Genomic DNA, 44,009 nt, shown 5'->3' with positions numbered 1-44,009 from the left:
GCGCGAGCGCGTCGGCCACGCGTTCCCGGATCTCGTTCTTCGGCGTGCCTTCCTGCTTCAGGCCGAACGCGACGTTCGATTCGACCGTCATGTGCGGGAACAGCGCGTACGACTGGAACATCATGTTGACCGGGCGGCGATACGGCGGCAGCGACGCGAGATCCTCGCCGTCGACGAAGATCTTGCCGGAGGTGGCCGTCTCGAGCCCGGCGAGCATGCGCAGCAACGTCGACTTGCCGCAGCCCGAGCTGCCGAGCAGTGCGAACAGTTCGTTCTTCGCGATCGTCAGGTTCACGTTGTCGACGGCCGTGCTGTCGCCGAATTTCTTCACGACGTTTTCGATGCGGACGAAGGCGTCGTTTTGGGTACGGGCCGCGGGGGCCGGTTGGGTCTGTCGTGCAGCAGCGGAAGAGGGTATCGATTGCATGGGATTCACCATTCGTTCTTCACGGATTGCAGGCGTGAGCGTCCCCGCGCGAGGCGCGTCATGCGACTCGCGGGCAACGGCTCGTGCCGGATGGAACAGTGCGCGCGGCGCGCGCGGGCGGATGGAGTCCGCGGATCTCAGGCGGGCAGGCGTGAAGCGATACCTGCGCCGCCGGAATGCTTCGCGATCAGTGGCCCGTCTTCAGCTGGGCCCACAGACGGTTCTCGAGGCGCAGGATGTCAGCCGGCATCGGCTTCATCAGCACCATCTTCTTCAGCACGTCTTCGGGCGGGTAGACGGTCGGGTCCTGCGCGACGGCCGGCGTGACGAACTGGTGCGCGGCCTTGTTCGCGGTCGGGTAGAACACCGTGTTGGTGATCGCCGCGTTGACCTTCGGATCGGACACGTAGTTGATCCACTTCAGGGCGGCCTCGGGGTGCGGTGCATCCTTCGGGATCACCATCACGTCGAACCACAGCAGGCCGCCTTCCTTCGGATTCGAGAACTTGATGTCGTACGAGCGCTTCGCTTCGGCCGAGCGGCGATGCGCGATGCCGACGTCGCCCGACCAGCCGAGCACGACGCACACGTCGTTGTTCGCGAGGTCGTTGATGTAGCCGGACGAGTTGAACTGGGTGATGTACGGGCGGACTTTCTTCAGGACTTCGAATGCAGCCTGGTAGTCGCCGGGGTTCTTGCTGTTCGGATCCTTGCCCATGTATTGCAGCGTCGCGGCGAACACGTCGACGGCCTGGTCGAGGAACGACACGCCGCAGCTCTTCAGCTTTTCCATGTTGGCCGGATCGAACACCAGCGCCCAGCTGTCGACCGGCGCCTTGTCGCCGAGTGCCTTCTTCACCGCCTGCGCGTTGTAGCCGATGCCGTCGGTGCCGTAGGCCCAGGGCACGCCGTACTGGTTACCCGGATCGGCATCCGAGATCATCTTCATCAGCAGCGGGTCGAGGTTCGCAAGGTTCGGCAGCTTCGACTTGTCGAGTTTCTGGTACACGCCGGCCTGGATCTGCTTGGCCATGTAGTTCGACGTCGGCACGACGATGTCGTAGCCCGAACTGCCGGCAAGCAGCTTCGCCTGAAGCGTGTCGTCGCTGTCGTAGTTGTCGTACTTGACGTGGATCCCGGTCTGCTTCTGGAAGTTCGGGATCGTGTCCGGTGCGATGTAGTCGGACCAGTTGTAGACGTTCAGATCCTCGGCATGCGCCGACGGGCTGGCGACCGACGTGAACGCGGCCGCGGCGGCAAGGGCGGCAACGGAACAGGCTTGGCGAAGAAAGCAGGCACGCATGGTGGAATTCCCCTGGTTATGGCGGCGTGCGGCGCCCGCCGCACGCCTGTAGGCAAAACCGTTACGAAATACCCAGTTGCTGGGCGGTTGCATCGACTGCTTTTTTCGCCTTCGATACGAGTTCATCGATTTCCTGACGCGAGATCACGAGCGGCGGCGACAGCAGCATCCGGTCGCCGGTCGCACGCATGATCAGGTTGCCGTTGAAGCAGAAGTCGCGGCAGATCGTGCCGACGTCGCCGCCGTTCGCGAAGCGACGGCGTTCGGCCGGCGCCTCGGCGAGCTGAAGGCTCGCCACGAGGCCGTGGCCGTGCACTTCGCCGACGATCGGGTGACGCGCGAAGGTCTCGCGCATCAGCGCCTGGAAGTACGGGCCCGTGTCGTTCTTCACGCGCTCGACGATCCCTTCGTCGCGCAGCAGCTTCAGGTTCGCGACCGCGACGGCTGCCGCGACCGGGTGGCCCGAGTACGTGAGGCCGTGATTGAATTCGCCGTTGTCGATGATCGGCTGTGCCACGCGCTCGTGAATGCCGACGGCCCCCATCGGCACGTAGCCCGACGTGAGGCCCTTGGCCATCGTGATCAGGTCCGGCTCGAAGCCGAAGTGCTGGTGCGCGAACCATTCGCCGGTACGGCCGAAGCCGCCGATCACTTCGTCGGCCACCAGCAGGATGTCGTACTTGCGGCAGATCCGCTGGATTTCCGGCCAGTACGTCGACGGCGGGAAGATCACGCCGCCCGCGCCCTGGAACGGCTCGCCGATGAACGCCGCGACGTTTTCCGCGCCGAGTTCGAGGATCTTCGCCTCGAGCTGCTGCGCGCGGGCCAGGCCGAACGCTTCCGGCGTTTCGCCGGCCGCCGCCTCGCCGAAGAAATACGGCTGGTCGATGTGCACGATGTTCTCGACCTTCGACGGCATCTGCTCGTGCATGTAGCCCATCCCGCCGAGCGTGCCGCCCGCGATCGTCGAGCCGTGGTAACCGTTCTTGCGCGAGATCACGAACTTCTTCTGCGGCTGGCCCTGCACGCGCCAGTACTGGTGCACGAGGCGCAGCACAGTGTCGTTGCCTTCCGAGCCGCTGTTGCAATAGAAGAAGTGGTTGAAACCCTTCGGCGTGACTTCCGCGAGCATCGCGGAGAGTTCGATCACCGGCGGGTGCGTGGTCTTGAAGAAGGTGTTGTAGAACGGCAGTTCCTGGATCTGGCGATACGCGGCGTCGGCGAGTTCCTTGCGGCCGTAGCCGACGTTCACGCACCAGAGGCCGGCCATCCCGTCGATGACCTTGTTGCCGTCCGAGTCCCACAGGTAGACGCCGTCGGCCTTCACGATCACGCGGCTGCCCGCGCGGTTCAGTGCACCCATGTCCGAGAACGGGTGGATGTGGTGCGCGGCGTCGAGCGCGCGGTATTCGGCGGTCGAGCGCGCCTGCGTCGTGCGCGGTGCGGCGGCCGGCGCGGCGGGCTGGATCCAGGCAGATTCGTTGCGGTACGTCATGTTTCCTCCGTGTTTCCGTATTCGGTTGTGTGCACGCTCAGACGTGCAGCAGCAGATGGCGGCGTTCCCACGAGCTGATCACGCGGAAGAACGCTTCGTATTCGGTTTCCTTCAGCGCGAAATACGCCTTCAGGAACTTGTGGCCGAGGATCTCGCCGAGCGGCTCGCACGCGGCCATCAGCGTCAGCCCTTCCTCGAGGTTGCGCGGCAGCTGGTACGGCAGTTCGTAGCCGTCGCTGACGAGCGGCTCGGTCGGTTCCAGGCGCTGCGTCATGCCGAGATAGCCGGCCGCGAGCGTCGCGGCGAGCGCGAGGTACGGGTTGCAGTCGACGCCCGGAATCCGGTTCTCGATGCGGCGCGCCGACGGGCCCGAGTGCGGGATGCGGAAGCCGACCGTGCGGTTGTCGTAGCCCCACTGCACGTTGATCGGCGCGGCCATGAAGCGCGACAGGCGGCGATACGAGTTGATGTACGGCGCGAAGATCGGCATCAGCGCGGGCGTGTACTTCTGCAGCCCCGCGAGATAGTTGTAGAACATCGACGTCGCGCCGCCGGTTTCGGGCGACGTGAACAGGTTCTGGCCCGTTTCCTCGTCGACGATGCTCTGGTGCACGTGCATCGCCGAACCCGGTTCGTCTTCCATCGGCTTGGCCATGAACGTCGCGTACATGTTGTGACGCAGCGCGGCCTCGCGCACCGTGCGCTTGAACAGGAACACCTGGTCGGCCAGCGACAGCGCGTCGCCGTGCATGAAGTTGATCTCCATCTGCGCGGCGCCGACTTCGTGGATCAGCGTGTCGATGTCGAGGTTCTGCGATTCGCAGTACTCGTAGATGTCCTCGAACAGCGGGTCGAACTCGTTGACGGCCTCGATCGAATACGACTGGCGGCCCGTTTCCGGGCGGCCCGTGCGGCCGACCGGCGGACGCAGCGGCAGGTCGGGGTCCTTGTTCATGTCGACCAGGTAGAACTCGAGCTCGGGCGCGACGACGGGCTTCCAGCCCTTCGCCTTGTACAGGTCGAGCACGCGGCGCAGCACGTAGCGCGGCGAGATCTCGACCGGCGAGCCGTCGAAGTGCACGCAGTCGTGGATCACCTGCGCGGTCGGGTCGACGGCCCACGGGATCAGGCGGATCGTCGACGTGTCGGGCACGCACACCATGTCGGGGTCGGTCACGCCGGTCAGCGAACCGTCTTCCGGATATTCGCCGGTAACGGTCTGCACCATCACGGCTTGCGGCAGGCGCATCGATTCGCCGGACGTGAACTTGTTGCGGGGCGTGATCTTGCCGCGCGCGATGCCGGCCATGTCGGGAATGATCGCTTCGATCTCGGTGATCCGGTGCTGCTTCAGGAAATCTTCGATGTCTTGCATGTCTGTTCTCGTTGGTTGGGTCGGCGCGCTCAGGCGAGCGCGGCGGCGGCCGTGGCGCGCGTGCGGGCGGCACGGCGCGCGCGGCAGGCATCGCCGAAGGCGCGGAAGATCGCGCTCGACAGCGGGTCCTGCGCATGCCGCCATTCCGGGTGCCACTGCACGGCGAGGGCGAAAGCCGGTGCATCGACGACGCTCACGGCTTCGATCAAGCCGTCCGGCGCGACGGCTTCGACGGCGAGGCCGGAGCCGAGCTGCGCGATGCCCTGCTTGTGCAGCGAGTTCACGTGCACTTCGTCGCGGCCGCCGGCGAGCGCGTGCAGCTTGCCGCCGGGCGTCAGTCGCACGACGTGCGCGGGGCCGTATTGCGTGTCCATCGGCGCGTCGTCGTCCTCGCGGTGATCGGCGAAGCCCGGCACTTCATGCACGCGCTGGTGCAGCGTGCCGCCGCAGACGACGTTCAGCTCCTGGAAGCCGCGGCAGACTGCGAGCACCGGCACGCCCGCGGCGATCGCCGCGCGCAGCAGCGGCAGCGTCGTCGCGTCGCGGGCCGGGTCGTGCTTCGTGCCGGGTGCGCTCGGCTCGCCGCCGTACAGGTGCGGCTCGACGTTCGAGTAGCTGCCGGTAAACAGCAGGCCGTCGACCGTGTCGAGGATGTCGTCGGTCGACTGGCGCTCGCCGAGCGCGGGCAGCACCATCGCGAGCGCCTGCGCGCCGTCGACGATCGCGGCGACGTATTTGTCGCCGACCGTATGCGACGCGTGTGCGCCGATCTGCGTGTGGTCGGCGGTGATGCCGACGAGTGGTTTCCTTCTTTCCATGACGTCAATCAGTTATCCGGAGGTTTGTTGCGTACGTCTTGCCGGATGTGGCGAAACGCCGGCGTGCAACAGCCCCGCAGCCTGGCGCAAAGCGCAAGGCCGCTGGTGAATGGGCGCAACGGGATGGCGTGGCGATCCGCGCTGCGCGCGACGATCAGGCCGTCGTTCGTTTCATTGCGATACGCGACGCGGCAACGAATGCGCGAACGCGTTCCGTCACCGCATGGACCACGCGGTTGGCGAATCAGCAGACGAAACGAACGACGTAAAGAAAGGAGAGGCGCTACGGCAGCAGCGACGCCACTTCGTCGGTATCGACGGCGACGAATGCGCGTGCGGAAACGGCGTTGTGGCGCCGAACGGAACGACGGGACAGGATGGTGTAGATCGACAGATGCTGCAGGCGAGGACTATGCCAGCCGCAACTGCCATCGGAAGGGGATGCCGCGCTGCGCGAACTTCGCGCCACGCTTCGATCCCACCTCACCAGAGGGCCACGGACTCTCACGATTACACTCGACTGGGTTGTTGAAAGTATTGAACACCCGACCGTTTCTACGCACTGGGCGTTTAAAATAATCAAGGCGCCGGTTACGCGTCATTTACATCGAAGGGCATCAATTTTTGCGTTGCAATAACGCTTTTTGCTGCCGATGAACGCTTGATGACGCGAACCTGAGAGCCAGCATATACGAGCCAAAAACGGCGTCAAATGTTTTTTAACGGTGTTGCATCAGGGCTTTCCCGAGCAGTGCAAACAAAAGATTCGCAAATGGAATAATCGACGGGGTGTTCATTATTTCGAACGCCTTTCAGGGTTTTCCCCGCTGATGTGCGGCATAAAGTGATTAGAATATTCAACGGCTGTCCACTGCGTCGTTTCACTTTGTCACCGCACCTATCGTGTCCGAAACCGAATCGATGTCCACCGAAGTCGCCGAGCGCCTGCGTTTCGTGCGCAACAAGCATGGCCTGTCGCAGCGCGAACTCGCGAAGCGGGCCGGCGTGACCAACGGCACGATCTCGCTGATCGAACAGGGCCGCGTGAGCCCGTCTGTCGGCTCGCTGAAGAAGTTGCTGGAATGCATCCCGATGAGTCTCGCGGAGTTCTTCACGTTCGAACTCGTCGAATCGCGTTCGGTCGTGTCGCGCCGCGACGAGATGCCGAACCTCGGCAACGACACGCTCGCGTTTCATCTGGTCGGCGCGAGCGTGAAGGACCGCAACATGTGCATCCTGCGCGAGATCTACCAGCCGCACGCCGATACGGGGCCCGAGATGCTCGTGCACGCGGGGCACGAGGGCGGTGTCGTCGTGTCGGGCCGGCTCGAGCTGACCGTCGACGGCGCGACGTGGCTGCTCGACCCCGGAGACGGCTATTACTTCGAAAGCCGTTTGCCGCACCGTTTTCGCAATCCCAGCGCGGACCTGATCTGCGAGGTCGTCTCGGCCAATTCGCCGGCGACCTTCTGACCTCCCGACCGCGCATCACCGCATTCGCTGCCGGCCGGCTGCGCGTCACGCGCAGCGGCGCGTCGCATCGCGAATGCCAAAAAACTGAGGCATCCTGATGAACAAGTTGACTTTGGCTGACTGGCAGGACAAGGCGGCGTCGCTCGCGATCGAAGGGCGCGCATTCATCGACGGCGCGTCGCGCGACGCGCACGGCGGCAAGACGTTCGACTGCGTGAGCCCGATCGACGGCCGCGTGCTCGCGAAGGTCGCCGATTGCGGCGAAGCCGACGTGAACGCGGCTGTCGCGGCGGCGCGTCGCGCGTTCGACGCGGGCGTGTGGGCCGGGCTGAACCCGCGTGCGCGCAAGGCCGTGCTGCTGCGCTGGGCCGCGCTGATGCGCGAGCACCTCGACGAGCTGTCGCTGCTCGAGACGCTCGACGCGGGCAAGCCGATCGGCGACACGACGACGGTCGACGTGCCGGGCGCCGCGTATTGCGTCGAATGGTTCGCGGAAGCGATCGACAAGGTGGGCGGCGAGGTCGCGCCGGCCGATCATCATCTCGTCGGCCTCGTCACGCGCGAGCCGGTCGGCGTGGTGGCCGCCGTCGTGCCGTGGAACTTCCCGATCCTGATGGCCGCATGGAAATTCGGCCCCGCGCTCGCGGCCGGCAACAGCGTCGTGCTGAAGCCGTCGGAGAAATCGCCGCTGACCGCGATCCGCGTCGCACAGCTCGCATACGAGGCCGGCATTCCGGCGGGCGTGTTCAACGTCGTACCGGGGGCCGGCGAGCCCGGCAAGCTGCTCGCGCTGCATCGCGACGTCGACTGCATCGCATTCACCGGCTCGACGGCGGTGGGCAAGCTGATCATGCAGTACGCCGCGCAGTCGAACCTGAAGCGCGCGTGGCTCGAACTCGGCGGCAAGTCGCCGAACATCGTGCTGCCCGATTGTCCCGATCTCGACCGCGCGGCGCAGGCGGCCGCCGGCGCGATCTTCTACAACATGGGCGAGATGTGCACGGCCGGCTCGCGGCTGCTCGTGCATCGCGACATCAAGGATGCGTTCATCGAGAAGCTCGTCGCGGCCGCGCGTGCGTACGTGCCCGGCAATCCGCTCGATCCGTCGGTGTCGATGGGCGCGATCGTCGACGGCATCCAGCTCGAACGTGTGCTCGGCTATATCGAGGCCGGGCGCAGCGAGGGCCGGCTCGTCACCGGCGGTGCGCGCGTGAAGGCGGAAACGGGCGGTTTCTACGTGGAGCCGACGGTATTCGAGGTGAAGCCGGATGCGAGGATCGCACGCGAGGAGATCTTCGGGCCCGTGCTGTCGGTGATCGTGTTCGACGACGTCGACGAGGCCGTGCGGATCGCGAACGATACCGAGTACGGGCTGGCCGCGGCCGTGTGGACGTCGAACCTGACGACCGCGCACGACGTGTCGCGCCGGCTGCGTGCGGGCACCGTCTGGGTGAACTGCTATGACGAAGGCGGCGACATGAACTTCCCGTTCGGCGGCTACAAGCAGTCGGGCAACGGCCGCGACAAGTCGCTGCACGCGCTCGAGAAGTACACCGAACTGAAGTCGACGCTGATCCGGCTGCGCTGATGCACTGCGGGGCGCGGGCGCAGCGCCGCATGGCGGTGTGCCCGCGCCCGTGTGCGTTGCGCCCGTGTTGCGCTAAGCGTGGCGTCAAGCGGTGCGCAGCGCGGGGTGGAAGCCGGCGGCTTCGATGATCGACTGCACGCGCTCGGCGCCTTGCGCCGACTCGACCTTGACGATCTTTGCCGCGACGTCGATGTCGAGCTTCGCGGCGGGATCGGCGGCCGTCACCGCGCGCGTGATTGCATTGGCGCAGCCGCCGCAGGTCATGTCCTGGACTTCGAATTCCATCGTGTTCTCCTGAGTTGACGATTGACAAGCATCGACAGCATGAAGCTTGCCACGGTGGGAAGGTCAAGCGTACGCGTGTCGACGAAGATCCGTGTCGCGGCTCCGGTGCGACGACAGTAGTGCGGCGACAGCCTGTTGTAAAGGTGATGTCTGATGAATCGCTTGCGGGCTTTTGCCGTCATTCGGCACTTGTCCCGATTGACGGCGAAGCGTTCCGGGCGAAGCGGGGTGTATGCCTTGCCGGGCAAGGCGTAGCGGCACTCGATGAAGCACGATCACCATGTCGCCAGTAAGGGTACGCGAGTTGGAAATGCGAATCGATCTTAGTATCAGCTCCCTTCGATATTTCAATTCGTTACCCCCATGAACCGTTTTGCTTTCGGCTTTTCGCTGGCGCTGCTGGGCGCATCGGCCACGTCCGCATTCGCGGCCGACGATGTCGTCAACCTGACCCTGAAGGATCACAAGTTTTCGCCGGACGGCGTGACGATCCCGGCCGGCAAGAAGGTGAAGTTCGTCGTGAAGAACCTCGACGCGACGCCCGCCGAATTCGAGAGCGACGATTTCAAGGCGGAGAAGGTCGTGCCTGCCGGCAAGTCGGTGGAGATCCTGGTCGGGCCGCTGAAGGCCGGGACCTACGAGTTCCACGACGAGTATCACGAAGCGCAGTCGAAGACGCACCTGACCGTCAAGTAAGCGGATACGGACATGCTGTCGACTGCCCTGATCGTCTTTCGTGAAGTGCTCGAGGCCGCGCTGGTGGTGTCGATCGTGATGGCCGCGACAAAAGGCGTGCCGCGGCGCGGCTGGTGGGTCGGCGGCGGCCTGGCGGGCGGCGTGATCGGCGCCGGCCTGATCGCGGCGTTCGCCGACGTGATCTCGCAATGGGCATCCGGCATGGGGCAGGAGGTCTTCAACGCGGGCGTGATGTTCGTCGCGACGTTGATGCTCGCATGGCACAGCATCTGGATGAGCCGGCACGGTCGCGAGATGGCGATGCAGATGACAGCGGTCGGGCGTGCCGTCGCGGCCGGCAGCAAGCCGCTGACGGGGCTCGCGATCGTGGTCGGCGTCGCGGTGCTGCGCGAAGGCTCCGAGGCCGTGCTGTTCCTGTACGGCATCGCGGCGGGCGATCCGGGACAGACGCCGCAGATGATCGTCGGCGGGCTGCTCGGCGTGCTCGGCGGCGCCGGGCTCGGCTACGGGATGTATGCGGGCCTGCTGCAGATTCCGCTGAAGCGCCTGTTCTCCGTCACCAACTGGCTGATCGTGCTGCTCGCGGCGGGGATGGCCAGCCAGTGCGTCGGCTTCCTGCTCGCGGCAGGCCTCGTGCCGTCGTGGGGCGATGCGGTCTGGGATACGTCGTGGCTGCTCAAGGAATCGAGCATCGTCGGCAAGGCGCTGCATACGCTGATCGGCTATACCGCGCGCCCGGCGGGCATCCAGATCGTCGCGTACCTCGCGACGCTGGCCGCGATTGTCGGGCTGGCACGGTTCGTCGGCCGGCCGCAGGCGGCGGTGCGACCGCCACGGGCCGCGGCTTGAGTTGCCCTGGTTCGAATGACAAAGGGGCGTCCATGACGCCCCTTTTTTCATTGTCGGCTCGCGGCCGACTCGTGCCCGGCGTCGACCACGGCGCGCAGGTTGCGCGCGCTCAGCGGTGGCTGTCGATCCAGGCGCGGGCCCATTCGAGCCCCGCTTCGCGCGCGTCGTCCTCGGTGTCGAACACGCCGAGCACGCCCGACGCCTCCACCAGCTTGTTGTTCTGCGTGATCGTGCCGCTCGCCGCGAAGCGCTCGGGCTGCAGGATCTCGTCCTGCTGCAGGATCGCGTGGCCCCAGATCTGGTAGCCGTGGTAGGTTTGCGCTTCCATTATCGAGTCACCTCCGCGGAGCGGTTGTGCGTGCCGACGCGCAGCACGTTGCCGTCCGGTGTGTATTGCCGCGGGATGTCGGAGTAATTCAGCGCGTGCTGCGCATCGGGCGCAGCCGGCTGCATGACCGTCAGGCGTCCCGGTGCGGGCTGCGCGACGGGGCGCGGTGCGGCCGGCGTCTCGGCCGCGGTGGCGGGCGGACGATGCGAGCCGGCTTTCACCGCCTGCGCGACACGGCGCTTGTGCGGTTTCACCGCGGCTTTCGGTGTGGCATTCGCGTGCTTCTCCACGCTCTTGCCGACGCGTGCATCGGCGCCGGTGTGCGCGGCCGGCGTGCGGGCGGCCGGCTGCCGCGCCTCGGGCGGGTTCCAGACTTCGACGTAGTGCTCGGCGGCCCAGCCCGTCGACGCGAACGTCAGCGCGAGCAATCCGCATCCAAAGAGTCTTACTGCCATTGTGTCTCCGTCATATTCGTTGCGGGGCGCGTCGCGGTATCCGGTGCGGGGGCGGCCGTGCAGGGGGATTCGGGGGGCCGGTTCAGGAGAACACCTCGAGCCCGTGTTTCTCGACGATCTGGAGCATCCGTGCGGCGATGCCGCCCGGCCGCTTGTCGCCCTGTTCCCATTGGCGGATCGTCGACGCCGTCGTGTTCAGGTAGAGCGCGAACACGCTCTGGCTGACATTGACGGATTTGCGGATGCGGGCGATGGCTTCCGGATCGAACCGCGGGGCGGCTTCGATGCGGAGATCGTCGTATTCGCGCATCGTCTTCTTGTCGATCAACGCGGCACGACAGAGGCCCGATGCGGCGCCGTGGATCGCCTCCGTTGCGTCGCTCTTGAATCGACTCCTGGCCATTGCAAATCTCCACCCGCTCTTTCAGTGTGACCAGCGTCGCGATATCGGCGCCGGTGCGGCGCCCGACATCCGCGGCGAGCTTGCTGACGGCACGCCGTTCGCGTGCGTCGATGTCGTCCCGGTCGGGTTGGGCGAACAGGAATACGCAAACCCGCACCTGCCCGACCTTGCCCGGCACGATCCCGCGCCGCCGATTACCGGCATGTCGGGCCGATCAGGTCAGCACAGGATTATATGCCACTACGTGGTACATATTTCGACCTGGCCGAATGGCATGCCCGAATGGCCGGCTTCGAGCCGATACAGGGTCGGGACGGCTTCGCGGGGCCGTCCCGGTCGTCCCGCCTTACTCCACCGTCACCGATTTCGCGAGGTTCCGCGGCTTGTCGACGTCGGTGCCGCGCGCGCACGCGGTGTGATACGCGAGCAGCTGCAACGGCACGACGTGCAGGATCGGCGACAGTTGCCCGTAATGCTCCGGCATCCGGATCACGTGCAGGCCGTCGTCGTTGACGATCTGCGTGTCGGCATCGGCGAACACATACAGCTCGCCGCCGCGCGCGCGCACTTCCTGCATGTTCGACTTCAGCTTCTCGAGCAGCGTGTCGTTCGGCGCGACCGTGACGACCGGCATCGCTTCCGTGACGAGCGCGAGCGGCCCGTGCTTCAGTTCGCCGGCCGGATAGGCCTCGGCGTGGATGTACGAGATTTCCTTCAGCTTCAGCGCACCTTCGAGCGCGATCGGGTAGTGCAGCCCGCGGCCGAGGAACAGCGCGTTTTCCTTGCGCGCGAATTCCTCCGACCACGCGATGATCTGCGGCTCCAGTGCCAGCACGCTGTTCAGCGCGGCCGGCAGGTGGCGCAACTGCTTGAGGAACTCGGCTTCCTGCGCGGCATCGACGTGACCGCGCAGCTTGCCGAGCGTCGCCGCGAGCACGAACAGCGCGACGAGCTGCGTCGTGAACGCCTTCGTCGACGCAACACCGATCTCGGTGCCCGCGTGCGTCAGGAACTGCATCTCGGTGAGGCGCACCATCGCGCTCGTCGCGACGTTGCACACGGCGAGCGTGTGCGTGTGGCCGAGCGACTGCGCGTGCTTGAGCGCCGCGAGCGTGTCGGCCGTCTCGCCCGACTGCGAGATCACGAGCACGAGCTGGCGCGGGTTCGGCACCGATTCGCGGTAGCGGTATTCGCTCGCGATCTCGACCTGGGTCGGGATCTTCGCGATCGATTCGAGCCAGTACTTGGCGGTGAGCCCCGAGTAGTAGCTCGTGCCGCATGCGAGGATCAGCAGGCTGTCGATCTCCGCGAACGCGGCGGGCGCGGCGTCGCCGAACAGCGTCGCGTCGAAGGCTTCGGTTTGCGGCACGGTATCGCTGATCGCGCGCGGCTGCTCGAAGATTTCCTTCTGCATGAAGTGGCGATACGGACCCAGCTCGACCGCGCCGCCGTATGCGCTGACCACGCGGATCTCGCGCTGCGCGAGCGCGCCGTCCCGGTCGACGATCTTCACGCCGTCGAGCGACAGCTCGCACACGTCGCCTTCCTCGAGGAACGTGAAGTGGTCGGTGCTGCCCGCGAGCGCGAGCGCGTCGGACGCGAGGAAGTTCTCGCCGTCGCCGTGGCCGACCACGAGCGGCGAACCCTGGCGCGCGCCGACGACGGTGTGCGGCTGGTCCTTGTGGATCACGGCGATCGCGTACGCGCCGTGCAGCTGCTGCACGGCTTCGCGCACCGCGTCGAACAGGTTGCCGCGATACAGGCTGTGCACGAGGTGGGCGATCACTTCGGTGTCGGTTTGCGACACGAATTCGTAGCCCTTCGCGCGCAGCGCTTCGCGCAGCGGCTCGAAGTTCTCGATGATGCCGTTGTGGACGAGCGCGAGCGCGTCCGACGAGAAGATCGGGTGCGCGTTGTGCGTGACGGGCGCGCCGTGCGTGGCCCAGCGCGTGTGCGCGACGCCCGTCGTGCCTTCGAGGTGCGATTCGCGCACCTGCGCGTCGAGATCGGCGACGCGTTCGACGCTGCGCGCGCGCTTCGGCGCATCCGGCTCGAGCACGGCGACGCCGCACGAGTCGTAGCCACGGTATTCGAGGCGCCGCAGACCTTCGATCAGCACCGGAACGATATTACGTTGCGCAACTGCGCCGACAATGCCACACATGAGGATCAGTCCTGTAAGTCGACGCGGGCGCCGCCGGGGCGCCCGCAAAAGGTTCAGCTTTTCTTCTTGACCGGGCGGACGTAGCCGCTCTTCGCGGTCTGGGTCTTCTCGTTCAGCGCGAGCAGGCCGTCGGCCACGTCCTTCCAGATCGTCGTGCCGGCGGCGATCGTCACGCCGCGGCCGACGCGCACGGGCGCGACCAGCTGCGTGTCGGAGCCGACGAACACGTCGTCCTCGATCACGGTGCGGAACTTGTTCGCGCCGTCGTAGTTGCAGGTGATCGTGCCCGCGCCGATGTTCACGCGCGCGCCGATGTCGGCGTCGCCGATGTACGTGAGGTGGTTCGCCTTCGAGCCGTGGCCGATCACCGCGTTCTTCACCTCGACGAAGTTGCCGACGTGCGCTTCGTCCGCGAGCTGCGCGCCGGGGCGCAGCCGCGCGTACGGGCCGATCACGGTGTGCGCGCCGAGCTCGGCGCCGTCGATGTGCGTGAACGCGTCGATGCGCGTGCCCGCGCCGACCGACGCATTGCGGATCACGCAGTTCGCGCCGATCGTCACGTTGTCCGCGAGCGTCACGTTGCCCTCGAACACGCAGTTTACGTCGATCGACACGTCGCGGCCGCAGCGCAGCGTGCCGCGCACGTCGACGCGTGCCGGATCGGCGAGCGTGACGCCGTCGACGAGCAGCGTTTCCGCGATATTGCGCTGATGAATGCGTTCGAGCTCGGCGAGCTGCGCCTTGCTGTTCACGCCGAGCGTTTCCCATTCCTCGTCGGGTTGGGCGGTGACGACCTCGAAACCGGCCTCGATCGCGAGTTCGACGACGTCGGTCAGGTAGTACTCGCCCTGCGCGTTCTCGTTCTTCAGCGCGCCGAGCCACATCGACAGCTGGGCCGTCGGCGTGACGATGATGCCGGTGTTGATCTCGGCGATCTTCAGCTGTTCGGGCGACGCGTCCTTCTGCTCGACGATGCGCGTGACGAAGCCGGCCGCGTCGCGCACGATGCGGCCGTAGCCGGTCGGATCGTCGAGCGTGACGGTGAGAATCCCGTAGCGGCCTTCGCGCGCGGCATCGACGAGGCGCTGCAGCGTCGACGCGCGCGTGAGCGGCACGTCGCCGTACAGCACGAGCGTCGGTTGTGCGGGATCGAGGAGCGGCAGGGCCTGACGCACCGCGTGGCCGGTGCCGAGCTGCTCGGCCTGCACCGCGAACTGGACGTCGGGCGCGGCGACGGCGGCCTGGACCTGCTCGGCACCGTGACCGACGACGACGACGAGCCGGGACGGCTGCAGCGTGCGCGCGGTGTCGATGACGTGGGAGAGGAGCGGCCTGCCGGCCAGGGGGTGAAGCACTTTCGGCAGCGCGGAACGCATGCGCTTGCCGGTGCCTGCCGCCAAAATCACGATATTCATGGCGCCAGCTTGTCAGAGGAGTTCGAAGCCGACCATTTTAGCATGCGGCCCCTGGCGCTCCGGGCCTGTCGCGGCGGGGCGACACCGCCGGAAAAGGGCCGCCCGGCCCCGTTCCGGCGGGTGTTCGGGCCCTGCTTACAGGTCGTCGAACTGGACGATCGAGATCGGCCGGGCCGCGATCGACTCACCCGGCGCCGCTGCGTCGTCGCCCGACGCGCACGGTTCCTCGTCGAACGCGATGTCGCCTTGCGGATCGGCCTCGCCGGTCGCGCGCAGCGACTGGAACGGGTACAGCGTCGTGTCCATCAGGTGCGACGGCACGACCTTCGCGAGCGCGTTGAACATGTTGTCGACGCGGCCCGGGAAACGCTTGTCCCATTCGCGGATCAGCGCCTTCATTTCCGCGCGCTTCAGGTTCGGCTGGCTGCCGCACAGGTTGCACGGGATGATCGGGAATTCGCGAAGCTCCGCGTATTTCTCGAGATCGGTTTCCTTCACGTACGCGAGCGGGCGGATCACGATGTTCTTGCCGTCGTCCGACTGCAGCTTCGGCGGCATCCCCTTGAGCTTGCCGCCGTAGAACATGTTGAGCAGCAGCGTCTGCACGATGTCGTCGCGGTGATGGCCGAGCGCGATCTTGGTCGCACCGAGCTCGCCGGCCACGCGGTACAGGATCCCGCGGCGCAGCCGCGAGCACAGCGAGCAGGTCGTCTTGCCTTCGGGCACGAGCCGCTTGACGATGCTGTAGGTGTCCTGGTTCTCGATGTGGAACGGCACGCCGACCTGCTTCAGGTACTCGGGCAGCACGTGCTCGGGGAAGCCCGGCTGCTTCTGGTCGAGGTTCACCGCGATGATGTCGAAATCGATCGGCGCGCGCTCGCGCAGGCGCAGCAGCACGTCGAGCATCGCGTAGCTGTCCTTGCCGCCCGACAGGCACACCATCACCTTGTCGCCCTGCTCGATCATGTTGAAGTCGCCGATGGCCTGGCCGACCTGGCGCACGATCCGCTTGAACAGCTTGTTGTTCTCGTACGCTTCCTTCTGTTCGCGGCGCGTCAGCGCCGGGCGGCCGGCCGGGTCGGCGGCTGCGTCGTGGGTGGCGGCATCGGCCGCCGCGTCATTCATGTGGGGGGCGTTCATGCGCGCTCCTCGTCCTTGATGCGAAAGACTTCGACGCCGACGGCGTCGCAGTCCGGATAAGCGTCCGGTTTCTCGGTACAGACGCGTACCGCGCGCACGGCGTCGTGCGCCAGCAGGTGCGCGGCGATCGCGTCGCACAGCGTTTCCTGCAGGTGGATGTGGCCGCGCGCCACGCATTGCGCGACGCTCTGCTTCATCAGGTCGTAGTCGACGACTTCATGCAGCCGGTCGTCCACGGGAGTGGAGCGCGCGAGCGGCACGAACAGGTCGACGTTGATGACGACGCGCTGCTCGCCGCGCTTCTCGTGTTCGAAGGCACCGATGTTGATGTGCACTTCGTAGTCGCGCAGGTAGAGCCTGCGGCAGTCCGCGAGGCGGGGGTGCAGGAGAGCGGAAAACATGGTCGTCCCAGTCAAATTGGCGTGCGCACACGCAAAGCGGCGCGGGCGGCGGCAGTCAGGCCGCGCGATCCGCGCAGTTCATTCATTCGGGCCGGCGGCCGGCGGCACGAGGTGCTCGCCGCCGTCGACGGTCAGCGTCGCGCCCGTGACGCCGGGCGCGCTCGCGAGATAGCAGGCGGCCGCGGCGATGTCGTCCGCGTGCGCCGCGTGGCCGCGCACGAGCGCCGCGACCCGCACCTTCGGCGCGAGCGCGAGCGCCAGCGCCGACGTCGCGCGGTTCAGCGCGGCCTGCATCAGCGCGTGCGACAACTGCGCAGGCGCAGGGTGAAACAGCGCCTGGTCCAGCACGTGGATCGCGCATGCGCGCAGCGCTTCGTGCTCGCGCGCGGCGTCGGGCGTCGCATCGGCGAGCGCGCGGGCCAGCGCGAGCGGCGCCGTCACGTTGCGCGCGAGTGCGCCGGCGAGCGACGCGCCGTCTACCGTGTGCGCGTCGTCGGCGCCCGCGCTGGCGCTCACGAACACCGCGCACGCGGGCCGGCCGAGCGCCGCGCCGCACGCGGCGACGAGTGCGGCGGCTTCGGCTTCCAGGGCCAGATCGGCGTCGAGCACGACCGCGCGGCGGCCGAGCGCCGCGACTTCGGCGACGAGCGCGTCGGCGCCCGCAAGCGGCGTGCCGGGGCTGCGCTGCAACGCGACGTCCCAGCCGCGCCGGGCGAATCCCGTCGCGAGCGCACGACCGATCGACGCGGCGTCGGCCGCGCTGCCCAGGGCACCGGTGACGAGCGCCACGCGCAGGGTCGACGTATCGGCTGAAACGGTCATTTACAATGCCGGGATGAACCCGAAAGCTCACGAACCCGCTAGTTTACCTGCTCCCGGCCCTGACGCGCTCGCGCAGTCCGAAACCCTTGCCGCGCAACTGCGCGACGAGATCGCGGCGGCCGGCGGCTGGCTGCCGTTCGACCGCTTCATGGAGCGTGCGCTGTACGCGCCCGGCCTCGGCTATTACAGCGGCGGCGCGCGCAAGTTCGGGCGCCGCGCCGACGACGGCAGCGACTTCGTCACCGCACCCGAGCTGTCGCCGCTGTTCGCACAGACGCTCGCGCAGCCGGTCGCGGAAGCGCTCGCGGCGAGCGGCACGCGTTGCGTGATGGAATTCGGCGCCGGCACGGGCAAGCTCGCGGCCGGTCTGCTCGCGGCGCTCGACGCGCTGGGCGCCGGACTCGACGAATACCTGATCGTCGACCTGTCCGGCGAGCTGCGCGAACGGCAGCGCGACACGATCACGGCCGCCGCGCCGGCGCTCGCCGCGAAGGTGCGCTGGCTCGACGCGCTGCCCGAGCGGTTCGACGGCGTCGTGGTCGGCAACGAGGTGCTCGATGCGATGCCCGTGCGCCTGTTCGCGAAGGCGGGCGGCGCATGGCAGGAGCGCGGTGTCGCGCTCGACGCGCGGCAGGCGTTCGTGTTCGAGGACCGTCCTGCCGCGCCGGCCGGCCTGCCGGCGGTGCTCGCGGGGCTCGACGAGGCGGGCGACGGTTACGTGACCGAGACGCACGAGGCCGCGCTGGCGTTCACGCGCACCGTCTGCACGATGCTCGGGCGCGGCGCGGTGCTGCTGGTCGACTACGGCTTTCCCGCGCACGAGTACTACCACCCGCAGCGCGACCGCGGCACGCTGATGTGCCACTACCGGCACCATGCGCACGACGATCCGTTCCTGTACCCGGGGCTGCAGGACATCACCGCGCACGTCGAATTCACCGGCATCTACGACGCGGCCGTCGCGACCGGCGCCGACCTGCTCGGTTACACGTCGCAGGCGCGCTTCCTGCTGAACGCGGGCATCACCGACGCGCTGGCCGCGATCGATCCGTCGGACATCCGTGAATTCCTGCCGGCCGCGAACGCGGTGCAGAAGCTGATTTCCGAGGCCGAGATGGGCGAGCTGTTCAAGGTGATCGCGTTCTCGCGCGGCATCGACGGCACGCTCGACGCGTTCGCGCGCGGCGATCGCTCGCACGCACTCTGACGGGACTAGGGCCTGTTTCCATATGGAACGCACATGCGAATGCCCGAAATCGCTCGTCCCCCAAGGGGACTTCCTGCGGGGCGTAGGGCAAGGAGTGAGGAGCGCCGTTTGGCCGCGCCAAACAAGCGACGAGCGACGCCGCCATACGGGCGATTTCGGGCATTCCCGTGACATGATTCTTTTAATTTGGGGTTGCCACGAGAACGGCCGCTCGCCGCGTTGCGCTCCTTGCGAATACGTCCAGTATTCGCGGCGTCCCACGGGGACTTCCGTTGGTCGTCGCGCGCCTCGCGAGCGGCCGTTCTCGTGGCAACGCATGCGCGTTCCATATGGAAACAGGCCCTAGCATGCTGCGCTGGCTGTTGACGACGTTCGTCGCGGTGATGATCCTGACGCGCTGCTGGCCGTGGCTCGGCAAGCTCGGCATCGGGCGGATGCCGGGCGACGTCACGCTGACGCTCGGCGGGCGGCGCTACCCGTTCCCGTTCATGTCGACGCTGGTGCTGACGATGCTGGTATCGATGGTGGCGCGGCTGCTCTGAGCCGCGCCTGAAGGTCGGTGGGCGTTACAGCTCGATCTCGCCGAGAATCCGGTGCGCGAGCGCTTTCGCCTCGTCGAACGCCTCTTCCTCGCTGGGGCTCGTCGAGTGGACGTCGTAACGCGTGTTCTCGGTGTCGTCCCCGTCGTCGCGCGAGAGGATCACGTAACCCTGGAACTGTCCGTTGCCCGCGTGCTGGGTATGCGCCTTGGCCGTGTAGATGCCTTTCGTGAACGTGTTCGTGTCCATGGTGCTCTCCCGCAAAAGGACACTTCATCGTAGCACTGCGGCGCAGCATGTACAGCGCCGCTTATCGGTGACCGAACAGCGTCCGGTCACCGTTCGTGCCATCGGCGTGCCGTCAGCGTTCGATCAGTGCGACGACCTCGTCGAGCGTCGGCGCGTGCGCACCCGTATGCCGGCACGCCGCGGCGCCCGCGGCCAGCGCGAACACGAGATGCTCGCGCCACGTGCGCTGCGGCGCGGCCATCAGGCTGAACAGCATGCCGCCGATCGACGCGTCGCCCGCACCGACGGTGTCGGCCACCTCGACGCGCGGCGGGCTGGCTTCATGCACGTCGCCGTCCGCGTAGAGCGTCGCCGCCTGCGCGCCGCGCGTGACGAGCACGGCCGCGCGCGGGTTCAGCGTGCGCACCGCGGCGATCGCGTCGGGGCCGTCGCCGCCGAACAGGTGCCGCAGGTCCTCGTCGGACACCTTGATCAGGTCGGCGAGCGCGGCCATCCTTTCCAGCGTCGGCCGGTACGCGGCCGTCATCAGGTTCCGGACGTTCGGGTCGAAGCTGATCTTCACGCCGCGCGCGTGCAGGTCGGCCGCGAGCGCGGCCAGCGTGCCGGCGAGCGGTTCGCGCACGAGGCTGATGCAGCCGAAATGCGCCCATTTCACGTGGTCGGTCCAGCCGGCCGGCAGCCGCGCCGGATCGAACGCGAGATCGGCGCTCGCTTCGCCGATGAAGAAATACGCGGGCGGGCGTGTCTCGTGAACGATCGCGAGCAGCGGCGGCCGCGCGACGCGCTGCAGGAAGCGCAGGTCGAGCCCGGCCGCGTCGCTCGTGCGCCACAGCACGTCGGAGAAGCAGTCTTCGCCGATCGATCCCGCGAGCGCGCTCGGCACGCCGAGCCGCGCAACCGCGCGCGCGACGTTCCAGCCGGCGCCGCCCGGTACCGACGTCCATTGCGCATCGCCCGCGCGCACCATGTCGGTCAGGATGTCGCCTGCCGACACGAAAGCCGGAAACGTGCCGCCGCTCATTGCGTCGGCTCGCTGCGCTGCGCGCGCGCGAGGGTCGCGAGCACGTCGTAGCACGCGCCCATCGTGTGATAGTCGGTCTTGCCGGCCGGACTCTTCTCGTCGCTGTACTTGCGGTTGTCGCAGGTGAGGATGCGGTACCACGCGCCGTAGCGGTGATCGACGAAGTGCGCCCAGCTATAGCGCCAGATCTCGTCGTACCAGTCCCAGAAGCGCTCGCTGCCGGTGCGCGCGCCGAGCATCGCGGCCGCCGCGAAGGTCTCCGCCTGCACCCAGAAATACTTGTTGTGGTCGCAGATCGTGAAGTCGGGGCCGAAGCCGTAGTACAGGCCGCCGTGGTCGGCGTCCCATGCGTGCGTGAGCGCGGCGTCGAACAGCTCGGCCGCGCGCGGCACGAGCCAGTCGAGCGGGCGGTGCCGTTCGAGGATCAGCAGCAGCTTCGCCCATTCGGTCTGGTGCCCGGGCTGGAAACCCCACGGGCGGAAGATGTTCGAGCTGTCTTCCTTGTTGTAGTCCCAGTCGACCGACCAGTCCGCATGGTAGTGCTCCCACACGAGCCCGCCCGACAGCGCGGCCTGGCGCTGCGTGATGTGGGACGCGAGCTTTTCCGCGCGATCGAGGTACGTGAGGTGGCCGGTCGCCTCGTAGGCGGCGAGCAGCGCTTCCGTCATGTGCATGTTCGCGTTCTGGCCGCGGTACGACGACACGATCCAGTTCGGCGTCGCGTCGTCCGCGTAGAGGCCCGCGGCCGCGTCCCAGAAGCGGTGCTCGGCGAGCTCGTAGGTGGCCGCGATCAGCGGGCGTGCCTCGTCGATGCCGGCCATCGTCGCGTGCGCGGCCGCGAGCAGCACGAACGCGAGCCCGTAGCAGTGGCGCGTGCCGTCGAGCGTCGCGCGCTTCGCACCGTCGCGCCAGTCGAGTTCCCAGTCGTAGCCTTGCAGTTCGTCGTCCCAGTGCGCGTCGCGCAGGAAGCGCAGCCCGTGGCGTGCGTATTCCAGGTGGCGCGGATCGCCGAAATGCCGGTACGCCATCGCGTAGTTGAAGACGAACCGGCAACTGCTGACGAGGTGGCGCGACGTGCGGTTGTAGATGCTGCCGTCGTCGCGGAAGTAGTGGTAGAAGCCGCCCGTCGGGTCGAACGCGTTGGTTGCGTAGAAGCGCAGCGTGTCCTCGATGTGCGACAGCAGGAACGACGGATCACGGAAACTCGCGACGAACGGCGCGGCTTGCGTGTGGGCGGCCGGCGCGGCCGTGCAGGGTTGGACCGGGGGCATGTTCATGATTCGGTGACCGTGGCGGTATCGAGTGCCGGGGAGCCGGCGGGCTGACTGCTGGCCCGCACGATCAGCTCGACGGGCAGGGAAATCTCGGTGCGTTCGGGCGAGTCGGCGAGCAGCAGCTCGACGCCGCGGCGGCCGAGCGCTTCCTTGTCGACCGCGAGCGTCGTGAGCGGCGGGCTCGCGTGCGCGGCGGCCGGGATGTTGTCGAAGCCGACGATCGCGATGTCGTCCGGAATCCGCAAGCCGCGCGCGGTGCACACGCGCTGCGCGGCGAGCGCGGCCGCGTCGTTGTACGCGAACACGGCTTCGGGGCGCGGGCCCGGCGCGTCGAGCAGCTGCTCCATCGCGCGCGCGGCGCCGGTGTCGGGATCGAGCCCCGCGTCGATCGTCACTTCGTAGGCGGGATCGAACAGCCGCCCGGCTTCGAAGAACGCGCGCCGGTAGCCGATCGCGCGCTGCGCGATGCTGTAGTGCGCGGGCGAGCCGCCGATGAACGCAATCCGCGTGCGGCCGGTGGCGAGCAGGTGGCGCATCGCGAGCGCCGCACCCGTTGCGTTGTCGATGTTCACCGAGCGCAGGCCGGGCGCCCACAGGTCGATCAGCACGAGCGGCCGGCCGGTCGCGGCGAGCGCCTCGATCGTCTCCGGCTCGATGAAGCCGGCCACCGCGATCGCGTCGGGCGCGTGCGGGCGCATCTGGCGCAGCACGTCGTCGTTCGGCCCGACCGTGAGCAGCGTCGGCACGATGCCGCGCTCGCGGCAGGCGTCCTCGACGCCGTGCAGCACGTGCGAGAAGAACGGGCTGGCCGGAAAGCGGTTGTGCTGGCGATGCAGCAGGAAGGTGAGCCGGCGGATGCGCGGCCGCAGCTGCGCGGGATCGTAGCCGAGCCGCTGCGCGATCTCGACGATGCGCGCACGCGTGGCTTCGGACAGGCCCGGCTGGTTTTTCAGCGCGCGGGAGACGGTGCCGATCGAGACCTCTGCCGCCCGCGCCACATCGCGAATGGTGGTACCCATCGTTCGGGGTCCGGTTTGTTTAGGGTGAAAGCGATTGTATAGTAAAACGTATCGCGGAATTCGGGCCGGATAACCGGGGAATACCCGGAAATTACCGGCTTTTAAGCGCTAATCTGCGAAAACGACGTTACTAAAAATACTAAACAAAACACGAAAAAGGCAAGGTGGACGTGCCGGTGCGCGGCGAGCGGGAAGTGGCGGCCAGCGTGCCGGCTTCGCGTATGCGCGCACGCGTGCCCGGCGGCTTGCTCAGGCCGGCGGGAAGGCCGGGTGTAACGAGCGGCCCGGCAGCGCGGCGGGCGTCCGGGCGTGACGGACGGCGGTGCATCGCCGCCGCATCGGGCACCTTGCGTCCGCGAACGAGGGAGGCCGGCTGCCCGCCGGTCAGCGTATTGCCACGGCCGGCGGTTCGCCGCGATCGCGCAGCGCGGCGCGGCCCGCATCGAGGTCGACGACCGCGAGCCCGTCCGGCTGCTGTTTCGCGCGCCGCTTCGCGAGCGCGGCGACCGATGCGATCTCGTCGCTGCCGTAGCGTTTCGCGCCGTGCGCGCCGGCCGGCACGCCGACCGCGCCGATCGCCATCGTCACGAAACCGAAGAACGCCGGGTTGCCGTGGCGGTCCTCGCCGCGCAGCCCGCCCGCCTGCCGGTCGGCCTGCGTGTAGAAGCGCTGCGCGCCGTCGTTGAAGCGCGCGATCGCGTCGGCGGCGCGTTTGCGCCAGTCGTCGCGCTGGAACAGCACGAGGAAATCGTCGCCGCCGACGTGCCCGAGAAAGTCGCGCTGCGGATCGCACACGCCGGCCAGCACCGTCGCGGCGAACTTCAGCACCTCGTCGCCCTGCCAGTAGCCGTACTGGTCGTTGAACGGCTTGAACTGGTTCAGGTCGACGTAGCACGCATGAAAGCCGGCGTCGCGCTGGAGCAGGCGGTCGATGTGCGCGCTGATCGGGATGTTGCCGGGCAGGAACGTCAGCGGGTTCGCATAACGCGCGGCCTCGATGCGCATCTCGGTCACCGCGCGCACGAGGCTCTCGCCGGTGCCGAGCCCGACGTAGCGGCCGTGTTCGGTGATGACGACGCCGTCCGCGAGGTAGCGCTGGTCGTGGCTCGCGAGCAGCATCGCGAGCTGCTCGAACGTCGTCGCGTTGTCGATCATCAGCGGCGCGTCGTTCGCGAACTGCAGGCACGGCTTCTTCCCGAACACTTCGCGGTGGTACGGCAGCGCGAAGCGGTCGATGAAGCCGCGGCGATTCACGAGCGCGACGGGCCGCCCGCGTTCGACGAGTGCGACCGCGTGCAGGTCGGGCATCCGGTTGAACAGGTCGAGCACGTCGTTGCTGGTCGCGTCGCGCGGCAGGGCCGGCGCCGGAACCAGCATCTTCCCGGCGATCGTGCCGGCCGGCCGCACCGGGCGCGTCGCGCCGGGAAACACCGCGATGTGCGGCGCGCGGATCGCGTCGCGCGCGGCCGGTGCGACGACCCGCGACGGCCGCGCGTTCGGCCGGCCGAGCAGGAAACCCTGCACGCAGCAGATGCCCATGTCGCGCACGACGATCAGGTCGCTTTCGTTCTCGATGCCTTCCGCGATCAGTTGCGCGCCGCTCGCCTGCGCGAAGTGCTGCATTGCCTTCACGGCCTCGAACTTCAGCGGGTCGCGCGCGATGTCGTGGATGAAGAAGCGGTCGATCTTCACGACGTCCGGATGCAGGCGCAGCCACAGGTTCATGCTCGCGTTCGCGGTGCCGTAGTCGTCGAGTGCGAACTGGATGCCGGCGTCGCGCAGCGACGCGACTGCCGGCCCGATATGGGCGATGTCCGTCGTCGCGTTTTGCTCGGTCAGTTCGATCACGATGCGCTCGGCGCCGACCCGCGCATGGTCGAGCCGTTGGCGGGCGCGCTCGCGTTCGCGCGCGAGCTGCAGGATCGTGCCCGCGCTGAAATTGAGGAACAGCTTGCCGTCGCAGCCGAGCGCCGCGAACGCGTCGAGGCAGGTGAGCGCGGCGGCCTGTTCGAGTGCGATGGTCTCGCCGTCGCGCGCGGCCTGCGCGAACAGCGCGGCGGGCGTTTCGAGGTCGGTGCCGCGCGGGCCGCGTATCAGGCCCTCGTAGCCGACGACCGTCCCCGACCCGAGATCGACGATCGGCTGGAAGACGGCGGCCAGCGCACGATCCGCGATCAGGCGGGTGGTGCGGGCGGCGGCGGAGTCGGGATGGGGCGCGGGCATGGGCGAGGGCAGCCGAATCGACGGGACGCACGACTTAACGGCACCACTCGCGGAGAATTGAATGAAGATTTCGTGACGCGACGGGCATTGCTGGTGCATCGCGTGGGGGCGTGGGTGGAAGGGCGTTGCGGTGGGAAGGCGGAAGGCGGAAGGCGGAAGGCAGAAGGCAGAAGGCAGAAGGCAGAAGGCAGAAGGCAGAAGGCAGAAGGCAGAAGGCAGAAGGCAGAAGGCAGAAGGCAGAAGGCAGAAGGCAGAAGGCAGAAGGCAGAAGGCAGAAGGCAGAAGGCAGAAGGCAGAAGGCAGAAGGCAGAAGGCAGAAGGCAGAAGGCAGAAGGCAGAAGGCAGAAGGCAGAAGGCATAGCCCCGGGACGGCACGACCCGCCGGCCGTCCCGCTGCCCCGACCGTCAGCGCTTGCCCGCGCTCAGCGCGCCGGGCGCCGATGCCGCGTCGCCCTCGTCGTGCTCGCCGCTCATGTCGCGCGCGCCCCAGCGCTGCGCGAGCGCCGCGCACGCCATCAGCTGGATCTGGTGGAACAGCATCAGCGGCAGCACGATCGCCCCGACCGCGTTCGCCGAGAAGATCACCTTTGCCATCGGCACGCCGGCCGCGAGGCTCTTCTTCGAGCCGCAGAAGATGATCGTGATCTGGTCGGCGCGGTTGAAGCCGAGCCGCTTGCTGACGAACGCGGTCAGCAGGAGCGCGATCGCGAGCAGCACGAGGTTGACGACGAGCAGGCCGCCGAGCGCGCGCGGCGGGATCTGGTGCCAGAGGCCTTCGTTGACGGCCTCGCTGAACGCGACGTAGACGACGAGCAGGATCGAGCCCTGGTCGACGAAGCGCAGCACGCCGCGATTGCGGTCGATCCAGCCGCCTATCACGGGCCGCAGCAACTGGCCGGCGATGAACGGCACGAGCAGCTGCATCACGATGCTGCCGACGGTGCTCCACGGCGACGCGGCGGCGGCCGATTGCGACGTGATCATCAGCCCGACGAGCGCCGGCGTGACGAAGATCCCGAGCAGGCTCGACGCGGATGCCGCGCACACGGCGGCCGGCACGTTGCCTTTCGCGATCGACGTGAACGCGATCGACGACTGGACCGTCGACGGCAGCGTGCACAGGAACAGCACGCCCGCATACAGCGTCGGCGTGACGAGCGGCTGCAGCACCGGCTTCAGCGCGAGGCCGAGCAGCGGGAACAGCGCGAACGTGCTGAGCAGCACGACCGCGTGCAGCCGCCAGTGGGTCGCGCCCGCGACGACGGCTTCGCGCGACAGCTTCGCGCCGTGCAGGAAGAACAGCAGGCCGACGGCGATGTTGGTCGCCCAGTTGAACGCATGGGCGGCCGGGCCGCGGCAGGGCAGCAGGCTCGCGAGCACGACTGTGCCGACGAGCGCGAGCGTGAAGTTGTCGGGAAGAAAACGGGGACGGGCCATCGGGAACTCGATTCGGAAACGACGGGGGCGCGCGTCGCGCGCGCGGATGGCGCCATTGTCCCGGTTGATGATTCACTACACAAATTCATTGTGAGAATCGATTGATGAATCGATCTCATGCGATAGTGTTCGCGGCACCGGCCCGGCCATGCGCAAAACGGCAGAAGAATGTTCTGTCCCGGTCGCGTGCCGAAGTGAAAAAACCTAGCAGTAACATGGTGTTACACCGATGCCGGCGACATAACACTTTTTGGCTCGACACGCTTTCGGCGCGCTCATAAATTACTGCTGAAAGCCTTGGGTCGGCCGAAAGGAGCCGGCGGCGGGCATGGACAGGCATTGCACGATGACGGAACGGGTGAAACGGAAGATCGGACGATGGGTGGCGGGCGTGCTCGGCGCATTGCTGATGCCGTTCGCGCTCGCGCAGCCGCCGCACGGCGGTCATGCATTCGGCGGCCACGGTTTCGGTGGCGGCGACATGCGCGCGTACGGTCAGCCGGCCGGCGGTGCTCCCGTCTGGCGCCACGTTACGCCCCCCGGCGGTGCGCGCGCCGGCGGCGTGAGCGGCTACGGTTCCCGCTGGGGGCTGCGGCCGACGCCGTCGTATGGTCATTACGCCGCGCAAAGCCCGTATCGCCCGATCAGCGCCGACGTGCGCCAGATGCCGCGCCCGCCGGGCGGCGGCAACGTGCCGTTGCGCGCCGGTTCGATCCGCGCCGACGTCGCGCGCTACAACGAGGAGCGCGGCGGCCGTCCGATGCCGCCGCCCCGCTCGCAGGAAGAGCCTGCGCACTCGCCGTATTTCTCCCCGTTCTACCGAAACTGAGCGCCCGCGCGCTCGTCCCTCCGGCGGCTGATGCGAATTCGCCACAGTCGCGCACAGATTTCCGCTGATTTTCCCGTCGCATTGCGCTATCTTTCGCGCCCGGCTCGCATGTGCCACGCGGCCGTCCGGCCGTGCGACCGCGTCCACGCCGGGCCGTCGGCGGGTACCCGGCCATGTATCAATTCCGCGAAGTTAATGCTGCCGCTATACCCGCAATAAGTGTGCGCAATTTTGACCGGACGAATGATCCGTAAAGATGGCTGCGCCCCATACGACGCAAGCACTCGGCTCCAAAAAACAACGCTCGCGCCACTTATCGACAATTCGACAAAATCTGGAGATCCAATGAAAGCATTCGCTCGCCGTGCGTCGCGCACGTCCGTCAAGCTGATCGCCGCGGCTGCCTGCGTGGCGGCTACCGCTCCCGTCCATGCACAGTCGAGCGTGTCGCTCTACGGTCAGGTCGACGAATGGGTCGGCGCCACCAAGTTCCCGGGCGGCGACCGCGCGTGGAACGTGAGCGGCGGCGGGATGTCGACGTCTTACTGGGGCATGCACGGCGCCGAGGATCTCGGCAACGGCTACAAGGCGATCTTCACGCTGGAAAGCTTCTTCCGCGCGCAGAACGGCCAGTTCGGCCGCTTCCAGGGCGACACGTTCTTCGCGCGCAACGCGTACGTCGGCATCGATTCGCCGTACGGCACGGTGACGGCCGGCCGCCTGACGACGCACCTGTTCCTGTCGACGATCCTGTTCAACCCGTTCTACGACTCGTACACGTTCTCGCCGATGGTGTACCACGTGTTCCTCGGCCTCGGCACGTTCCCGACCTACCCGAGCGACCAGGGTGCCGTCGGCGATTCGGGCTGGAACAACGCGCTGTCGTACACGTCGCCTTCGTTCGGTGGCCTGAATTTCGGCGCGATGTACGCACTCGGCAACCAGGCCGGCGACAACGGCTCGAAGAAGTGGAGCGCGCAGTTCAACTACGCGAACGGCCCGTTCGCGGCGACCGCTGTCTATCAGTACGTGAACTTCAACAACGGCCCGCGTGACCTGAGCGCGCTGGTGGCCGGCATGAAGAGCCAGGGTATCGCGCAAGTCGGCGCGACCTACGACCTGAAGTACGTGAAGCTGTTCGGCCAGTACATGTATACGAAGAACGACCAGGTCGCGGGCAGCTGGCACGTGAATACTGCGCAGGGCGGCGTGTCGGTGCCGCTCGGCGTGGGCAACGCGATGGCGTCGTACGCGTACTCGCGCGATGCGGGCGGCCTCGACCAGACGCGCCAGACCTGGGCCGTCGGCTACGACTATCCGCTGTCCAAGCGCACGGACGTCTACGCTGCTTACATGAACGACCACATCAGCGGCCTGTCGACCGGCAACACGTTCGGCGCCGGCATCCGCGCGAAGTTCTGACGCGCACGCGCGACCGCCGCGCCGGACGCGCGCGAAAAGCGCGTCCAGGCTGCATGTTTTCCCGCCAGAACGGCGCCGCCACTCGCGGCGCCGTTTTGCCTTTCTTGACCTTTCTGTTTCCCCGCCTTTGTTACCCTATCTCGTAATTGGACCATTCCCCCGTCATTACGAGCGAGTTCGATGGATACCCTCGTCAGCATGAATGTGTTTCGCTACGTCGTCGAAGTGGGCAGCTTCGTCGGCGCGGCGGAGCGCATGCAGATGTCGGCTGCGATGGCGAGCAAGCACGTGATGCATCTCGAGCAGCAGCTCGGTGCGCGGCTGCTGCATCGCACGACACGACGCGTCGCGCCTACCGAGGCCGGACGCGAATACTACGAGCGCCTCGTGCAGGCGCTGTCGGAACTCGACGAAGCCGGGCAGGCCGTCGGCGCCGCGAGCGTGGTGCCGCAAGGCAGGCTGCGCGTCACGTCGCTGTCCGCGTTCGGGCTGCGGCACGTGATGCAGGCCGTCACCGATTATGCGGGCCGGTTCCCGGACGTGACCGTCGACATGACGCTGTCCGATCGCGTGGTCGACCTGATCGAGGAAGGCTACGACGTCGCGGTGCGCGCGGCGCCGAACGGATTGAAATCGTCGTCGCTGGTCGCGCGGCAGATCGCGACCGCGCACATCCTGCTGGTCGCGTCACCCGAGTATCTCGAGAAGCACGGCACGCCCCAGACGATCGCGGATCTCGCACACCACAACTACCTGCGGCGCGACTCGAATTCGACGATGCTCGACGCGCTGGTGATCGACGCGGCCGCCGCGTCGCGCGTGAACCTGAACGGCAACCTGATCGTGAACCATCTCGAAGGGCTGCGTGCGGCCGTGCTCGCGGGCGCGGGCATCGCGCTGCTCGGCACCGAGGTGGTCGGCGACGACATCGAGTCCGGCCGGCTCGTGCCGGTGCTGATCGATGCGGTGCCGCCGCACGAGGCGCCGATCTATGCGGTCTACGCGAGCCGTCGTCACGTGTCCGCGAAGGTGCGTTCGTTCGTCGATTTCCTGGCGGCGCGTTTCGAAGGGCAGTCGCTGTGCCCGTCGATCGAATCGCGCCTGCGCGTGCTGCCGATCACGCGGATGAAGCGCGCGGTGTGAACCGTGCATCCCGCCGCGGCGGGGCGATGAAAACAAAAAGCGCGAGCCGTTGCAGCTCGCGCTTTTTTGTCTGGTCCGACGGGATGCGCGCCGGCGGCGGCCGTCATGGCCGCCGCGTCCGTCAGCGCGGGATGCCGAGCCGCGCCTTCGCGTCGTCGTACTCGCGCTTCAGGCGCTCGACGAGCGCGCCCACGCTCGGCAGGTCGTCCATCAGGCCGACGCCCTGGCCGGCGCCCCAGATGTCCTTCCACGCCTTCGTCTTGTCGCTGCCGAAATTCATCTTGGTCTTGTCGGACTCCGGCAGCGCGTCCGGATCGAGGCCCGCCTTCTCGATGCTCTCGCGGATGTAGTTGCCGTGCACGCCCGTGAAGAGGTTCGTGTAGATGATGTCCGACGATTTCGCGTTCAGGATCGCGTGCTTGTAGTCGTCGATCGCGTGCGCTTCCTGCGTCGCGATGAAACGCGTGCCCATGTACGCGAAGTCGGCGCCCATCGCCTGTGCGGCGAGGATCGAGCCGCCGTTCGCGATCGAGCCGGACAGCACGATCGGGCCGTCGAAGATCTTGCGGACTTCGCCGACGAGCGCGAACGGCGACGTCGTGCCCGCGTGGCCGCCTGCGCCGGCCGCGACGAGGATCAACCCGTCGACACCGGCCTCGAGCGCCTTCTGCGCGTGACGCAGGTTGATCACGTCGTGCAGCACGATGCCGCCGTAGCTGTGCACCGCGTCGACGATCTCGCGCGCCGGCGCGCGCAGGCTCGTGATGAAGATCGGCACCTTGTGCTCGACGCACACGCGCACGTCGTGCTCGAGCCGCGCATTCGACTGATGGACGATCTGGTTGACCGCGATCGGGCCGATCACTGCGTCGGGGTGCTTCGCCTTGTGGTCGGCGAGCTCGGACTGGATCTGCGTGAGCCACTCGTCGAGCAGTTCGGCCGGACGGGCGTTGAGTGCGGGGAACGAACCGACGATGCCCGCCTTGCATTGCGCGAGCACGAGTTCGGGGTAGCTGACGATGAACATCGGCGACGCGATGACGGGCAGCGTCAGGTTCTGCAGGACGGTGGGCAATGCCATGTAATGTCTCCAGTCTCCAGGGGCGGCCGCGCGGTCGCGCCGCCGCCATGCTTTGCGGTCGAACGGTCGTTCGAGTGTAGCTGCGGAACGACGCTGTAAAAACGAAGCTGTAAAACGAAGCTGCAAAAACGAGGTCGCCCTTATTAATACGAACGATCGTGCGATTCTACGCGAGCTTAACAAATCGCGCGGTGTGGCGGCAATCGAGGGAGTGTTCTCTTTCTAGGGATTCTGGTGTTTACCGCGCTGTGAAGACGCGCCGGCGCTCCTAAAATAACCGCCATAACAAACCAACGAGAAACAAACCATGTCGTTTGAGGCGTTTGCACCGTTTCGCGTGACGGTGCAGGACACCGACATTTTCGGTGTCAAAGGAGGCGCGGGTCCGCCGCTCCTGTTGCTGCACGGACATCCGCAAACCCACATGATCTGGCATCGCGTTGCCGCGACGCTCGCGAATCATTTCACGGTGATCGCCACCGACCTGCGCGGTTACGGCGCGTCGGGCAAGCCGCCGAGCGACGCGCAGCACGCACCGTATTCGAAACGTGCAATGGCGGCCGACCAGGTCGCCGTGATGCGGCATTTCGGCTTCGAGCAATTCCATGTGTGCGCGCACGATCGCGGCGCGCGGGTCGCGCACCGGCTCGCGCTCGATCATGCGGACGCCGTCGAGCGGATGATGCTGCTCGACATCGCGCCGACGCTCGCGATGTACGAGAAAACCGATCGCGCGTTCGCGACCGCGTATTTCCACTGGTTCTTCCTGATTCAGCCGGAGCCGCTGCCCGAGACGCTGGTCGGCGCGCATACCGATGCCTACATCGAGCGCGTGATGGGCAACCGGTCCGCCGGACTCGCACCGTTCGCGCCCGAGGCGCTCGCCGCGTACCGGGCCGCACTCGCGCAGCCGGGCGCCGTGCATGCGATGTGCGAGGACTACCGTGCGTCCGCGACGATCGACCTCGAGCACGACCGTGCGGATCTCGAGCGCGGCAACAAGGTCGCGTGCCCGCTGCGCGTGCTGTGGGGCGAGCACGGGATCGTCGGCCGCTGCTTCGATCCGCTCGACGAATGGCGCCGCGTCGCGCGCGACGTCAGCGGCCGCGCGCTCGACTGCGGGCACTACATTCCGGAAGAGGCGCCCGTCGCGCTGATCGACGAACTGCTCGCGTTCTTCGAGGCGCGCGACGCGGCTGCCTGACGGCACGCGGGCGGCGCGTGCCGGTGCTCAGCGGTGCGCGCCGTCGTCCTCGACGAGCGGCGGCAGCCGGCGCGGCACCGGCGTCGATTTCACGATCGCGGTGCTGGTCTCGGCGCGCTCCGTCACTTTCGACAGGATGTCGTCGAGGTGCGCGATCGTGCGCAGGTAGAGCCGGCAGATGAAGCAGTCGTCGCCGGTGACCTTGTCGCACTCCACGAATTCGGGAATCCGGCGCAGCATCTCTTCGACGAGATGCAACTGGCCGGGCAGCGGCTTCACGCGGACGATCGCCTGCAGCGTGTAGCCGAGCGCGCGCGGGTCGAGCTCGACGGTGAACGCGGCGATCACGCCTTGCGCCTCGAGCCGCCGCACACGATCGGCGGTTGCGGGGGCCGACAGCCCGATCTGCCGGGCGAGCTCACTGGTTGCGATACGCGCGTCGTCGGCCAGCGCCGCGAGGATCGCACGGTCGGTCGCGTCGAGCGACGCGACGGCGGGCGGGGAAAGGCGTTTCGGCATGATCGCTTTGCTTTCGAAGGTCAATCGGCTGATTCGCTTCAGTTTAGCCGTGGTTGCGGCGAAAGCAAGTTTCTAGAATCGAGGTCATCCACTCTCTTTCAATGGAGTTCATGATGGCCTCGAATGAAATTCGCCGCGGTGCCGCCGAGATGGTCGTCGCGATGCTGATGTCCGGCACGATCGGCTGGCTCGTGATGTCGTCGCAGCAGCCGCTGACGAACGTCGTGTTCTTCCGCTGCCTGTTCGGCGCCGCGACGCTCGCGATCGTCTGCGCGGCATTCGGCTTCCTGCGCCGCGCGCTGTTCTCGCCGCGGATGCTCGCGCTCGCGACGCTCGGCAGCATCGCGATCGTCGCGAACTGGCTGCTGCTGTTCGCCGCCTATTCGCGTGCATCGATCTCGATGGCGACCGCCGTCTACAACACGCAGCCGTTCATGCTCGTCGCGCTCGGCGCGATCGTGTTCCGCGAGCGGATCACCGCGTCGACGCTCGTGTGGCTCGCGCTCGCGTTCGTGGGGCTCGTCGCCGTGGTGCGCGTCGAGCCGGCCGTGCTCGCGGTGCCCGGCGAATATCTGGAGGGCGTCGCGCTGTCGCTCGGCGCGGCGTTCCTGTATGCGATCTCGTCGATCGTCACGAAGCACCTGAAGGGGACGCCGCCGCACCTGCTCGCGTTGCTGCAGGCCGGTATCGGCATCGTGCTGCTCGCGCCGTTCGCCCACTTCGGCACGCTGCCCGCGACGGCCGGGCAGTGGCTCGACCTGATCGTGCTCGGCGTCGTCAACACGGGCCTGATGTACGTGCTGCTGTACGGCGCGATCCAGAAGCTGCCGACCGCGATGACCGGCGCGCTGTCGTTCGTCTATCCGGTCGTCGCGATCGTCGTCGATCACTTCGCGTTCGGGCAGACGCTCGCGTGGACGCAGGTGCTCGGCGCGCTGCTGATCCTGCTCGCGGCGGCCGGCGTGAATCTCGGCTGGCGCATCGTGCCCGCGCGTCGCGCGGCAGTCGGCAACTGAAACGGTCGTACGATTCGGCGTCGCGGCGGGCGTCACGGCGGCGCGTCGAATGCGGTTTTCGGGAACGGGTATTGCACGCGGATGGCGTGCTCATGGCGAGCAAAAGCGGCGCGCGCGCACGCGTGGAAGACGCTGTAAGAAGTTGTAGGGAAACACCCGATGCGAGCGGTGCGCGTCGCTCGTATGATGCGGGCTGTGACGTTGATCACGTTCACAGGATTCCGATCTCGATGCCGTTCGCCCGTCAGGCTGAACGGCTTTTTTTTATGCGCCGCTCCTCGCAATCAGGCGCCGCCGCGCATCGAGCCGCGCAAGCAGTACGCGCCTCGCGTCGTCATCCGACGTACGCCATCCCTTGATCTCGTCGCGCGTACGCAGGCAACCCGCGCACCAGTCGGTGCGCGGATCGATCCGGCATACGTCGGTGCACGGCGAGGCCACCGTGCCGACCGGTACCACGACGTCGCTCATGCGGATTCCCGCAATGCGACGTCCGCGACCGGCGCGCCCGTCAGCGACACCAGTTCGTTCGGCGACAGGTTGAACACCGCGTGCGGATGGCCGGCGGCCGCCCACAGGCTGTCGAGCTCGAGCAGGTCGGCGTCGATCAGCGTGACGGGTTCGACGAGATGGCCGATCGGACAGACGCCGCCGATCGCGTAGCCGGTGTTGTCGCGCACGAACTTCGCGTCCGCGCGGCCGACCGCGCCGACCTGCGCGGCGACCTTCTTCTCGTCGACGCGATTGACGCCGCTCGCGACCACGAGCACCGGCGCGCCGTCCGACTGGCGGCGAAACAGGATCGACTTCGCGATCTGCGCGACCGAGCAGCCGAGCCCGGCCGCGGCTTCGGCCGACGTCTTGCCGGTTTCGGCGAGCATCACGATGCCTTTCGCATGTCCGCGCTCGCGCAGCAGCAGCGCGACGCGTCGCGCGGAATCGGGGAGGGAATCGAATGAAGCGGGTGTCGTCATGTTGAGGAATCCATCGAATACCGGGGTTATACGCAGTTCGCGGCGTCGGCCGCGCTCTGCGCCTTGGCGAGCAGTGCGCGACCGGCGCGCGACACGTTCGCGCGGCCGATCGCGTTCGAGATGAAGTCGCCGGCAGCGACGACCTGCGCGAGATCGATGCCGGTGTCGATGCCGAGGCCCTGCATCAGGTACAGCACGTCCTCGGTCGCGACGTTGCCGGTCGCGCCCTTCGCGTACGGGCAGCCGCCGAGGCCCGCGACCGACGCGTGGAAGATCTCGATCCCTTCGAACAGCGCCGCGTAGATGTTCGCGAGTGCCTGGCCGTAGGTGTCGTGGAAGTGGCCCGACAGGCGTTCGCGCGGGAACACGCGCGTGACGGCCGACAGCACTTCGCGCGTGCGCTTCGGCGTGCCGACGCCGATCGTGTCGGCGATGTCGATCTCGTCGCAGCCGAGCGCCGCGAAGCGCTCGACGACGTCGACGACCGATGCGACCGGCACTTCGCCCTGGTACGGGCAGCCGAGCGTGCACGACACGCTGCCGCGCAGCCGCAGGCCTGCGTCTTTCGCGGCCTTCGCGACGGGCTCGAAGCGCGCGATGCTCTCGGCGATGCTGCAGTTGATGTTCCGCTGCGAGAACGCCTCGCTGGCCGCGCCGAAGATCACGACTTCGTCGGCGCGCGCGGCGAGCGCATTCTCGAAGCCTTTCAGGTTCGGCGTGAGCACCGAGTACACGGTGCCCGGGCGGCGCTCGATGCCGGCCATCACGTCGGCGCCGTCGGCCATCTGCGGCACCCATTTCGGCGACACGAACGACGCGGCCTCGACGTTGCGGAAGCCGGCGCGCGACAGCCGGTCGACGAGCGCGATCTTCACGTCGGTCGGCACGAAGGTCTTCTCGTTCTGCAGCCCGTCGCGCGGGCCGACTTCGACGATCTTGACGGCGGTGGGGAACGTCATGGTTGTCTCCAGGTTTGCTTGCAGGTTCAGTAGCCGCGCGTGTAGTCGACGATGCCGCCGATGCGCTCACCGCGCTCGAGCGCGCGGATCTTGCCGGCGATCTGCTCGACGGCCTCCGCGCGCAGCGTCTCGGCCGAGCTGTGCGGCGTGATCGTGATGCGCGGCGCGCGCCAGAACGGGTGATCGTCGGGCAGCGGCTCCTGGTGGAACACGTCGAGCGTCGCGGCGGCGATCCGGCCGCTCGCGAGCGCATCGAGCAGGTCGGCCTCGACGAGATGCGCGCCGCGCGCGACGTTGACGACATACGCACCGGGCGCGAGCCGCGCGAATGTGCGGGACGACAGGATGCCGTCGGTGTCGGGCGTGCTCGGCAGCAGGTTGACGAGCACCTTCGCGCCGTCGATGCACGCATCGAACGCACCGTCGCCGGCGAAGGTCGTGACGCCGTCGAGCTGCTTCGCGCTGCGGCTGTAGCCACGCACGGGCAGGCCGAGCGCGGCGAGCGCGAGCGCGACCTGCGCGCCGAGCACGCCGAGGCCGAGCACGGCGACGGTGAAGCTGGCGCGTGCATGCGGCTCGAGCGGCTGCCAGCGGCGCTCGCGCTGCTGCGCGTCGTATTCGTCGAAGCGGCGCAGGTAGCGCAGCACCGCGTGCGTCACGTATTCGACCATCTGCTGCGCCATGCCCGAATCTTCCAGCCGCACGAGCGGCACGTGCGGCGGCAGCGTGCCCGGTTGCGCGCGGTCGAGCGCGAGCAGCGCGTCGACGCCGGCGCCGAGGTTGAAGATCGCGCGCAGGCCGTCGCGCGGGGTGAAGAATTCGCGCGGCGCGCGCCAGACGAGCGCGTAATCGGCGGCGGCCGTGTCGCCCGGCTGCCACGCGCGCAGTTCGGCTTCCGGCAGCGCATGCGCGATCTCGTCGCGCCACGCGCCTGCTTCCTGGTGCGGGGAATGGAACAGGATCTTCATTGGACGACTGCGCGCGCGCCGGCGAGGCGCGTCACGGGAACGGCGAGCGGAGCCGGGCGCGGCGCGCCGGCGGGCGTAGCGGACATCGGGCGTCTCCTGACGACCGGGCGCCCGGCGCGCATCGGCGCCCGGCCCCGGTTCCGTGTGAAGCTGACGGGAAGCCCACATTCTACGGTTTCGCGGCACATCGCGCGCCGGTGCGCGGGGCGGGCGACCGGCGCGGGCGACTCGCGGAAGGCCGCCCCGCGGGTGGCCGCCCCGCGCAAAAGCAAATCACAAAATATTGGTTCGGCCGCCGGGCGCGCCGCGCCACAATCGAATCCCGTCTTCAAGCAAGCGAGGGCAATCATGCGCGCATGCAGCAAATCGGCGTGGCCGCCGCGCCTCGTTACCGTTCCGGGCCTGCACGGCAGCGAAGGCGCGCACTGGCAGACCTGGCTCGAACGGCAGTTCCCGCGCTCGCTGCGCGTCGAGCAGGACGACTGGGACGCGCCCGATCTCGCGCGCTGGGCGCAATCGGTGCGCACCTTGCTCGACCGCGAACGCGGCCCGTTCGTGCTGGCCGCGCACAGCTTCGGCTGCCTCGCGACCGCGCATGCGCTCGCGCAGTGGCCGCGTACGGGCGATGTCGCGGGCGTGCTGCTCGTCGCGCCCGCCAGTCCGAAGAAATTCACGTTTGCCGGGCCGTTCGACGCGCGCCGGCTCGCCGTGCCGTCGATCGTGATCGGCAGCGAGACCGATCCGTGGATGCCGCTTGCCGATGCGCGCACGCTTGCGCAGCACCTGGGCAGCGCGTTCGTGAACCTCGGCGACGCCGGGCACATCAACACCGCGGCCGGCTTCGGGCCGTGGCCGCGCGCGAAGTACTTCATCGACACGCTCGTCCACTGCGCGGCGCCGCTGCGCTTTCGCGACGCGGACGACGGCTTCGAGGCCGCGCTCGTCGATCGCGCGCTCGCGCACGCGATCTGATTCCGCCGGGCAGGGCGGGGAACCCGTGCGGCGCGGCGGGTGCCGCGCCACGCCGTGCCGTCGCGCTTATGCCGCGGACACGGGCCGCACCGCCGCCGGATCCGAATAGCTCGGCCGGCCGTTTTCGACGTGGCCCGCGAAACGGCGCGAGAACGTGCCGGCCGCGCCGTCGCTCACCGTCACGTCATACCATTGGTGGCTCGCCGCGAGCGACCACTGCTCGACGCGTTCGTCACCGCCATGCAGCGTCACCTGCCGCGACGGCGCGCCGTACGCGTTGTCGGTCAGCGTCAGCGTGACGTGTGCCCCGCCGGGGTTGCGCAGCTTCAGGTACAGGTTCCCGTTCGCGACGTCGTAGCCGGCCTTCACTTCCGGCTGCGCCGGATTGCGATGGGTGGCCGTGGTCGACACGTTGCCCGAGAACACGCGCACGAAGCCGTTCGGCCCGTACACCGAGAACGTGTACGCACCGTTCGTCGTCGTCAGGTCGAAGTCCGCATGCAGCACGCGGCGTGCGCCGACCGTGTAGCGCCACGGGCCGTCGGTGCGGTTCGTCGCGTACACGTGGAAGTGCGCGCCCTGGTTGCCGCGGTTCGCGAATTCGATGCGCAGCCGCGTCCTGCCGTCAAGGCTGGCGTTCACGTGCAGCTCGTACGGCAGCGCACGCGCCGGCCGCACGCCGGGCTCCTGCGGGTCGACCGGCGACGGCGTCGCGGGCACGGTCGGCGCGGGCTGCGACGTGCACTGCTGGTCGGCGATCGAGCGGTACTGGCTCGTGTCGGGCAGCGGCGGAAACGACGCGTCGGACGAGCGGAAATCGAATGCGGCGGTGAGGTCGCCGCAGACCGTGCGGCGCCACGGCGTGATGTTCGGTTCGTCGACGCCGAAACGCTCGCCGATGAAGCGGATCACCGACGTATGGTCGAACACCTGCGAGCACACGAAGCCGCCCTTCGTCCACGGCGACACGACCGTCATCGGCACGCGCGGCCCGAGGCCGTACGGTAGGCCGTCGGCCGTGTAGCTGCCGCCGCGGCCGGGGTTCACGACCGTGTGCAGCTCGCCATCGGTCGTCACGGTCGACGCGCCTTGCGCGGCCGACGTCGGCGGCTGAGGCGGCACGATGTGGTCGAAGAAGCCGTCGTTCTCGTCGTACATGATGAACAGCACCGTCTTGCGCCATACGTCCGGGTTCGACGTGAGCGCGTCGAGAATCTGCGACGTGTAGTTCGCGCCGTACGCGGGCGTGTATTTCGGATGCTCGGAGAATGCCGCCGGCGGGCACAGCCACGACACCTGCGGCAGCCGGTCGTTGATCACGTCGTTCTTCAGGTCGTCGAGCGTGCGCACCGTCTGCGCGCGCTGGTACAGCGACGAACCGGGCTTCGCGTTGATGAAGTTCGCGAAGTTCTGCAGCACGTTCGTGCCGTAGTTGCCGTTGTACGGGTCGTTGCCCGTCGTGCCCTGCTGGTAGATCTGCCACGACACGCCGCGCGCTTCCAGGCGTTCGGGAAAGGTCGTCCACGACAGCAGCTGGTAGGCGGGCGGCCCGTCGCCGTCGACATAGTCGCTGTTGTCGAGCAGCGGGCCGCCGAACTTGCCGGTCGGGTCGACGGTGCCCGTCATCAGGTATGCGCGGTTCGGGTGCGTCGGCCCCGGAAGCGAGCAGAAATAGTTGTCGCACACGGTGAATGCATCGGCGAGCGCGTAATGGAACGGGATGTCCTCGCGCACGTGATAGCCCATCGTCATGTCGGTCTTGTTCGCGGGCCACTGGTCGTACCGGCCGCCGTCGATCGCCGCGTGCGTCTTGTACCACGAGTGGTCGAGGTCGCCGACGCACTGCGCGCTCGTCGTCAGCGTGTTCAGCCGGAACGGCAGCACCGGCTGGCCCGGGTCGGCCTTCGACGGCTGGTACCACACCGGCTTGCCGTTCGGCAGCGGGATCGGGAAGCGGTCGTTGTAGCCACGCACACCGCGCAGGTGTCCGAAATAATGATCGAACGAGCGGTTCTCCTGCATGAACACGACGATGTGCTCGACGTCGCGGATCGTGCCGGTGCCGTGCGCGGCGGGAATCGCCAGCGCGCGGCGGATCGATTCGGGGAAGGCGTTGAGCGCGACGGCGGCGCCCGCGGATTGTGCGACGGTATGCAGGAAACGGCGGCGGCTCGATGACGTCATGTTATTTCACCTCGGTTCTGCGGTCGGGGGACGGAAGCGGCGGGATCAGCCCGGCGACGACGCGGCGGCACTCGACGCGGCCGCATTCGCCGTGGGTTTCGCGTCGTCGTCGTCATCGGGCGGGTAGTGCACGACGGGCGGCGCGAGCGGCGCGGCATCGGACGCGGCGGCGTTCGCGGTTGCATCGTGGTTGAATGCGCTGGCGGAGCCGGCCGATGCGCCGGCCTGTTGGGACGCGTCGGTCGTGTGTGCGTCGTGCGGCGCGTCGTCGCTGCAGGCGGCGACGAAAGCGGCGGCACAAAAAACGACGACGGCGGAAACGCGACGCATGACTTCTCTCCTGGCAGGCTGATCGGGAAACGTTTTCGAGTATGCCGGTGCGATGCGACGTTTCGGTGAATCGTTTGCGACTGGCGCATGATCGCGGAATGCTTTCGATATCCTGACCATCTGCTTGCATGGCGTGGCGGGCGCGCAATATCTCCCGGTGGACGTTGCGAGCCAGGCACTTTTACCCGGGCGCGCGATGCGATGCATGAGCGCGTCCAAGGCAGCCTGACCGTCGACGATGAACGCGAGCAACCGGTCGCGTTGCGTCAGCGCCGCGGCGTGCGGCGCCGCACCTCGCTGCGCAGCCAGTCGAGCCAGGTTCGGATCGCCGATTCGTGCGGATGGCCGGGGCGCCACACGACGTAGTGCGCATACACGTCGGTCACGCGTACCGACGATACGCGCACGAGCGTGCCGTCCGCGAGTTCGGGCTCGATCAGCGAGCGGCGCGCGAGGGCGACGCCGCGCCCTTTCAACGTTGCGTCGATCAGCGCGTTCGCATCGGTGAAACGCGGCGCGCGCGCGGATTCGGTGAGGTCGAGCCGCGCGGCCTGGAGCCACGGTTCCCACGGCTGCGCGGGATGGCGCAGCAGCGTGGCGCGCACGAGATCGGCCGGCGAGCGCGGTGCGACGCCGTCGCGATTGCGGTACGCGGGGCTCGCGACCGGGAAGATCGTCTCGTTCATCAGCTTCTCGGCGACTACGCCCGGCCACGTGCCGGGCCCGTAGCGCAGCGCGACGTCGATGCGGTCGCGCTTGCGCAGCGGCGCGAGCGCCACGTCCGGGTGCAGCGCGATCGCGATGTGCGGATGCGCGGCCGAGAAGCGCGGCAGGCGCGGCGCGAGCCAGCGTTCGGCGACGCTCGGCAGCACGCTGACGTTCAGCGTGACGTCGCAGGTGCGCGGGCGGCTGCGCGCGGCGAGGGCCGGCTCGAACGCGCGCTCGAGCACGCTGAGGCCCTGGCGCACCTGCAACGCGAGCGCGTGCGCGGCGTGCGTCGGTGTCGCGCCGTTGCGCTCGCGCGTGAAGAGCGGGTAGCCGAGCTGCGCCTCGAGCGCGCGGATGTGCTGGCTGACGGCGCCTTGCGTGAGCGCGAGCGCGTCGACCGCGCGCGTGAAGCTCTGCAGCCGCACGGCGGTCTCGAACGCGCGCAGCGTCTGCAGCGGAGGAAGGTGGATGCGTTTCATGCGGGTATTAGTAGCACTAATGCCCGAGCACGACAATTCATCGTTTGCGGCGGGCATGCACGCGTTCCTACACTCGGTTCCGTCTTCCACAGTCCCGTCGGGCCACGCCACCATGAACGCATATCGTCTCTATCTTTCGCCGGGCGCCTGCTCGCTCGCCGCTCATATCGCGCTGGAGGAAACCGGCGCGCCCTTCGACGTCGAGATCGTCTCCGTGCAGAAGCAGCAGAACCTCGAAGCGCGTTATCTCGCGATCAACGCGAAGGCACGCGTGCCCGTGCTCGAGATTCCGGGCGAGCCGCGCGTGCTGACCGAAACGCCCGCGATCCTCACGTATCTCGCGCGCCGTTATCCGGACGCGCAACTGCTGCCGCCAGGCGATCCGCTGCGCGAGGCGCGATGCCACGAATGGCTCGCCTGGCTGGTCGGCTGGGTGCATGGCGTCGGCTACGGTGCGCTGTGGCGGCCGGGCCGCTTCATCGGCGATCCCGCGCTGCACGGGGCAGTCAGCACGCACGGGCGCGGCGTGATCGAGGCCGCGAACGAGACGATCGAAGCCGCGCTCGCCGACGGCCGCAGGTGGGCCGAGCCGGGCGCGCATTCGATCGTCGATCCGTTCCTGTTCGTGCTGTATCGCTGGGGTGTCGCGATCGGGCTCGACATGGCGCGGCACCCCGCATGGACCGCGCACGCGCAGCGCGAGGCCGACCGGCCGGCCGTGCGCCGCGCGCTGGCGCGCGAAGCGGCCTGACCGAGGTGCGGGCGCCGTGGCGGGGGCCGCGGTGCCCGCGTGCCGCGCGCGGCCGCTAGCGCGTGGCGAACAGCGGATAGGTCGCGCCGGCGACCAGCGCGGCCGCGAGCCAGACCACGCTCCACGAACTGACGGCGAGCAGCGGCGGGATCGCGAGCGGCGTTGCGAACAGTCCGAGGTAGACGACCGTGTTCGCCATCCCGAGCGCGGTGCCCGCGTGGTTCGCACCTGCGAGCGTCGCGAGCTCCGTGTACGCGACGCCATGCCACGCCGATACGCACACGCCCGCGAACACCAGAATCGCGACGATCGCGGCGAGCGGCACGTGCGGGCTGCCGGCCGTCGCGGCGGCAAGCAGCGTGAACGAGCCGGCCGCGACGAGCACCGAGTCGCGCAGGTACGCGCGCCGGTTGCCGTGCCGGTCGGTATGGCGGCCGCTCCAGACGCGCATCACCATCGCGCCGAGCTGCAACACGACCATCGCCGCGCTGATGCCGGCGAGGCCGAGCCGGCCGAAGTCGTGCAGGAACACCGTCGCGAACGTGAGCACCGCGAACTGCGGCGCGCACAGCAGGCCGATGCCGAGCACGATGCGCCACACGCGGGCGTTCGCGAGCGGGCCGTGCGCGAGCCGCGCGGGTTGCGTGGGTTGCGTGGGTTGCGCGGACTGCGCGGACTGCGGCCGAGCGGCCGGTCGATGCGCGGCACCGTGTGCGACAGCCGGTTCGGCGGGCGGTTCGTGCAGCCAGCGCCAGGTCAGCACGGCCGACCCGGCGCACAGCAGCATCAGCGCACCGAATACCGCCGCGAAGCCCAGGTGCGACGCGAGCGACGGCAGCAGCGCCGCGCCGACACCGCCGCCGAGCGGAACGGCCGTCTGGCGGATGCTCATCGCGAGCCCGCGTTCGCGCTCGCCGAACCAGCGCATCACCGCGCGTCCGCTCGATCCGTTCACGCTGCCGCCGAGCAGGCCGACGCAGCACATCGCCACGACGACGCGCGCCAGCGGCGGCACCGCGTGCGCGCTCGGGACGATCGTGCACACCATCAGCGCGAGCATCGCGGCCGTCGCGACGAGCCCGGTCAGCAGCACGCGGCGATCGCCGAAGCGGTCGGCGGCGATCCCCCACGGCAGCTCGGACAGCGCGACGCCGAAGCCGAGCGCGCCGAGCACGAGGCCGAGTGCGCCGTTGTCGAGATGGTAGGCCGAGCGCATCCACACCGCGGTGGTCGGGATGCCGGCCGCCGCGGCCGAAAAGCTCATGTTCGCGGCCACGCCGGCGGCCAGCACGCGCCAGCGATGGGCCGGACCGCGCACATCGCGGGCGGGCGAGGAGGGAGAGGCGATGCAGGTGGTATCCATGGCGGCAGGCCCGGTTGGAAATTGACATCCACAGTCTGGCGGCCTACATTCATCCTGAAAATCGGAAAGTTCTTGATGAATCGTTCGATAAAACAGGATGGTTGAGATGCCCGGACAAGACATTCCACGCGGCGGCGGCGAGTCGCTCGCGCTGGCCGATGCCGCGCTGGCCCGGCCCAACTTCGACGTGGCGGCGCTGCGCAGCCTCGTCGCGGGCGTGGATCTCGGCAGTTTCGCGAAGGCGGCCGACCGCGTCGCGCGCTCGTCGTCGGCGGTGAGCGCGCAGATCCGCAAGCTCGAGGAGCAGGCCGGCACGCCGTTGTTCGTGAAATCCGGGCGCGGGCTTGCGCTGACCGATGCCGGCGACGCGATGCTGCGTTATGCGCGGCGGATGATCGAGCTGAACGACGAGGCGGCCGCGGCCGTGCGCGGCGTCAATCTCGACGGCTGGGTGCGCGTCGGGTTGCAGGAGGATTTCGGCGAGGCGATTTTGCCCGACGTGCTCGGGCGGTTTGCGCGCGCGCATCCGAAGGTGAGGATCGAGGCGCGCGTGGCGCGCAATGCCGACCTGCTCGACCGGCTCGACGCGAACCAGCTCGATCTTGCGCTGGTGTGGGGCGATCCGGTGTCGGCTGCGCTGCTGTCGCGGCCGGGTATCGACAACGACGTGATCGCGCAGGTGCCGATGCAGTGGGTCGGGG

At 68.1% G+C, this 44,009-nt stretch carries 45 protein-coding genes and 1 pseudogene; 14 read left to right on the top strand and 32 right to left on the bottom strand.

What is annotated here, in order from left to right; all coding sequences use genetic code 11:
* The 6 genes from DPV79_RS37660 to DPV79_RS37635 form a co-directional block, all read right to left on the bottom strand.
* The coding region (locus DPV79_RS37660) for an ABC transporter ATP-binding protein (RefSeq protein ID WP_133295762.1) at window positions 1-427 on the bottom strand (427 nt) is incomplete at its 3' end.
* 187 nt (window positions 428-614) lie between these two features.
* Window positions 615-1,730, bottom strand: coding sequence for a polyamine ABC transporter substrate-binding protein (locus tag DPV79_RS37655; protein ID WP_021163819.1), 1,116 nt, complete (start codon window positions 1,728-1,730; stop codon window positions 615-617).
* 61 nt (window positions 1,731-1,791) lie between these two features.
* Window positions 1,792-3,225, bottom strand: coding sequence for an aspartate aminotransferase family protein (locus tag DPV79_RS37650; RefSeq protein WP_113047791.1), 1,434 nt, complete (start codon window positions 3,223-3,225; stop codon window positions 1,792-1,794).
* A 37-nt stretch (window positions 3,226-3,262) separates the two neighbouring features.
* Window positions 3,263-4,600 (bottom strand): glutamine synthetase family protein, encoded by a 1,338-nt coding sequence (locus DPV79_RS37645; RefSeq protein WP_048025396.1) that lies wholly within the window; start codon window positions 4,598-4,600, stop codon window positions 3,263-3,265.
* 29 nt (window positions 4,601-4,629) lie between these two features.
* A complete protein-coding gene (locus DPV79_RS37640) occupies window positions 4,630-5,418 on the bottom strand; it encodes a gamma-glutamyl-gamma-aminobutyrate hydrolase family protein (protein WP_021162117.1) in 789 nt (262 codons plus the stop codon).
* Window positions 5,419-5,701: 283 nt separating this feature from the next.
* Window positions 5,702-5,926 (bottom strand): hypothetical protein, encoded by a 225-nt coding sequence (locus tag DPV79_RS37635; RefSeq protein ID WP_072437498.1) that lies wholly within the window; start codon window positions 5,924-5,926, stop codon window positions 5,702-5,704.
* A gap of 413 nt (window positions 5,927-6,339) precedes the next feature.
* Between DPV79_RS37635 and DPV79_RS37630 the strand changes: the two genes are divergently transcribed.
* Window positions 6,340-6,891: a cupin domain-containing protein gene (locus DPV79_RS37630; protein WP_042976781.1), complete on the top strand. Its 552-nt coding sequence runs from the start codon at window positions 6,340-6,342 to the stop codon at window positions 6,889-6,891.
* Between the two features lie 97 nt (window positions 6,892-6,988).
* Window positions 6,989-8,479 (top strand): aldehyde dehydrogenase, encoded by a 1,491-nt coding sequence (locus DPV79_RS37625; protein ID WP_113047790.1) that lies wholly within the window; start codon window positions 6,989-6,991, stop codon window positions 8,477-8,479.
* A gap of 84 nt (window positions 8,480-8,563) precedes the next feature.
* Here the strand turns inward: DPV79_RS37625 and DPV79_RS37620 are convergent, their stop codons facing one another.
* Window positions 8,564-8,764 (bottom strand): heavy-metal-associated domain-containing protein, encoded by a 201-nt coding sequence (locus tag DPV79_RS37620; protein ID WP_021162112.1) that lies wholly within the window; start codon window positions 8,762-8,764, stop codon window positions 8,564-8,566.
* 363 nt (window positions 8,765-9,127) lie between these two features.
* Here DPV79_RS37620 and DPV79_RS37610 point away from each other — a divergent pair, with 363 nt between their 5' ends.
* Window positions 9,128-9,460 carry a cupredoxin domain-containing protein gene (locus DPV79_RS37610; protein ID WP_021162111.1) on the top strand — a complete coding sequence of 111 codons (333 nt, stop codon included), beginning with the start codon at window positions 9,128-9,130 and terminating at the stop codon, window positions 9,458-9,460.
* A gap of 12 nt (window positions 9,461-9,472) precedes the next feature.
* Window positions 9,473-10,309 (top strand): FTR1 family iron permease, encoded by an 837-nt coding sequence (locus DPV79_RS37605; RefSeq protein WP_048025393.1) that lies wholly within the window; start codon window positions 9,473-9,475, stop codon window positions 10,307-10,309.
* 109 nt (window positions 10,310-10,418) lie between these two features.
* Here DPV79_RS37605 and DPV79_RS37600 read toward each other — a convergent pair whose 3' ends face one another.
* The 9 genes and pseudogenes from DPV79_RS37600 to DPV79_RS37560 form a co-directional block, all read right to left on the bottom strand.
* Window positions 10,419-10,637: a hypothetical protein gene (locus DPV79_RS37600; protein WP_021162109.1), complete on the bottom strand. Its 219-nt coding sequence runs from the start codon at window positions 10,635-10,637 to the stop codon at window positions 10,419-10,421.
* Window positions 10,637-11,092, bottom strand: coding sequence for a hypothetical protein (locus DPV79_RS37595; RefSeq protein ID WP_113047788.1), 456 nt, complete (start codon window positions 11,090-11,092; stop codon window positions 10,637-10,639). Before DPV79_RS37595 ends, DPV79_RS37600 begins: the two co-directional genes overlap by 1 nt.
* A gap of 82 nt (window positions 11,093-11,174) precedes the next feature.
* On the bottom strand, window positions 11,175-11,495 hold the full coding sequence (locus DPV79_RS37590; RefSeq protein ID WP_021162107.1) for a helix-turn-helix domain-containing protein: 321 nt from the start codon (window positions 11,493-11,495) through the stop codon (window positions 11,175-11,177).
* Window positions 11,491-11,694: pseudogene (locus tag DPV79_RS43785) on the bottom strand (type II toxin-antitoxin system RelE/ParE family toxin); the annotation flags it as partial. The pseudogene DPV79_RS43785 and the gene DPV79_RS37590, both read right to left, overlap by 5 nt.
* A gap of 147 nt (window positions 11,695-11,841) precedes the next feature.
* Window positions 11,842-13,659 carry a glutamine--fructose-6-phosphate transaminase (isomerizing) gene (gene glmS, locus DPV79_RS37580; RefSeq protein ID WP_059492031.1) on the bottom strand — a complete coding sequence of 606 codons (1,818 nt, stop codon included), beginning with the start codon at window positions 13,657-13,659 and terminating at the stop codon, window positions 11,842-11,844.
* Window positions 13,660-13,712: 53 nt separating this feature from the next.
* Window positions 13,713-15,074 carry a bifunctional UDP-N-acetylglucosamine diphosphorylase/glucosamine-1-phosphate N-acetyltransferase GlmU gene (gene glmU, locus DPV79_RS37575; RefSeq protein WP_059619692.1) on the bottom strand — a complete coding sequence of 454 codons (1,362 nt, stop codon included), beginning with the start codon at window positions 15,072-15,074 and terminating at the stop codon, window positions 13,713-13,715.
* A 135-nt stretch (window positions 15,075-15,209) separates the two neighbouring features.
* Window positions 15,210-16,214 (bottom strand): tRNA 2-thiocytidine(32) synthetase TtcA, encoded by a 1,005-nt coding sequence (gene ttcA / locus DPV79_RS37570; protein ID WP_113047787.1) that lies wholly within the window; start codon window positions 16,212-16,214, stop codon window positions 15,210-15,212.
* On the bottom strand, window positions 16,211-16,615 hold the full coding sequence (locus DPV79_RS37565; RefSeq protein WP_006407992.1) for a dihydroneopterin aldolase: 405 nt from the start codon (window positions 16,613-16,615) through the stop codon (window positions 16,211-16,213). Before DPV79_RS37565 ends, ttcA begins: the two co-directional genes overlap by 4 nt.
* 78 nt (window positions 16,616-16,693) lie before the next feature.
* Complete coding sequence (locus DPV79_RS37560; protein WP_113047786.1) at window positions 16,694-17,437, bottom strand: SDR family oxidoreductase; 744 nt, start codon at window positions 17,435-17,437, stop codon at window positions 16,694-16,696.
* Window positions 17,438-17,450: 13 nt separating this feature from the next.
* Between DPV79_RS37560 and DPV79_RS37555 the strand changes: the two genes are divergently transcribed.
* The gene (locus DPV79_RS37555) at window positions 17,451-18,644 is read left to right on the top strand and encodes a class I SAM-dependent methyltransferase (protein ID WP_059619687.1); all 1,194 of its coding nucleotides are present in this window, start codon (window positions 17,451-17,453) and stop codon (window positions 18,642-18,644) included.
* A gap of 347 nt (window positions 18,645-18,991) precedes the next feature.
* A complete protein-coding gene (locus DPV79_RS37550; RefSeq protein WP_021163761.1) occupies window positions 18,992-19,186 on the top strand; it encodes a DUF2905 domain-containing protein in 195 nt (64 codons plus the stop codon).
* A 24-nt stretch (window positions 19,187-19,210) separates the two neighbouring features.
* Here the strand turns inward: DPV79_RS37550 and DPV79_RS37545 are convergent, their stop codons facing one another.
* The 6 genes from DPV79_RS37545 to DPV79_RS37515 form a co-directional block, all read right to left on the bottom strand.
* A complete protein-coding gene (locus DPV79_RS37545; RefSeq protein WP_021163760.1) occupies window positions 19,211-19,432 on the bottom strand; it encodes a hypothetical protein in 222 nt (73 codons plus the stop codon).
* Between the two features lie 112 nt (window positions 19,433-19,544).
* Window positions 19,545-20,453, bottom strand: a complete 909-nt coding sequence (locus tag DPV79_RS37540; protein WP_048026647.1) for a carbohydrate kinase family protein — start codon at window positions 20,451-20,453, stop codon at window positions 19,545-19,547.
* Window positions 20,450-21,730, bottom strand: a complete 1,281-nt coding sequence (locus DPV79_RS37535; protein WP_113047785.1) for an AGE family epimerase/isomerase — start codon at window positions 21,728-21,730, stop codon at window positions 20,450-20,452. The genes DPV79_RS37540 and DPV79_RS37535 overlap by 4 nt, the downstream gene beginning before the upstream one ends.
* A complete protein-coding gene (locus tag DPV79_RS37530) occupies window positions 21,727-22,746 on the bottom strand; it encodes a LacI family DNA-binding transcriptional regulator (protein WP_021163757.1) in 1,020 nt (339 codons plus the stop codon). The genes DPV79_RS37535 and DPV79_RS37530 overlap by 4 nt, the downstream gene beginning before the upstream one ends.
* A 384-nt stretch (window positions 22,747-23,130) precedes the next feature.
* Window positions 23,131-24,969 (bottom strand): EAL domain-containing protein, encoded by a 1,839-nt coding sequence (locus DPV79_RS37525; RefSeq protein ID WP_113047784.1) that lies wholly within the window; start codon window positions 24,967-24,969, stop codon window positions 23,131-23,133.
* Between the two features lie 405 nt (window positions 24,970-25,374).
* Window positions 25,375-26,406 (bottom strand): bile acid:sodium symporter family protein, encoded by a 1,032-nt coding sequence (locus DPV79_RS37515; RefSeq protein ID WP_059492026.1) that lies wholly within the window; start codon window positions 26,404-26,406, stop codon window positions 25,375-25,377.
* A gap of 346 nt (window positions 26,407-26,752) precedes the next feature.
* On the opposite strand from DPV79_RS37515, the gene DPV79_RS37510 reads away from it, so the two are divergent.
* From DPV79_RS37510 to DPV79_RS37500, 3 genes are all read left to right on the top strand, one after another.
* Entirely contained in the window at window positions 26,753-27,235 is a 483-nt protein-coding gene (locus tag DPV79_RS37510; RefSeq protein WP_059683882.1) for a hypothetical protein, read from the top strand.
* A 345-nt stretch (window positions 27,236-27,580) separates the two neighbouring features.
* Window positions 27,581-28,657, top strand: coding sequence for a porin (locus DPV79_RS37505; protein WP_021157443.1), 1,077 nt, complete (start codon window positions 27,581-27,583; stop codon window positions 28,655-28,657).
* Window positions 28,658-28,837: 180 nt separating this feature from the next.
* Window positions 28,838-29,800 (top strand): LysR family transcriptional regulator, encoded by a 963-nt coding sequence (locus DPV79_RS37500; protein WP_021157442.1) that lies wholly within the window; start codon window positions 28,838-28,840, stop codon window positions 29,798-29,800.
* 121 nt (window positions 29,801-29,921) lie between these two features.
* Here DPV79_RS37500 and DPV79_RS37495 read toward each other — a convergent pair whose 3' ends face one another.
* A complete protein-coding gene (locus DPV79_RS37495; protein WP_006488640.1) occupies window positions 29,922-30,881 on the bottom strand; it encodes an NAD(P)H-dependent flavin oxidoreductase in 960 nt (319 codons plus the stop codon).
* Between the two features lie 307 nt (window positions 30,882-31,188).
* On the opposite strand from DPV79_RS37495, the gene DPV79_RS37490 reads away from it, so the two are divergent.
* Window positions 31,189-32,085: an alpha/beta fold hydrolase gene (locus DPV79_RS37490; protein ID WP_021157441.1), complete on the top strand. Its 897-nt coding sequence runs from the start codon at window positions 31,189-31,191 to the stop codon at window positions 32,083-32,085.
* Between the two features lie 27 nt (window positions 32,086-32,112).
* On the opposite strand, the gene DPV79_RS37485 is transcribed toward DPV79_RS37490, so the two are convergent.
* Window positions 32,113-32,604 carry an Lrp/AsnC family transcriptional regulator gene (locus DPV79_RS37485; protein WP_011353413.1) on the bottom strand — a complete coding sequence of 164 codons (492 nt, stop codon included), beginning with the start codon at window positions 32,602-32,604 and terminating at the stop codon, window positions 32,113-32,115.
* 113 nt (window positions 32,605-32,717) lie between these two features.
* Between DPV79_RS37485 and DPV79_RS37480 the strand changes: the two genes are divergently transcribed.
* Entirely contained in the window at window positions 32,718-33,620 is a 903-nt protein-coding gene (locus tag DPV79_RS37480; RefSeq protein WP_113047792.1) for a DMT family transporter, read from the top strand.
* Window positions 33,621-33,884: 264 nt separating this feature from the next.
* Here DPV79_RS37480 and DPV79_RS37475 read toward each other — a convergent pair whose 3' ends face one another.
* From DPV79_RS37475 to DPV79_RS37460, 4 genes are read right to left on the bottom strand one after another with little or no spacing between them, the layout of a single operon-like run.
* Window positions 33,885-34,091, bottom strand: a complete 207-nt coding sequence (locus tag DPV79_RS37475; protein WP_021157438.1) for a DUF1289 domain-containing protein — start codon at window positions 34,089-34,091, stop codon at window positions 33,885-33,887.
* On the bottom strand, window positions 34,088-34,594 hold the full coding sequence (locus tag DPV79_RS37470) for a YbaK/EbsC family protein (protein WP_027788969.1): 507 nt from the start codon (window positions 34,592-34,594) through the stop codon (window positions 34,088-34,090). The genes DPV79_RS37475 and DPV79_RS37470 overlap by 4 nt, the downstream gene beginning before the upstream one ends.
* 26 nt (window positions 34,595-34,620) lie before the next feature.
* Entirely contained in the window at window positions 34,621-35,553 is a 933-nt protein-coding gene (locus DPV79_RS37465) for a hydroxymethylglutaryl-CoA lyase (RefSeq protein WP_042973403.1), read from the bottom strand.
* Window positions 35,554-35,579: 26 nt separating this feature from the next.
* Complete coding sequence (locus DPV79_RS37460) at window positions 35,580-36,521, bottom strand: 2-hydroxyacid dehydrogenase (RefSeq protein WP_027788971.1); 942 nt, start codon at window positions 36,519-36,521, stop codon at window positions 35,580-35,582.
* Window positions 36,522-36,869: 348 nt separating this feature from the next.
* Here DPV79_RS37460 and DPV79_RS37450 point away from each other — a divergent pair, with 348 nt between their 5' ends.
* A complete protein-coding gene (locus DPV79_RS37450; RefSeq protein WP_027788972.1) occupies window positions 36,870-37,493 on the top strand; it encodes an RBBP9/YdeN family alpha/beta hydrolase in 624 nt (207 codons plus the stop codon).
* A 66-nt stretch (window positions 37,494-37,559) separates the two neighbouring features.
* Here the strand turns inward: DPV79_RS37450 and DPV79_RS37445 are convergent, their stop codons facing one another.
* The 3 genes from DPV79_RS37445 to DPV79_RS37435 all read right to left on the bottom strand — a co-directional run bounded on the left by DPV79_RS37445 (window position 37,560) and on the right by DPV79_RS37435 (window position 41,194).
* Window positions 37,560-39,677 carry a phosphocholine-specific phospholipase C gene (locus DPV79_RS37445; RefSeq protein WP_113047782.1) on the bottom strand — a complete coding sequence of 706 codons (2,118 nt, stop codon included), beginning with the start codon at window positions 39,675-39,677 and terminating at the stop codon, window positions 37,560-37,562.
* A gap of 45 nt (window positions 39,678-39,722) precedes the next feature.
* Entirely contained in the window at window positions 39,723-40,007 is a 285-nt protein-coding gene (locus DPV79_RS37440) for a hypothetical protein (protein ID WP_059492024.1), read from the bottom strand.
* 266 nt (window positions 40,008-40,273) lie between these two features.
* Window positions 40,274-41,194, bottom strand: coding sequence for a LysR substrate-binding domain-containing protein (locus DPV79_RS37435; protein ID WP_113047781.1), 921 nt, complete (start codon window positions 41,192-41,194; stop codon window positions 40,274-40,276).
* Window positions 41,195-41,306: 112 nt separating this feature from the next.
* On the opposite strand from DPV79_RS37435, the gene DPV79_RS37430 reads away from it, so the two are divergent.
* Window positions 41,307-41,945 (top strand): glutathione S-transferase family protein, encoded by a 639-nt coding sequence (locus DPV79_RS37430; protein ID WP_059856962.1) that lies wholly within the window; start codon window positions 41,307-41,309, stop codon window positions 41,943-41,945.
* 55 nt (window positions 41,946-42,000) lie between these two features.
* Here the strand turns inward: DPV79_RS37430 and DPV79_RS37425 are convergent, their stop codons facing one another.
* Window positions 42,001-43,308 (bottom strand): MFS transporter, encoded by a 1,308-nt coding sequence (locus DPV79_RS37425; protein ID WP_113047780.1) that lies wholly within the window; start codon window positions 43,306-43,308, stop codon window positions 42,001-42,003.
* A gap of 106 nt (window positions 43,309-43,414) precedes the next feature.
* Between DPV79_RS37425 and DPV79_RS37420 the strand changes: the two genes are divergently transcribed.
* Window positions 43,415-44,009 (top strand): LysR family transcriptional regulator (locus DPV79_RS37420; protein WP_113047779.1); only part of this gene is annotated, 595 nt, incomplete at its 3' end.

The sequence above is a fragment of the Burkholderia reimsis genome (assembly GCF_003294055.1).
GTDB classification, from domain to species: Bacteria; Pseudomonadota; Gammaproteobacteria; order Burkholderiales; family Burkholderiaceae; genus Burkholderia; species Burkholderia cepacia.
Note: the sequence above shows the minus strand (reverse complement) of the source record. Positions and strands in the feature narration are given on the sequence as shown.

Excerpts from the sequence above, each read along its gene's own strand:
- DPV79_RS37590 (WP_021162107.1), bottom strand. The coding sequence starts at position 11,495 with ATGGCCAGGAGTCGATTCAAGAGCGACGCAACGGAGGCGATCCACGGC.
- DPV79_RS37435 (WP_113047781.1), bottom strand. The coding sequence starts at position 41,194 with ATGAAACGCATCCACCTTCCTCCGCTGCAGACGCTGCGCGCGTTCGAG.
- glmU (WP_059619692.1), bottom strand. The coding sequence starts at position 15,074 with ATGAATATCGTGATTTTGGCGGCAGGCACCGGCAAGCGCATGCGTTCC.
- DPV79_RS37630 (WP_042976781.1), top strand. The coding sequence starts at position 6,340 with ATGTCCACCGAAGTCGCCGAGCGCCTGCGTTTCGTGCGCAACAAGCAT.
- glmS (WP_059492031.1), bottom strand. The coding sequence starts at position 13,659 with ATGTGTGGCATTGTCGGCGCAGTTGCGCAACGTAATATCGTTCCGGTG.
- DPV79_RS37430 (WP_059856962.1), top strand. The coding sequence starts at position 41,307 with ATGAACGCATATCGTCTCTATCTTTCGCCGGGCGCCTGCTCGCTCGCC.
- DPV79_RS37605 (WP_048025393.1), top strand. The coding sequence starts at position 9,473 with ATGCTGTCGACTGCCCTGATCGTCTTTCGTGAAGTGCTCGAGGCCGCG.
- DPV79_RS37620 (WP_021162112.1), bottom strand. The coding sequence starts at position 8,764 with ATGGAATTCGAAGTCCAGGACATGACCTGCGGCGGCTGCGCCAATGCA.
- ttcA (WP_113047787.1), bottom strand. The coding sequence starts at position 16,214 with ATGAACGCCCCCCACATGAATGACGCGGCGGCCGATGCCGCCACCCAC.
- DPV79_RS37595 (WP_113047788.1), bottom strand. The coding sequence starts at position 11,092 with ATGGCAGTAAGACTCTTTGGATGCGGATTGCTCGCGCTGACGTTCGCG.
- DPV79_RS37450 (WP_027788972.1), top strand. The coding sequence starts at position 36,870 with ATGCGCGCATGCAGCAAATCGGCGTGGCCGCCGCGCCTCGTTACCGTT.
- DPV79_RS37640 (WP_021162117.1), bottom strand. The coding sequence starts at position 5,418 with ATGGAAAGAAGGAAACCACTCGTCGGCATCACCGCCGACCACACGCAG.
- DPV79_RS37565 (WP_006407992.1), bottom strand. The coding sequence starts at position 16,615 with ATGTTTTCCGCTCTCCTGCACCCCCGCCTCGCGGACTGCCGCAGGCTC.
- DPV79_RS37465 (WP_042973403.1), bottom strand. The coding sequence starts at position 35,553 with ATGACGTTCCCCACCGCCGTCAAGATCGTCGAAGTCGGCCCGCGCGAC.
- DPV79_RS37555 (WP_059619687.1), top strand. The coding sequence starts at position 17,451 with ATGAACCCGAAAGCTCACGAACCCGCTAGTTTACCTGCTCCCGGCCCT.
- DPV79_RS37470 (WP_027788969.1), bottom strand. The coding sequence starts at position 34,594 with ATGACGACACCCGCTTCATTCGATTCCCTCCCCGATTCCGCGCGACGC.
- DPV79_RS37485 (WP_011353413.1), bottom strand. The coding sequence starts at position 32,604 with ATGCCGAAACGCCTTTCCCCGCCCGCCGTCGCGTCGCTCGACGCGACC.
- DPV79_RS37495 (WP_006488640.1), bottom strand. The coding sequence starts at position 30,881 with ATGGCATTGCCCACCGTCCTGCAGAACCTGACGCTGCCCGTCATCGCG.
- DPV79_RS37525 (WP_113047784.1), bottom strand. The coding sequence starts at position 24,969 with ATGCCCGCGCCCCATCCCGACTCCGCCGCCGCCCGCACCACCCGCCTG.
- DPV79_RS37560 (WP_113047786.1), bottom strand. The coding sequence starts at position 17,437 with ATGACCGTTTCAGCCGATACGTCGACCCTGCGCGTGGCGCTCGTCACC.
- DPV79_RS37600 (WP_021162109.1), bottom strand. The coding sequence starts at position 10,637 with ATGGAAGCGCAAACCTACCACGGCTACCAGATCTGGGGCCACGCGATC.
- DPV79_RS37540 (WP_048026647.1), bottom strand. The coding sequence starts at position 20,453 with ATGAGCGGCGGCACGTTTCCGGCTTTCGTGTCGGCAGGCGACATCCTG.
- DPV79_RS37515 (WP_059492026.1), bottom strand. The coding sequence starts at position 26,406 with ATGGCCCGTCCCCGTTTTCTTCCCGACAACTTCACGCTCGCGCTCGTC.
- DPV79_RS37625 (WP_113047790.1), top strand. The coding sequence starts at position 6,989 with ATGAACAAGTTGACTTTGGCTGACTGGCAGGACAAGGCGGCGTCGCTC.
- DPV79_RS37445 (WP_113047782.1), bottom strand. The coding sequence starts at position 39,677 with ATGACGTCATCGAGCCGCCGCCGTTTCCTGCATACCGTCGCACAATCC.
- DPV79_RS37480 (WP_113047792.1), top strand. The coding sequence starts at position 32,718 with ATGGCCTCGAATGAAATTCGCCGCGGTGCCGCCGAGATGGTCGTCGCG.
- DPV79_RS37440 (WP_059492024.1), bottom strand. The coding sequence starts at position 40,007 with ATGCGTCGCGTTTCCGCCGTCGTCGTTTTTTGTGCCGCCGCTTTCGTC.
- DPV79_RS37645 (WP_048025396.1), bottom strand. The coding sequence starts at position 4,600 with ATGCAAGACATCGAAGATTTCCTGAAGCAGCACCGGATCACCGAGATC.
- DPV79_RS37500 (WP_021157442.1), top strand. The coding sequence starts at position 28,838 with ATGGATACCCTCGTCAGCATGAATGTGTTTCGCTACGTCGTCGAAGTG.
- DPV79_RS37550 (WP_021163761.1), top strand. The coding sequence starts at position 18,992 with ATGCTGCGCTGGCTGTTGACGACGTTCGTCGCGGTGATGATCCTGACG.
- DPV79_RS37425 (WP_113047780.1), bottom strand. The coding sequence starts at position 43,308 with ATGGATACCACCTGCATCGCCTCTCCCTCCTCGCCCGCCCGCGATGTG.
- DPV79_RS37490 (WP_021157441.1), top strand. The coding sequence starts at position 31,189 with ATGTCGTTTGAGGCGTTTGCACCGTTTCGCGTGACGGTGCAGGACACC.
- DPV79_RS37460 (WP_027788971.1), bottom strand. The coding sequence starts at position 36,521 with ATGAAGATCCTGTTCCATTCCCCGCACCAGGAAGCAGGCGCGTGGCGC.
- DPV79_RS37610 (WP_021162111.1), top strand. The coding sequence starts at position 9,128 with ATGAACCGTTTTGCTTTCGGCTTTTCGCTGGCGCTGCTGGGCGCATCG.
- DPV79_RS37530 (WP_021163757.1), bottom strand. The coding sequence starts at position 22,746 with ATGGGTACCACCATTCGCGATGTGGCGCGGGCGGCAGAGGTCTCGATC.
- DPV79_RS37650 (WP_113047791.1), bottom strand. The coding sequence starts at position 3,225 with ATGACGTACCGCAACGAATCTGCCTGGATCCAGCCCGCCGCGCCGGCC.
- DPV79_RS37535 (WP_113047785.1), bottom strand. The coding sequence starts at position 21,730 with ATGAACATGCCCCCGGTCCAACCCTGCACGGCCGCGCCGGCCGCCCAC.
- DPV79_RS37545 (WP_021163760.1), bottom strand. The coding sequence starts at position 19,432 with ATGGACACGAACACGTTCACGAAAGGCATCTACACGGCCAAGGCGCAT.
- DPV79_RS37505 (WP_021157443.1), top strand. The coding sequence starts at position 27,581 with ATGAAAGCATTCGCTCGCCGTGCGTCGCGCACGTCCGTCAAGCTGATC.
- DPV79_RS37475 (WP_021157438.1), bottom strand. The coding sequence starts at position 34,091 with ATGAGCGACGTCGTGGTACCGGTCGGCACGGTGGCCTCGCCGTGCACC.
- DPV79_RS37510 (WP_059683882.1), top strand. The coding sequence starts at position 26,753 with ATGACGGAACGGGTGAAACGGAAGATCGGACGATGGGTGGCGGGCGTG.
- DPV79_RS37655 (WP_021163819.1), bottom strand. The coding sequence starts at position 1,730 with ATGCGTGCCTGCTTTCTTCGCCAAGCCTGTTCCGTTGCCGCCCTTGCC.